Source organism: Marinitoga lauensis, from assembly GCF_004135675.1.
In the GTDB taxonomy this organism is placed as follows: Bacteria; Thermotogota; Thermotogae; order Petrotogales; family Petrotogaceae; genus Marinitoga; species Marinitoga lauensis.
In genome coordinates, this window is record NZ_QHLX01000006.1 from 57,672 (window position 1) to 115,342 (window position 57,671).

60 protein-coding genes, 1 tRNA gene and 10 pseudogenes (2 of these 71 cut by a window edge) are annotated in these 57,671 nt (G+C 27.8%); 39 read left to right on the forward strand and 32 right to left on the reverse strand.

Annotated features, from left to right (window positions below):
- The 6 genes and pseudogenes from DJ007_RS11010 to DJ007_RS18065 all read right to left on the reverse strand — a co-directional run.
- Positions 1 to 553, reverse strand: a pseudogene (locus DJ007_RS11010) (methyl-accepting chemotaxis protein); it reaches 1,429 nt to the left of the window's first position.
- Between the two features lie 175 nt (positions 554 to 728).
- Positions 729 to 833, reverse strand: a complete 105-nt coding sequence (locus tag DJ007_RS20440) for a class II aldolase/adducin family protein (RefSeq protein ID WP_129409823.1) — start codon at positions 831 to 833, stop codon at positions 729 to 731.
- Positions 824 to 1,219 (reverse strand): class II aldolase/adducin family protein, encoded by a 396-nt coding sequence (locus DJ007_RS11020; protein WP_129409592.1) that lies wholly within the window; start codon positions 1,217 to 1,219, stop codon positions 824 to 826. The genes DJ007_RS20440 and DJ007_RS11020 overlap by 10 nt, the downstream gene beginning before the upstream one ends.
- 126 nt (positions 1,220 to 1,345) lie before the next feature.
- Positions 1,346 to 1,687 (reverse strand): hypothetical protein, encoded by a 342-nt coding sequence (locus tag DJ007_RS18055; RefSeq protein WP_240739539.1) that lies wholly within the window; start codon positions 1,685 to 1,687, stop codon positions 1,346 to 1,348.
- 5 nt (positions 1,688 to 1,692) lie between these two features.
- Positions 1,693 to 1,812 (reverse strand): hypothetical protein, encoded by a 120-nt coding sequence (locus tag DJ007_RS18060; RefSeq protein ID WP_368359780.1) that lies wholly within the window; start codon positions 1,810 to 1,812, stop codon positions 1,693 to 1,695.
- Positions 1,809 to 2,462 carry an aminotransferase class I/II-fold pyridoxal phosphate-dependent enzyme gene (locus tag DJ007_RS18065; RefSeq protein ID WP_240739541.1) on the reverse strand — a complete coding sequence of 218 codons (654 nt, stop codon included), beginning with the start codon at positions 2,460 to 2,462 and terminating at the stop codon, positions 1,809 to 1,811. The genes DJ007_RS18060 and DJ007_RS18065 overlap by 4 nt, the downstream gene beginning before the upstream one ends.
- Positions 2,463 to 2,600: 138 nt before the next feature.
- Between DJ007_RS18065 and DJ007_RS11030 the strand changes: the two genes are divergently transcribed.
- From DJ007_RS11030 to DJ007_RS11060, 7 genes are all read left to right on the forward strand, one after another.
- A complete protein-coding gene (locus DJ007_RS11030) occupies positions 2,601 to 3,041 on the forward strand; it encodes a ribonuclease H family protein (RefSeq protein ID WP_165974134.1) in 441 nt (146 codons plus the stop codon).
- 4 nt (positions 3,042 to 3,045) lie between these two features.
- Positions 3,046 to 3,156 carry a hypothetical protein gene (locus DJ007_RS19345; protein WP_129409594.1) on the forward strand — a complete coding sequence of 37 codons (111 nt, stop codon included), beginning with the start codon at positions 3,046 to 3,048 and terminating at the stop codon, positions 3,154 to 3,156.
- A gap of 108 nt (positions 3,157 to 3,264) precedes the next feature.
- Positions 3,265 to 3,945 carry a MazG family protein gene (locus DJ007_RS11040; RefSeq protein WP_129409595.1) on the forward strand — a complete coding sequence of 227 codons (681 nt, stop codon included), beginning with the start codon at positions 3,265 to 3,267 and terminating at the stop codon, positions 3,943 to 3,945.
- On the forward strand, positions 3,942 to 4,289 hold the full coding sequence (locus DJ007_RS11045) for a hypothetical protein (protein WP_129409596.1): 348 nt from the start codon (positions 3,942 to 3,944) through the stop codon (positions 4,287 to 4,289). Before DJ007_RS11040 ends, DJ007_RS11045 begins: the two co-directional genes overlap by 4 nt.
- Complete coding sequence (locus DJ007_RS11050; protein ID WP_165974136.1) at positions 4,274 to 4,972, forward strand: peptidyl-prolyl cis-trans isomerase; 699 nt, start codon at positions 4,274 to 4,276, stop codon at positions 4,970 to 4,972. Before DJ007_RS11045 ends, DJ007_RS11050 begins: the two co-directional genes overlap by 16 nt.
- A complete protein-coding gene (locus DJ007_RS11055; protein ID WP_129409598.1) occupies positions 4,953 to 5,261 on the forward strand; it encodes a metal-sulfur cluster assembly factor in 309 nt (102 codons plus the stop codon). The genes DJ007_RS11050 and DJ007_RS11055 overlap by 20 nt, the downstream gene beginning before the upstream one ends.
- Positions 5,258 to 6,085, forward strand: a complete 828-nt coding sequence (locus DJ007_RS11060) for a N5-glutamine methyltransferase family protein (RefSeq protein WP_129409599.1) — start codon at positions 5,258 to 5,260, stop codon at positions 6,083 to 6,085. Before DJ007_RS11055 ends, DJ007_RS11060 begins: the two co-directional genes overlap by 4 nt.
- Before the next feature lie 95 nt (positions 6,086 to 6,180).
- Here DJ007_RS11060 and ileS read toward each other — a convergent pair whose 3' ends face one another.
- From ileS to DJ007_RS14840, 6 genes are all read right to left on the reverse strand, one after another.
- Positions 6,181 to 8,928 (reverse strand): isoleucine--tRNA ligase, encoded by a 2,748-nt coding sequence (ileS, locus tag DJ007_RS11065; protein ID WP_129409600.1) that lies wholly within the window; start codon positions 8,926 to 8,928, stop codon positions 6,181 to 6,183.
- A 15-nt stretch (positions 8,929 to 8,943) separates the two neighbouring features.
- On the reverse strand, positions 8,944 to 9,300 hold the full coding sequence (locus DJ007_RS11070; RefSeq protein ID WP_129409601.1) for a response regulator: 357 nt from the start codon (positions 9,298 to 9,300) through the stop codon (positions 8,944 to 8,946).
- Between the two features lie 17 nt (positions 9,301 to 9,317).
- Positions 9,318 to 9,575 carry an ATP-binding protein gene (locus tag DJ007_RS11075; protein WP_165974137.1) on the reverse strand — a complete coding sequence of 86 codons (258 nt, stop codon included), beginning with the start codon at positions 9,573 to 9,575 and terminating at the stop codon, positions 9,318 to 9,320.
- A complete protein-coding gene (locus tag DJ007_RS11080) occupies positions 9,541 to 11,484 on the reverse strand; it encodes a sensor histidine kinase (RefSeq protein WP_129409603.1) in 1,944 nt (647 codons plus the stop codon). The genes DJ007_RS11075 and DJ007_RS11080 overlap by 35 nt, the downstream gene beginning before the upstream one ends.
- Entirely contained in the window at positions 11,457 to 11,759 is a 303-nt protein-coding gene (locus DJ007_RS11085) for a hypothetical protein (RefSeq protein WP_129409604.1), read from the reverse strand. Before DJ007_RS11085 ends, DJ007_RS11080 begins: the two co-directional genes overlap by 28 nt.
- A gap of 164 nt (positions 11,760 to 11,923) precedes the next feature.
- Complete coding sequence (locus DJ007_RS14840; protein WP_165974138.1) at positions 11,924 to 12,067, reverse strand: hypothetical protein; 144 nt, start codon at positions 12,065 to 12,067, stop codon at positions 11,924 to 11,926.
- Between the two features lie 188 nt (positions 12,068 to 12,255).
- Between DJ007_RS14840 and DJ007_RS11090 the strand changes: the two genes are divergently transcribed.
- The 14 genes from DJ007_RS11090 (at position 12,256) to DJ007_RS11155 (ending at position 20,237) form a co-directional block, all read left to right on the forward strand.
- Positions 12,256 to 13,071, forward strand: coding sequence for a YitT family protein (locus DJ007_RS11090; RefSeq protein ID WP_276318770.1), 816 nt, complete (start codon positions 12,256 to 12,258; stop codon positions 13,069 to 13,071).
- Between the two features lie 28 nt (positions 13,072 to 13,099).
- Complete coding sequence (gene thiI, locus DJ007_RS11095) at positions 13,100 to 14,326, forward strand: tRNA uracil 4-sulfurtransferase ThiI (protein WP_165974139.1); 1,227 nt, start codon at positions 13,100 to 13,102, stop codon at positions 14,324 to 14,326.
- Positions 14,319 to 15,065: a lysophospholipid acyltransferase family protein gene (locus DJ007_RS11100; protein WP_165974140.1), complete on the forward strand. Its 747-nt coding sequence runs from the start codon at positions 14,319 to 14,321 to the stop codon at positions 15,063 to 15,065. Before thiI ends, DJ007_RS11100 begins: the two co-directional genes overlap by 8 nt.
- Before the next feature lie 39 nt (positions 15,066 to 15,104).
- Entirely contained in the window at positions 15,105 to 15,656 is a 552-nt protein-coding gene (locus DJ007_RS11105) for a bifunctional nuclease family protein (RefSeq protein WP_129409608.1), read from the forward strand.
- Positions 15,625 to 16,491 (forward strand): polyprenyl synthetase family protein, encoded by an 867-nt coding sequence (locus tag DJ007_RS11110; RefSeq protein ID WP_129409609.1) that lies wholly within the window; start codon positions 15,625 to 15,627, stop codon positions 16,489 to 16,491. Before DJ007_RS11105 ends, DJ007_RS11110 begins: the two co-directional genes overlap by 32 nt.
- Positions 16,492 to 16,670: 179 nt before the next feature.
- The gene (locus DJ007_RS11115; protein ID WP_129409610.1) at positions 16,671 to 17,225 is read left to right on the forward strand and encodes a hypothetical protein; all 555 of its coding nucleotides are present in this window, start codon (positions 16,671 to 16,673) and stop codon (positions 17,223 to 17,225) included.
- 17 nt (positions 17,226 to 17,242) lie between these two features.
- A complete protein-coding gene (locus DJ007_RS11120; RefSeq protein ID WP_129409611.1) occupies positions 17,243 to 17,800 on the forward strand; it encodes a hypothetical protein in 558 nt (185 codons plus the stop codon).
- Between the two features lie 170 nt (positions 17,801 to 17,970).
- Positions 17,971 to 18,183 (forward strand): hypothetical protein, encoded by a 213-nt coding sequence (locus DJ007_RS11125; protein WP_129409612.1) that lies wholly within the window; start codon positions 17,971 to 17,973, stop codon positions 18,181 to 18,183.
- Positions 18,184 to 18,221: 38 nt separating this feature from the next.
- The gene (locus tag DJ007_RS11130; RefSeq protein WP_129409613.1) at positions 18,222 to 18,746 is read left to right on the forward strand and encodes a hypothetical protein; all 525 of its coding nucleotides are present in this window, start codon (positions 18,222 to 18,224) and stop codon (positions 18,744 to 18,746) included.
- Positions 18,747 to 18,763: 17 nt separating this feature from the next.
- The gene (locus DJ007_RS11135) at positions 18,764 to 19,018 is read left to right on the forward strand and encodes a hypothetical protein (RefSeq protein WP_129409614.1); all 255 of its coding nucleotides are present in this window, start codon (positions 18,764 to 18,766) and stop codon (positions 19,016 to 19,018) included.
- On the forward strand, positions 19,011 to 19,283 hold the full coding sequence (locus DJ007_RS11140) for a tetratricopeptide repeat protein (protein WP_129409615.1): 273 nt from the start codon (positions 19,011 to 19,013) through the stop codon (positions 19,281 to 19,283). The genes DJ007_RS11135 and DJ007_RS11140 overlap by 8 nt, the downstream gene beginning before the upstream one ends.
- Entirely contained in the window at positions 19,235 to 19,681 is a 447-nt protein-coding gene (locus DJ007_RS11145; RefSeq protein ID WP_129409616.1) for a hypothetical protein, read from the forward strand. The genes DJ007_RS11140 and DJ007_RS11145 overlap by 49 nt, the downstream gene beginning before the upstream one ends.
- Positions 19,660 to 20,007, forward strand: a complete 348-nt coding sequence (locus DJ007_RS11150; protein ID WP_165974142.1) for a hypothetical protein — start codon at positions 19,660 to 19,662, stop codon at positions 20,005 to 20,007. Before DJ007_RS11145 ends, DJ007_RS11150 begins: the two co-directional genes overlap by 22 nt.
- Positions 20,004 to 20,237 carry a hypothetical protein gene (locus DJ007_RS11155; protein WP_129409618.1) on the forward strand — a complete coding sequence of 78 codons (234 nt, stop codon included), beginning with the start codon at positions 20,004 to 20,006 and terminating at the stop codon, positions 20,235 to 20,237. Before DJ007_RS11150 ends, DJ007_RS11155 begins: the two co-directional genes overlap by 4 nt.
- Before the next feature lie 12 nt (positions 20,238 to 20,249).
- Here DJ007_RS11155 and DJ007_RS11160 read toward each other — a convergent pair.
- Positions 20,250 to 20,322 (reverse strand) — tRNA-Gly (locus DJ007_RS11160).
- Positions 20,323 to 20,372: 50 nt separating this feature from the next.
- On the opposite strand from DJ007_RS11160, the gene DJ007_RS18070 reads away from it, so the two are divergent.
- The 16 genes and pseudogenes from DJ007_RS18070 to DJ007_RS11235 form a co-directional block, all read left to right on the forward strand.
- Positions 20,373 to 20,534 (forward strand): hypothetical protein, encoded by a 162-nt coding sequence (locus DJ007_RS18070; RefSeq protein ID WP_240739542.1) that lies wholly within the window; start codon positions 20,373 to 20,375, stop codon positions 20,532 to 20,534.
- Positions 20,531 to 21,054 (forward strand): annotated as a pseudogene (gene lgt, locus DJ007_RS11165) (prolipoprotein diacylglyceryl transferase). The gene DJ007_RS18070 and the pseudogene lgt overlap by 4 nt, the downstream one beginning before the upstream one ends.
- The gene (locus tag DJ007_RS19350) at positions 21,008 to 21,289 is read left to right on the forward strand and encodes a prolipoprotein diacylglyceryl transferase family protein (protein WP_276318757.1); all 282 of its coding nucleotides are present in this window, start codon (positions 21,008 to 21,010) and stop codon (positions 21,287 to 21,289) included. The pseudogene lgt and the gene DJ007_RS19350 overlap by 47 nt, the downstream one beginning before the upstream one ends.
- Positions 21,282 to 21,644, forward strand: a complete 363-nt coding sequence (locus DJ007_RS11170; protein ID WP_129409619.1) for a cupin domain-containing protein — start codon at positions 21,282 to 21,284, stop codon at positions 21,642 to 21,644. The genes DJ007_RS19350 and DJ007_RS11170 overlap by 8 nt, the downstream gene beginning before the upstream one ends.
- Positions 21,645 to 21,647: 3 nt before the next feature.
- On the forward strand, positions 21,648 to 22,406 hold the full coding sequence (locus DJ007_RS11175; RefSeq protein WP_129409620.1) for a TatD family hydrolase: 759 nt from the start codon (positions 21,648 to 21,650) through the stop codon (positions 22,404 to 22,406).
- Between the two features lie 75 nt (positions 22,407 to 22,481).
- Positions 22,482 to 22,790, forward strand: coding sequence for an STAS domain-containing protein (locus tag DJ007_RS11180; RefSeq protein ID WP_129409621.1), 309 nt, complete (start codon positions 22,482 to 22,484; stop codon positions 22,788 to 22,790).
- Between the two features lie 13 nt (positions 22,791 to 22,803).
- A complete protein-coding gene (locus DJ007_RS11185) occupies positions 22,804 to 23,028 on the forward strand; it encodes a hypothetical protein (RefSeq protein ID WP_129409622.1) in 225 nt (74 codons plus the stop codon).
- Positions 23,029 to 23,041: 13 nt separating this feature from the next.
- The gene (locus DJ007_RS11190) at positions 23,042 to 23,668 is read left to right on the forward strand and encodes a hypothetical protein (protein WP_129409623.1); all 627 of its coding nucleotides are present in this window, start codon (positions 23,042 to 23,044) and stop codon (positions 23,666 to 23,668) included.
- A 5-nt stretch (positions 23,669 to 23,673) separates the two neighbouring features.
- Complete coding sequence (locus tag DJ007_RS11195) at positions 23,674 to 24,462, forward strand: ABC transporter ATP-binding protein (RefSeq protein ID WP_165974143.1); 789 nt, start codon at positions 23,674 to 23,676, stop codon at positions 24,460 to 24,462.
- Positions 24,463 to 24,672: 210 nt separating this feature from the next.
- The gene (locus DJ007_RS11200) at positions 24,673 to 26,172 is read left to right on the forward strand and encodes an ABC transporter substrate-binding protein (protein WP_129409625.1); all 1,500 of its coding nucleotides are present in this window, start codon (positions 24,673 to 24,675) and stop codon (positions 26,170 to 26,172) included.
- Between the two features lie 44 nt (positions 26,173 to 26,216).
- Positions 26,217 to 27,222: pseudogene (locus DJ007_RS20445) on the forward strand (ABC transporter permease).
- A 9-nt stretch (positions 27,223 to 27,231) separates the two neighbouring features.
- Positions 27,232 to 28,103, forward strand: a pseudogene (locus tag DJ007_RS20450) (ABC transporter permease).
- Positions 28,104 to 28,109: 6 nt separating this feature from the next.
- Complete coding sequence (locus tag DJ007_RS11215) at positions 28,110 to 29,069, forward strand: ABC transporter ATP-binding protein (protein WP_129409626.1); 960 nt, start codon at positions 28,110 to 28,112, stop codon at positions 29,067 to 29,069.
- On the forward strand, positions 29,066 to 30,058 hold the full coding sequence (locus DJ007_RS11220; RefSeq protein ID WP_129409627.1) for an ABC transporter ATP-binding protein: 993 nt from the start codon (positions 29,066 to 29,068) through the stop codon (positions 30,056 to 30,058). Before DJ007_RS11215 ends, DJ007_RS11220 begins: the two co-directional genes overlap by 4 nt.
- Before the next feature lie 254 nt (positions 30,059 to 30,312).
- Positions 30,313 to 31,919: pseudogene (locus tag DJ007_RS20880) on the forward strand (IS1634 family transposase).
- Positions 31,920 to 32,028: 109 nt separating this feature from the next.
- Positions 32,029 to 32,187: pseudogene (locus DJ007_RS11235) on the forward strand (oligopeptide/dipeptide ABC transporter ATP-binding protein); the annotation flags it as partial.
- A gap of 20 nt (positions 32,188 to 32,207) precedes the next feature.
- On the opposite strand, the gene DJ007_RS14845 reads toward DJ007_RS11235, so the two are convergent.
- Entirely contained in the window at positions 32,208 to 32,354 is a 147-nt protein-coding gene (locus tag DJ007_RS14845; RefSeq protein WP_165974144.1) for a hypothetical protein, read from the reverse strand.
- Positions 32,355 to 33,000: 646 nt separating this feature from the next.
- Positions 33,001 to 33,609 (reverse strand): hypothetical protein, encoded by a 609-nt coding sequence (locus DJ007_RS11240; protein ID WP_206076344.1) that lies wholly within the window; start codon positions 33,607 to 33,609, stop codon positions 33,001 to 33,003.
- 619 nt (positions 33,610 to 34,228) lie between these two features.
- On the opposite strand from DJ007_RS11240, the gene DJ007_RS11250 reads away from it, so the two are divergent.
- Complete coding sequence (locus DJ007_RS11250) at positions 34,229 to 35,377, forward strand: hypothetical protein (protein ID WP_129409632.1); 1,149 nt, start codon at positions 34,229 to 34,231, stop codon at positions 35,375 to 35,377.
- A gap of 74 nt (positions 35,378 to 35,451) precedes the next feature.
- On the opposite strand, the gene DJ007_RS11255 is transcribed toward DJ007_RS11250, so the two are convergent.
- The 5 genes and pseudogenes from DJ007_RS11255 to aroQ form a co-directional block, all read right to left on the reverse strand.
- Positions 35,452 to 36,990: an ATP-binding protein gene (locus DJ007_RS11255; protein WP_129409633.1), complete on the reverse strand. Its 1,539-nt coding sequence runs from the start codon at positions 36,988 to 36,990 to the stop codon at positions 35,452 to 35,454.
- Between the two features lie 570 nt (positions 36,991 to 37,560).
- Complete coding sequence (locus DJ007_RS11260; RefSeq protein ID WP_129409634.1) at positions 37,561 to 38,775, reverse strand: peptidase U32 family protein; 1,215 nt, start codon at positions 38,773 to 38,775, stop codon at positions 37,561 to 37,563.
- 23 nt (positions 38,776 to 38,798) lie between these two features.
- On the reverse strand, positions 38,799 to 39,224 hold the full coding sequence (locus DJ007_RS20455; protein ID WP_165974163.1) for an FKBP-type peptidyl-prolyl cis-trans isomerase: 426 nt from the start codon (positions 39,222 to 39,224) through the stop codon (positions 38,799 to 38,801).
- Positions 39,225 to 39,239: 15 nt separating this feature from the next.
- Positions 39,240 to 40,816, reverse strand: a pseudogene (locus tag DJ007_RS20460) (DEAD/DEAH box helicase); the annotation flags it as partial.
- The gene (aroQ, locus tag DJ007_RS11270) at positions 40,794 to 41,249 is read right to left on the reverse strand and encodes a type II 3-dehydroquinate dehydratase (protein ID WP_129409635.1); all 456 of its coding nucleotides are present in this window, start codon (positions 41,247 to 41,249) and stop codon (positions 40,794 to 40,796) included. The pseudogene DJ007_RS20460 and the gene aroQ, both read right to left, overlap by 23 nt.
- Before the next feature lie 304 nt (positions 41,250 to 41,553).
- On the opposite strand from aroQ, the gene DJ007_RS11275 reads away from it, so the two are divergent.
- The gene (locus DJ007_RS11275) at positions 41,554 to 43,512 is read left to right on the forward strand and encodes a methyl-accepting chemotaxis protein (protein WP_129409636.1); all 1,959 of its coding nucleotides are present in this window, start codon (positions 41,554 to 41,556) and stop codon (positions 43,510 to 43,512) included.
- A 54-nt stretch (positions 43,513 to 43,566) separates the two neighbouring features.
- Here DJ007_RS11275 and DJ007_RS11280 read toward each other — a convergent pair.
- From DJ007_RS11280 to DJ007_RS11340, 12 genes and pseudogenes are all read right to left on the reverse strand, one after another.
- Positions 43,567 to 44,099: pseudogene (locus DJ007_RS11280) on the reverse strand (RloB family protein).
- Between the two features lie 150 nt (positions 44,100 to 44,249).
- The gene (locus DJ007_RS11290; RefSeq protein WP_129409639.1) at positions 44,250 to 45,401 is read right to left on the reverse strand and encodes an AAA family ATPase; all 1,152 of its coding nucleotides are present in this window, start codon (positions 45,399 to 45,401) and stop codon (positions 44,250 to 44,252) included.
- Between the two features lie 225 nt (positions 45,402 to 45,626).
- Entirely contained in the window at positions 45,627 to 46,571 is a 945-nt protein-coding gene (locus tag DJ007_RS11295) for a 3-dehydroquinate synthase family protein (RefSeq protein ID WP_129409640.1), read from the reverse strand.
- On the reverse strand, positions 46,559 to 47,098 hold the full coding sequence (locus tag DJ007_RS11300; protein WP_206076345.1) for a shikimate kinase: 540 nt from the start codon (positions 47,096 to 47,098) through the stop codon (positions 46,559 to 46,561). The genes DJ007_RS11295 and DJ007_RS11300 overlap by 13 nt, the downstream gene beginning before the upstream one ends.
- Positions 47,046 to 48,157 (reverse strand): annotated as a pseudogene (aroC, locus tag DJ007_RS20465) (chorismate synthase). Before aroC ends, DJ007_RS11300 begins: the two are co-directional and overlap by 53 nt.
- A 32-nt stretch (positions 48,158 to 48,189) precedes the next feature.
- A complete protein-coding gene (locus tag DJ007_RS11310; RefSeq protein WP_240739554.1) occupies positions 48,190 to 48,951 on the reverse strand; it encodes a shikimate dehydrogenase family protein in 762 nt (253 codons plus the stop codon).
- Positions 48,952 to 48,967: 16 nt separating this feature from the next.
- Positions 48,968 to 49,858: a tRNA dihydrouridine synthase gene (locus DJ007_RS11315; RefSeq protein ID WP_129409644.1), complete on the reverse strand. Its 891-nt coding sequence runs from the start codon at positions 49,856 to 49,858 to the stop codon at positions 48,968 to 48,970.
- Positions 49,852 to 50,854 (reverse strand): annotated as a pseudogene (gene tsaD / locus DJ007_RS11320) (tRNA (adenosine(37)-N6)-threonylcarbamoyltransferase complex transferase subunit TsaD). The gene DJ007_RS11315 and the pseudogene tsaD overlap by 7 nt, the downstream one beginning before the upstream one ends.
- Positions 50,854 to 52,089 carry an ATP-dependent Clp protease ATP-binding subunit ClpX gene (gene clpX, locus DJ007_RS11325; protein WP_129409646.1) on the reverse strand — a complete coding sequence of 412 codons (1,236 nt, stop codon included), beginning with the start codon at positions 52,087 to 52,089 and terminating at the stop codon, positions 50,854 to 50,856. Before clpX ends, tsaD begins: the two are co-directional and overlap by 1 nt.
- Positions 52,090 to 52,307: 218 nt before the next feature.
- Positions 52,308 to 54,443, reverse strand: coding sequence for a methyl-accepting chemotaxis protein (locus DJ007_RS11330; RefSeq protein WP_240739555.1), 2,136 nt, complete (start codon positions 54,441 to 54,443; stop codon positions 52,308 to 52,310).
- A gap of 43 nt (positions 54,444 to 54,486) precedes the next feature.
- The gene (gene dxr, locus DJ007_RS11335) at positions 54,487 to 55,611 is read right to left on the reverse strand and encodes a 1-deoxy-D-xylulose-5-phosphate reductoisomerase (RefSeq protein WP_129409648.1); all 1,125 of its coding nucleotides are present in this window, start codon (positions 55,609 to 55,611) and stop codon (positions 54,487 to 54,489) included.
- Positions 55,612 to 56,333: 722 nt separating this feature from the next.
- Positions 56,334 to 57,671: the 3' portion of a hypothetical protein gene (locus tag DJ007_RS11340; RefSeq protein WP_129409650.1), read on the reverse strand. 252 nt of this gene lie beyond the right edge of the window; only the last 1,338 of its 1,590 coding nucleotides appear in the window; its start codon lies off the right edge, out of view; its stop codon occupies positions 56,334 to 56,336.

Consider the following 57,671-nt stretch of genomic DNA (forward strand, 5'->3'; position numbering starts at 1 on the left):
TTTTTATTGAAAGATCTATACCTAATACTCCTATTATCTGACCGTTATTATCTTTTACAACCTTGGAGACCGTTATTAATATATTTCCACTTGATGCATCTGCATATGGTTCTGAAACAACTACATTACCTGGTTTAGCCATTGCAGCCTTATACCATGGCCTTTTGGTTGGATCATAATCTGGTGGTAATTCTGCAGCAGGTTTCATCAACATTGTTTTATCTTTTAATCCAATATATACCGCTTCAAAATTACTATACTTTTTTACAATATTATCAAAATTTTTCAACAACCATGTTCTTTCATCATATTTATTTGAATATGAACCTTTTACATTTGCATCATCTGATAACATATTTGCCATATCAAAAATAGGTTTAAAGTAGGTTCGCAAAACTTCTGCTCTATTCTTAGTCGAATTTTCAAGATGACTAGTAATATTATTAAATGTTCTACTATAATTTTGATAGGCACTTAAAGCGGTAAAAATAACCATCGGCAACAATGAAATCAAGATAATTATTAAAATCATTTGACTCTTTAAACTTTTCATATTTCCCTCCTTCGTTTTCCAGAATGTAATATTATTATATCATAAATTTAATATTTTTCAAAAAAGAATTCGAAAATATATCTATTTCTAAATATTTTTACTATATGAAGCAATATATAAATTTCTCATCCATTTTATATCCTCTTCAGAAAGTTTATGACCTCCCCCATTAATTCTACATTATATGCAATATTTGCACTTTTTCTATAATTTCTGCAGCAATCAATGCTTCTTTTAAACTTCTTCCTATGGAAACTATACCATGATTGGCTAATAATATACCATAAACCCCAGTTTAAACTTTTTTACTGCCTCAAGTGCCAGATCAAGTGTTCCCGGTAACTTATATTCAGCAACAGGTATTTCGCCACCTATTATTTGCGCCTGATCCTCAATATAGCATGGAACTGGTTTCCTTAATGCTGAATAAATTGAAGCATATAAGCTATGTGTATGCACTACTGCCTTTATTCCAGGAAAGTTTTTATAAATTTCTAAATGTAATGCTTTTTCACTTGACGGTTTTAATCCTTCAATATGTTTTTCTGTTTCGAAATCCAGGACAGAAATATCCTTCTCTTTTAAAATATCATAAGGTACACCAGAAGGAGTAATATATATTTTATTGTTTATTTTCACACTCAAATTACCCCATGTTCCTTTTATTAAACCTTTTTTTCAAGATATTCTATAGCCTTAATTATTTCGCCTTTCAAAATATCACCTACCTATTATTGTAAGCTTTTACAGCTTCTGCTAATATATATGTTGCAAATTTAAGCTTTTCACTATCTAAAACATATGCAATTCTAATTTCCTGTTCCCAGAATTCGGTGTTGCATAAAATCCAGTTAAAGGAGCTACCATTACAGTTGTATTGTCTATACTAAATTCAGTAAGAACCCATTTCACAAATTCTTCACTATTATCAATTGGTAATTTCACCGAAACATAAAAAGCTCCTTTTGGTTTCTGAAATATAGCACCTTCTATTTTTGATAGTTCTTCATAAACAGCCAATCTTCTCTTATCATATTCCTTATATACTTCTTCAATATAAGAATCATCCATTTCTAACAAACCTATAGTTCCCAATTGTGCTATCATTGGTGGGCATAATCTTGATTGTGCCATTTTCATTACCTGATTATATAAATCTTTATTTTTTGTAGCAAAAACCCTACTCTTGCACCACACGCACTATACCTTTTTGAAATACTATCTACAACTATAGTCCTATCATATTCTTCAAAATTCATTGTAGATATATGTTTTGTTCCATCAAATGTAAATTCTCTATACACTTCATCAGAAATAATAAATAAATCATATTTTTAGCAAAGTCAACAATTCTTTTTAATTCATCTTCAGAATAAACAGCACCTGTAGGATTTGATGGATTAGAAAATAGAATTCCTTTGGTCTTGTTCGTTACAACTTTCTCAAATTCTTCCATATCTGGAACAGCATATCCTGTTTCAGGTAATGCTCTTACAGGAACGAGTTTTACATTTATCATTTCAGCAAATCCTTTATAATTTGCATAAAATGGTTCAATTACAATAATTTCATCTCCAGGATCAGCTATTGCTCCCAATGCAAAAATAATTGCTTCGCTTCCACCATTCGTAACTATAATTTCTTCAGGTGTAAATGGAATATCGTGTTTATTATAATATTTTGAAAAAGCTTCTCTTAACTCAAACAACCCAGCAGAATGAGTATAAGCCACAACGTTAGATCTATGATTTTCTATATAATTAAAGAATGCCTTTGGTGTTTCAATATCAGGTTGCCCAATATTCAAATGTAAAACTTTTTTACCTTCTTTCTTTGCTTTTTCAGCATAAGGAATTAATTTTCTAATTGGTGATGCCTGCATGTTTAACACTCTTTCTGAAAAATTCATTTTATTCCCTCCTATGAAATAATTTTTCTGATATTTAATTTTACCATAAATGTTAAGATTTTTTCATATAAATTTGTAATAATAATATGTGGTAAAAATTAATTTCTTATGTCTAGAAATATATATGAGAGGTGTAATATGGATTTAGAATATTTAAAAAAATATGGTAAAATTATTGGGATAGACGAGGCTGGAAGAGGTCCTCTCGCAGGACCTGTTGTAATAGGCTCAATATTAGTTGAGAATGAAAAACAACTTAAAATTTTAGAAAATATTTCAAATGATTCAAAAAAAATGACAGAAAAAAATAGAGAAGATGCTTATAAAATCATTGTAGAAAATTTCAAATATTCCATAAAAATATCTACGCCTGAAGAAATAGATTTATACAACATATTTTCCGCAACAACTTTAGGAATAAAAAGAGTTTTGGAAGATTATGATATTGAGAATAAATATATTATAATAGATGGAAAAAATTTTAAACTTAACATAAAAAACTATGAGTGCATTGTAAAAGGGATTCAAAATCTAAAATTATTGGGCTGCTTCTATATTGGCAAAGGTATTCAGAGATAAAATAATGGTGGAATTAGGTAAAAAATTCCCTGAATATAATTTTAAAAAGCATAAAGGATACCCACAAAAGAACATGTTGAAAACATTAAAAAATATGGATAAAAAATTTTTATAGAATAACTTTTAATCCAATAAAGAAATTATTGCTAAACAATGAAATAAAATATAATAAAAACGAATTTAATTATATTAGATTAATGAAAATAGGTTTGTAGGAGGTATTATGAACGAATTAGAAAATTTTAAAAAATTATTGGAGATTATGGAAATATTGCGTTCTGAAAATGGATGTCCATGGGATAAAAAACAAACTCACGAATCATTAAAATCTTACGCAATTGAAGAAGCTTATGAACTCGTTCATGCCATTGATAGTAAGAATAAAAAATATTTAATTGAAGAATTAGGTGACGTGCTTTTACAGGTAATATTTCATTCTCAAATTGCCAAAGAAAACGGAGAATTCACAATTAATGATGTTATAGAAAATCTCAATGATAAACTTATAAGGCGACATCCGCATGTTTTTGAAAATACAGGCGAATATTCCTACGAACAATGGGAAAAGTTGAAAGCAAAAGAAAAAGGGAAAAAAGCATATTCAAAAATTGGAGATTATAATCCTGGAATGCCTCCTTTAATGAATTTAAGAAGATTAATTGAAAACTCTTTATCTGTTAATTATGATCCATATGAAAATGAGGATATTATAGATTTGCTGATTGAAGATTTAAAAAAGATAAAAAATGAAAAAACAAATGAAAAATATAATATTGATTTTTTAACCCATTTGATATATTTCTATGTTAAAAATAATATGAATATGGATTCTATTATTTCTAAGGCGGCAAAAAAATTTATTAAAGAATATAAAAAAAATGAAGATAGGGAGGATTCAAAATGAAAAAATTTTTATTATCGTTGGGGATGTTACTGCTTATTTTTACTTCTTTTGGAATCATAAAATATGAGAATCTTGATCCCAAAACTATATCTATTATTAATGGTGAAACAATAAATTATGATTATTTTCAATCACAGGCAAAAACACTTGAAATATTAAGAGGTATAAATAAAATAAATAATACCTTTTATAAAATATTAATTGGAAGCGTTGAAGGAAATAATGTAATACAAAAATATGAAAAATCAAAATTAGATAAGTTAGCTGGGGAAATATTATTTATTCAATTCACAGAAAAGAAAAAAGGTCTGAATTTAAAAAAGAAGAGTTGTACAATTCTATAAAATCACAAATTGAGAATATTTTTAATTCTTCAAAGCTTTCAGAGAATGATATTTTATTATACTTAATTTCCAAAGGTTTTGAAAATAAAGAACAATATATTTATAGTGTTTACCATGAAAAATTATATCAACGTGCTGTTTCAGCTATTTACCAATATTTAATTGATAATGTCTCAGTCTCAGAAAACGAAATTAAAGATGAATATAACAAAAATAAGGACAAATATTATAAGCCACAATCAGCAAATATTAAACTCGTTTTATTCAGCTCATCAGATGACGCATCTTTAGCTTATCAAAAAATAATAGATGGATATTATTCTTTCGATGATATCTATTTTAATAAGCTCACAACTAAAGAAGCTACGATTATAAAAATTAATCTGGAGGATAATACAAGTAATTTGATAAAAACTATTAAATCATCATTTCCAGGTGCTATATTAAAACCTATGAAATATAATAATAATTATTACGCTTTAATAAAAATAGATAAAAAAATACCAAAACAGCAGATGTCTGTAGAAGAAGCTAAATCAAAAATTATTGAAAATATAAAAGATGAAAAAGCTAAAAAGTTATTTGATAATTTAGTTGCTTCAGAATTTCAAAAGTTTAAAGATAATTCTGAAATTATTATAAATTCAAAATTTTTTAAAGGAGATGAATCAAATGGTAACTAAAGAACAAGTTATGGAAGCATTAAAAAATGTATATGATATGGAAGTTGGTTTTGATGTTGTATCTTTAGGACTTATTTATGATGTTAATATAGATGAAGAAGATAATGTTCATGTATTAATGACATTAACAACTCCTATGTGTCCGTTAGCAGGTTTTATTACAGAAGATGCTAAAAACAAAATAGGCTCTATTGAAGGAGTAAAAAGTGTAAATGTTGAATTAACCTTTGATCCTCCGTGGGATCCTTCAAAAGCATCAGATGAGGTTAGAACTATTTTAGGGATATGACATTAAAAGAATACCTGAAAAAATATAAAAATATTATCACTAAAAAGGGGATTAAAAATCCCCTTTATTTTGTTGCAAAAATTATTTCTGAAATCACCAATACAAATATAACCAAAATATTAATAGAAAAAGAATATATCCTTCCTGAAAATTTATTACATAAATTAAATAAAATAATAATTGAAGATTATCCTCTTGAATACATTACACATAAAGTTATCTTTTATGGATATGAATTTTATGTGGATGAGAGAGTATTAATTCCGAGAATTGAAACAGAAGATTTAATAAAAATCGCTATTAACATAATAAAAGATAAACATTATAAATATATTATGGATATTGGAACAGGTAGTGGAATCATACCCATAATACTGAAAAAAGAATTGCCCTATTTAAATATATATGGAGTTGATATTTCAAAAGATGCTCTAGAGGTGTCAAAAATCAATGCAAAAAAGCATAACGTTTCTATCAATTTCATCCAAAGCGATATATTTAATAATATTTCTGAAAATATTATAAATCGTTTAGATTTTATTATATCCAATCCTCCTTATGTAGAAACCTCTTTTTTTGAAAATAGTTCTTCACTAAAATATGAACCTAAAATAGCCCTGGAAGCTGGTAATGATGGACAAGATTTCTTTAGAAATATAGCTAATAATTATCCTGAAATTCTAAAAGCAAAACATTTTTTATTTGAAACCACTGAATTTAATATCGAAAAAACCGTTGAAATTTTATCCAAATTTGGAAAATGCAATATTTATAAAGACTCTTTTAATTTTAGAAGATTTGTAGAAAAACTTCATCTAAATTAACAAATAAATATAATATAATATAATATAATAACAAAAAAGGATGATAAAGATGAAAAGAAGTGCTGCCTTTAAATATGGCAGCACTTTGATGTTTATTATAATTGTTCTAAAACATTCACACATCTTGGACATGCATCTGGATATTTTTCATTTGTTCCAACTTCTGGATGTATCTTCCAACATCTTTCACATTTTTTACCTTCCGCTTTTACAACCTTTACCTTTGCATATTCACCTTCATATCCTTCATCAACTGTTCCTAATTCAAATTGAGAGGTTATGAAGAGATCTGCAACAAAATATGGATCATATGCGCTTAATATTTCTCTTAATTCTTCTGATTTTGGTTCAACTATTATTTTAGCGTCTAATGGATGACCAATGAATTTTTCTCTTCTCTTTTCTTCTAAGGCCTTTGTTATATCTTCTCTTAATTGGAATATTTTATTCCATTTTTCCTCTAAATCGTTATCAAAGTATTTTTCATTTACTTTTGGCCATTCTTCCAATTGAATAGTTTCGTATTTTTTAGTTGGTAAATAATCATATATTTCCTCTGTTGTAAATGCTAATAATGGAACCATTAGTTTTGTTAACGTCACTAACGCTTCATACATAACTGTTTGAGCTGATCTTCTTAATCTTGATTTTGGTAATTCTGTATATACTCTATCCTTTATTATATCTAAATAAATAGAACTCATTTCTACTGTACAGAAGTTATTTATAAGATGATGAACTCTGAAAAATTCATATTTTTCATATGCATCAGTTACTTTTTCTATTAATTGATGAATCTTCATCATTGCCCATTTATCCAATTCTTCCATTTCTTCATAAGGAACAGCATCTGTCTCTGGGCTGAAATCAGATGTGTTACCCAATAAAAATCTTATAGTATTTCTATATTTTCTATATACTTCTGTTTGTTGCTTTAATATATCAAATGATACTCTTATATCCCCTCTATAATCACTTGATGCTACCCATAGTCTCAATATATCTGCCCCGTATTTGTCTATAACATCAAATGGACTTATTACATTACCCAATGATTTTGACATTTTTTTACCATCTTTATCTTTAATAAAACCGTGAGTTAATACTGTTTCATATGGGGCTATACCATTTTTAGCTACAGATAAGAAAAGTGAACTCTGGAACCATCCTCTGTGCTGGTCAGTGCCTTCTAAATACATATCAACAGGATATTTCTTTAAATCATCTCTTACATTAACTACTGCATCCCATGAAGAACCGGAATCAATCCATACATCTAAAATATCTTCTTCTTTCTTAAAATGTACCCCTCCACATTTTGGACATTTATATCCTTCCGGCAAAAAGTCTTCTACAGGTCTTTCATACCATGCATTTGTTCCTTCTTTTTCAACGATTTTTATTACATTATCCATAACTTGAGGATCTATAAATGTTTCTCCACAGTCACTACAGGATAATGCTGGAATAGGAATACCCCATGCCCTTTGCCTTGAAATACACCAATCCGGTCTATCCTGAACCATCGCAGTAATTCGATTTTCTCCCCAATCTGGAATCCATTTTACTTTTTTAATTTCTTCTAAAGCTTTTTCTCTTAAATTATTTTCATCAACTGATATGAACCATTGCTCTGTTGCTCTAAATATAACTGGATTTTTACATCTCCAACAGTGTGGATAAGAGTGTCTGATATCAGCTTGCGCAATTAAATGACCCGATTCTTTTAAATCCTCGATAATCATTTTATTTGCTTTCCAGATATGTAATCCTTTATATTTTCCTGCTTCTTCTGTAAATACCCCTTCATGATTTACAGGAGATAATACAGGGAGGTTATATTTCAAACCAGTTTGATAGTCTTCAGCACCATGTCCTGGAGCAGTATGAACACACCCAGTACCGTCCTCAAGGGTTACATAATCTGCCAATACTATTAATGATTCTCTATCCATAAATGGATGTTTTGCTTTTTTATATTCTAAATCCTTACCTTTAAACTCTTCTAAGATTTCGTATTCTTCAACTCCAGCTATTTTTAATAGATTTTCCAATAATCCTTTTGCCAATATCCAATTTTCATTACCAACTTTTACTTTAACATAGTCAAAGTCTGGATGTAAAGCTATTGCTACATTTGCCGGTAATGTCCATGGAGTTGTTGTCCATATAACAACATATGTATTTGGTTCATCTAATAATTCAAACTTAACATAAATTGAATGTGATGTGTGATCATGATATTCTATTTCTGCTTCTGCTAAAGCAGTTTCACAACTTGGGCACCAATAAATTGGTTTTTTATTTCTAAATACATTTCCATCTTCTACCATTTTTTTCAAAATTCCCAATACTTTTGCTTCGTATTCTGGTTTTAATGTAACATATGGTTTTTCCCAATCTCCTCTAATACCAAGCCTTTTAAATTCTTCTTTTTGTATATTTACATAATTCAAAGCATAATCTTCACATAATTTTCTTATTTCAATTTTAGACATAGATTTAGCTTTTTCTCCTAAATCTGTAGTAACCTTATGTTCAATAGGCAAACCATGTGTATCCCACCCTGGAACATAAGGTGCATTATACCCTTGCATTGTTTTATATTTTATAACAATATCCTTTAAAACCTTGTTTAATGCATGTCCTAAATGAATATGGCCATTTGCATATGGAGGTCCATCATGCAAAATATAAGTTGGAGCATTTTCTCTTTCTTTTCTCACATAATGTTCCAGATCCATTTCTTCCCATTTTTTTAAAGTTTCTGGCTCTTTGTTTTTTAAATTAGCTTTCATTTTAAACGCTGTTTTTGGCAAGTTTAACGTATCTTTATAATCCAATGTAAAGCACCTCCACTAAATTTGTAAAAGTCTATTTATAGTATCTTTGAATTCTGTTAAATCCAACGATTTTACAACATATGCATCCGCTGCCCATGATGCCATATCACTCTTATAATGACTATATGCTGTCATCAGAATAATTTTTTTATTTGGATATTTTTTTCTAATTTCTGCAGCTAATTCCAAGCCATTCATTTCAGGCATCTCTATATCCAACGAAATAATATCAAAGTTTTGATCTTTTGACAAAATCTCTAAAGCCTTTTTTGCACAATTTGCCTCAATAACTTCATATCCTATATCTTCTAATTCCTCTTTTAATAAGAGTCTAATATTATCTTCATCATCGACAATTAATATTCTTGCCATATTAACCCTCCCAAAAATTAATTTAAAGGTAATTCAAATCTAAAAATTGTTGATTGTTCATCTGATTTTACTAAATAAAGTTTACCTTTATGTTCTTCTTCTATTATTTTTTTACAAATAGGCAGTCCTAAGCCTGTTCCCTGAACCTTTGTAGTAAAAAAAGGTGAAAATATCTTATTTTGTTCTTCTTCTGGAATAGGTTCCCCATTATTTTCAATTTGAAAATATACATAATCATTTTCAATACCCGTTTTTATATATATAATTTTTTTCATTCGTCGCTTCAATAGCATTTTTTATTAAATTAATTAACACCTGTTTTATTCTACTTCTATCACATTTTACATCTATTTTATCAAACATTTTTTCAAATTTCAACTCTAAACCTTTTTGATGTAAAAAATCTTGATACATTAATATGATTTCATTAATCATAGAATTAATATCGATATATTCAAATGTTGGTATTCTACTACCTCTGCTAAATTCCAATATTTCAGAAACAATACTTTCCAAATGAGATAGCTCATCCATAATAATATGGGAATATTGTTTTATTTTTTCTGGTTGATCTAATTTTTTCATCATTCTATTAACAAATCCACCAATTATCGTTAAAGGATTTTTTATTTCATGAGCCACTCTGGCTGTCATTTCTCCTATTGCCGCCAATTTCTCCCTTCGAGCAATTTCTTTTTCCATCTTATAATTTTCTGTAACATCATCAAATGTTACAATAACCCCTTCTATTACATCAAGGTCTCTATTCCACAATGGAGCTAATTGAATATCAAAAACTTTTTCTTCATTACCCTGATATATTATATATTTTGGCATTTTCATTTCTTCTCTGGTGAAAAAAATACTTTCAATAGAATTGATGACGTCTACTCCCAATTTCTCTTTCAATATTTCTGCACTTTCTCCAACAATTTGTTCTCTACTCTTGTCAAAAAACAATTCTGCCTTTTTGTTCCATTCAAGTATTTTTCCTTTTCTATCTATAACTATTACTGCAAGAGCTAAATTTTGTAAAATATTTTCATTAAATCTCCTATAAAAATCTATTAGATTTTTTTGTTCTTCTAAAGATTTTGTTTTATCTTTCAGTTCTTCATAATTTTCAATAGTTTCAATTGAAAGACCTATACTATCCTGAAATAATCTTAATATTTCAATATCAACAGAAGTAATTTCCTGTCCAGTAAATTTATTATCCGCTATTACAACACCTTTTGTTTCCCATTTTCCAGTTATTGGTATAATTACGAATTCATCATATTTTATAATGTCATAAAGATATTGAAGTTCATCATTTTTTAGCTTAATCATTTGTGGAACAACATGAATTATATGTTTTTTTGTTACTGCTCTTTCTAAAATTGTTTGACCCTTATATACAATAATTTTATTTTTTACACTTTGCGTCAATTTGTTATTAGAAGGTAGTTGTATAGCTTCTTCTCTTAAATACTGAACAATATCACCATATTTTAATGCTCTTTTATTAGCTTCTTTCCATATAGCTTCAACATTTTCATCATCTGATGGACCAACCCAGATTTTTGGAATTAAAATGCCTCGTGTCCTATCTCTTTCTAGATATAACGCTCTATTAAATTTTAATCCTCTAACACTTGTTAATCCCATTAACATTATTTTTACCGCATTATTTTTATCAAATGTTGATCTAACTGCCTGACTAATTTTATGTAATGAATTCAACTTATCCAGATGTTCCCTTTGAATTTTAATTAAGTTCTCATGATTCTTTTTCAATGTAATTAATTTCTCAATTTCATCTTTTAATTTATCATATAAATATATTCTACTCAATGCTAAACCCAATCTTCTGGTAATATTCCTCAATGAAGATAAATCAAAATTATCAAAATGCTTATAGGGCCTGAACCCAAATCCTTCTTTACGGTTATAAACGCTGACTACTCCATATTCAATATTGTCAATTATTATTGGAGCATAAATTGCTGATAATATTTCACTCTTAAGTGGCACTGTAAACTTTTCAAATCTACTTTTTCCTACAACTAAAAACGGTTTTTTATTTTTTTTACATAATCCTTCAAGAGAAACTATATCGTCTAATATATTTTCTTTAATATCTTCTTCAGAAAAACCTATATACTCTTTTAAAATTAATTTATTACCTTCAACTTTCCACAACAATACCCCTGAGCATGCAACATATTTTTTATTGTTTCCATTATTCTTTTCATTAAGGTATTTTCATCAAGAATATTTTCAAATAAATCGGTTATTTCTTCTATATATTCTAATCTATTTCTTGTTTCCTCCAATACAAGAAATTCCATTGTTAATTTTAGTATAATCCCATAACTTTCTGTTTCATTACAAAATTCTCTTAATTTTTCTCCTTTAAATTCATCAGGAACACCAAACGCCCCTATTAATGAACCATTTAGAACAATTGGAATCAAATAAATATTTTCTACATTTAAACATTTTAACTCTTCATATTCATCTATTGTAATTTTATATGTTTTTCTTTCTATTAAATTTTCATATAATCCTTTATTATCTGAAAAATATATTTTGAATTTTTCAACCGCTTCACAATTTTTCGATGCTCCTAATAATTTAATTAAATTCCTTGGGGTTCATGAATAAATATAAATATATCTCTATTAAATTTTTTTGATAAACTTTTCGCAGTATCATTTAATATTGTCTTTAGCAAATTAGATGGCTTTTCATTAGAAAAATTTTTTAATAATTCATTTATCATATAATCACTCCTCAATGAAAAAACAGAGAATTTTAGAAAATACATTATAACTATCTATATTATACTATAAAAATCAAAAATTTTTAACAATAATACCCGGAAATTAAAATTATTTTGATATAATTAGTTATAATTAATTTGAAAGGAGATTTCAAATTGAAAAAAGAAACTATAAAAGAACTTTTTTTATTACTTTAGGAACCTTTATTAATGCTATAGGCTGGACTTTATTTTTGATTCCATGGAAAATTGTAGGTGGTGGATTAAGTGGTATAGGAACTATGATTTATTACGTTACTGGAATTCCCGTGGGAATCAGTTATTTATTAATGAATATTATTCTTCTTTACGTTGCAATGAAAATTGTTGGAAAATCATTCGGTTTTAAAACCATTTATGGCATAGCAAGCTCTTCTTTTTTCATTACTTTTTTACAAAACTATTTTAACTCGCCAATAATATATGATCAATTTTTGTCAACAGTAGTTGGTGGAATATTATTGGGTACTGGTATAGGTATAGTATTCCTGGCTGGTGGAAGTACTGGTGGAACTGAAATAATTGTTATGATTATTAATAAATATAGAAATGTCAGTCCAGGAAGAACTATGTTTCTATTTGATATAATAATTATTGGCAGTTCAATTTTTATTTTTGGTTCTTTTGAAAAAATTATATATGGTTATGTAACTATGGCAATAGCTGGATATGCAACTGATCTTGTTTTAGAAGGGCGAAAATCCTCTGTACAATTATTTGTCTTTTCTGAATCGTATGGTTATATTGCAGATGAAATCACAAAAACTCTTGGAAGAGGTGTTACTGTTATTCAGGGAACTGGATGGTATACCAAAGAAAATAAAAATATTATTTTGACCATTATAAAAAGAAAAGAATTACCTATTGTTTTAAAAATTATCAAAAAACATGATAAAAATGCGTTTATTTCCATGTCTTCAGCGGCAGGAGTTTTTGGACAGGGTTTTGAAAAATTAAAAGTATAGTATAATATATATAGAGGAGGAATACAAAGTGTATGATTTTGTTGTGATAAAATATAGTGAAATTGGTACAAAAGGCAAAAATAGAAAAGTATTTGAAAGCAAACTAATGAATAACATAATTCTGCAATTAAATCACAAGGTAACAGCAAAAAAAATATATGGAAGAATTATTGTAACTCCTAAAGAAAATAAGAAAATAGATAAAAATATGTTGAATTCTTTAAAAAAGGTTTTTGGTATTAAATCCATATCTCCCGCTATAGAAGTAAAAAAAGATTATGAAGATATTAGAAATAATATAATAAAATTATTAAAAGATAAAAACATAACTTCCGGTTCATTTAAAGTGGATTCTAGAAGAACTGATAAATCTTTTCCTATTAGAAGTTTTGACCTAAATAAAAATCTCGGTGCGGACATTCTTGATGAATTTCCTGATTTATTCGTAGACGTACATAATCCTGATTATTTGATTAGAGTAGAAATAAGGCACGAACTAGCTTTTGTTTATCTTGAAAACATAGAATGTTTTGCCGGATATCCCGTTGGAGCTGGTGGAAAAGCAAGTATAATGTTATCTGGTGGAATAGATAGTCCAGTGGCTGCATGGATAATGATGAAACGCGGAATGAAACTAAATGCTATTTCTTTTTATAGCCCTCCAAGTAATAATGAAAAAACAGTAATGAAATTAATAGAATTAAGCAAAAAATTAAGTGAATTTTATCCTTTTAATTTCTATCATTATATTATCCCATTTACAGAAGTACAATTAGCTATTAAAAATTTGAATATTGAAAGTTATTCTTTAATTATGCAGAGACGTTCAATGTTAAGAATCGCATCTAAATTAGCTAAACACACCCAAAGCAATGCTTTAATCACAGGAGAAAATTTAGGCCAGGTTGCTTCTCAAACATTGGAAAATATGATAACTATATCAGATGCTACTGATATGTTAATATTAAGACCTTTAGTAGGATATGAAAAACTTGAAATTGTTAAAAAAGCTCAGGAAATAGGAACATATGATATCTCTATCTGGCCTTATAAAGATAGTTGTGTAGCATTTTTGCCAAAAAAACCTGCTACAAAATCTTTCCCAGACAAAATGAAAAAATATGAAGAAAAAATCAATAATCTCTTAGAATTAGAATTAAATGCTTTAAAAAATAGTCTGGTTTATGTGATTAAAAATGGTGAAGTAATTGATAATTATGTATTCTCAGACAAAGAGGTGTTTAAAAGTGAATAAATTTATTTTATTTTTAAAGCAATTATTGTTAACCATATGGTTTTATGTTGGTTTTTTTGGATATGTTGTTATTTATGGATCTTTAGTTTTATTAATTTCAAAAATTATGAAAATGGTTTCCGGAAAAGATAAAGCTGATTCTTATTTAAGAAAAGTTGTTTCTAATTTTGGAAAACGTTCTTTTAAATTAATGGGAATTAATGTTAACGTAAAAAAAGATTTTGAATTAAAAGATTTAGAGAATGAACCATATATTATAATCGCAAATCATCAAAGCTTATTAGACATTCCTTTAATCATTGGCTATATTCATCCTGTTGGATTTATTGCAAAAAAAGAACTGGAAAAAGCACCTATTATTTCAACATACATAAAAGCTCTTGGTTCTGTATTTATTGATAGAAAAAATCCTACTCAAGCTGCAAAAGCCCTCAGAGAATTAAGAAAAAAATTAAATGAAGGCAGAAAACTTGCACTTTTCCCTGAAGGGACAAGAACTCTTGATGGAAAAGTTAAACCTTTCAAAAAAGGTTCTTTAATGATTCCATACAGATATGGTATTAAAATCATTCCCGTTACTATAGATGGAACATATCAAATAATAAAAAAAGGTGATTATCATTTAACACCTCACGAAGTTAAAGTAAGGATATTTAACCCAATCAATCCAAAAAACTTTGAAAATGAGGAAGAATTGAGAAATTATGTTTACAATCTCATTTCATCAGAAATAAATTAATTTCTGATAATATAGTTATATTTTAAAGGATGTGATTTTATGTATAAAAAGATCGATGTTATTACTATGGGACTCGATAAAGTTTCAAATTCTCCCGTAGTTTTTTTACGAATAGAAAATACACATATAGGTCTTCCAATATGGATAGGTGCATGTGAAGCTACTTACCTTGCCCTGGCTATTAATGAACAAAAAACACCAAGACCATTAACTCATGACCTTTTACTTAATATACTGGAAAATGAAGGATATTTTTTAAAGAAAATAGAAATAAATAACATGGAAAATGATATATACTATTCCAATATTTTTCTTGAAAAAGATGGTAGCGAAATAGTAATAGACTCAAGACCTTCTGACGCATTAATATTAGCTGTTAAAAGTAAAGTCCCAATATATGTTAAAGATAAATTGGCTATTGAAAATGGAATAGATATATCGTTTATCCCAATAGAGGATCATGATTCTGAAAATGAAGAAAACAAGAGAAAAGAATTTAAGGACTTCCTGGAAAACTTTGATATTGACACTATAAAAAAGCACTTTTTTGACGAAGGGAATGAAACCGATGAAAGTGATGACAATAAGTGACTTTAAATATTTCTTTGATAAAAAATCTAATTCTTTTTTTGATTCTTTAAAAATGTCGCATATCTTAGAGGCATCTCTGAAATATTCTTTTTTTTCTGGCGGAAAAAGATTGCGTCCATGGATAATTTATAATATTGGACGATATTATAATATAGATGAAGAAAAACTTCTTAAAATAGGGTTTGCCACTGAAATTGTTCATACAGCTTCTCTAATCCATGACGATCTGCCGGCTATAGATAATAGTGACTATCGCCGGGGAAGTGAATCAAATCATAAAAAATTTGGTGAATGGCGAGCTATTTTAACAGGTGACCTGGGTTTCATTTTACCCTTTAAAATATTTGCAGAATTTGATAATGATGAATCAAAATATTTAAGCGAATTTTTTTCTGAAACAATATTAAGCCTTATTGATGGTGAAACTTTGGATGTTTCATTTGAAAAAAATATAATTAATCCAACACAATCTGATATCGAAAATATGTATATAAAAAAAACTTCAGCATTATTCGAATTTTCCTTTGCCTGTTCTCCATTATTGTTAAATAAAAAAGAAGAGTTTGAATATCTGAAAAAAGCAGGTAAGAACTTTGGAGTAGCTTTTCAGATTTATGATGATTTAAAAGATGTGTATGGAAAATTTGAAGATGTTGGAAAAGATTTAAATAACGATGAAAACAAATTTACATTCTTGAAAATTCTATCTATAGATGAAGCTAAAACTTATGCTAATAATTTATTTAATGAAACAATTTCAATACTTTCAAATTTAAACTTAACTAATTTTATTGAAGAATTACAAAAAATAAAATCCTTAATTGAAAGGAAATGAGAATGGCTAAAAAAGAAAAGAAAACAGATGCTGGATTAAAAAAGAAAAAAAATTTGATCTAAATAAATTTGCAAATATTTTAAAAAATTTAAATTTAAAAAAACTGGCAAAAAATAAATTTAAAAGATATTATAAATAATATCAAGAACTTCAAGCAACTTGAGAAAAAGAAGAAAATAATGTTGCTTGGAGGTTTTTTAGTTTTTATCATATTAATTGCTGGTATTGTTTTTTTTATTCCCCGTTTTACCACCAAAAGATTAAAAATTGAAAAAGAGGCTAAGTCTGCTTCTATATCCGATTTATTTTTATACGTTCCTCCAGATGCTTTTCAATACAATAAAACATTTACAATAAAACCCTTAAAAGAAAATTCAGCTGAATATCAAAATTTAAAAACTATGGGGAATTTTTATGGCCCAATTTATGAAATAATTCCTGATGATAAAAAAGAAGAGTCGGCTTTAAAACCTATTAAAATCAAATATAGAATTCCTATGGATCTTTATTATGGGGATAATTTCAATAATTTTTCAATTATATATGCTTCAGACGATAATCCACCTATAATAAAAAAATTACCTGGTTGTGAAATATATAAAGATGAATCTATAGGTTCTTATGTTGTTCAGGCAAATACCTTTCACTTTTCAAAGTTTGGATTATACGTTGATCCTACTCCAAAAGAGGTTTCTTTTGGATTAAAAACATTGATAGAAAAACCCCTTCTTTAGAGCCTGATCTTATATTAGTGCCTGGTATAGATAATAATTTTCTTGGTTTTATACCAAATACACAAACTATAAATAATATATATGGGGAAAATGTGTGGAGCTTATATTTTCCTAATAGAACTATATGGTATTATAAATACCCATTGTTAGAAACAAAACCAAAAAGCTATATGGATGCTTTTTTTGGATATTATATTAGAACTGGTTCAAATAGCTATCTCGAGTTCGAAGCTGAACGCTTTGCTTCAGAATTGAAAGCTAAACAAAATAAAAAATTTGACATAATAACTCAAGGAATTGGAAGTTTAATTGTTCGTTATGCTTTAGAGAAACATCCTGAGATAAAAAATGTCAGGACTATCAGTATGTTTTCACCTCCAAATAAAGGAATAAATACAGTTAATCCAATTTATTATAATGTTATTTATAAAAAAAGCCCTGAAATTATAGAATTAACCTATGGACTTAATAAAGAAGAGTATAATTCCTTATTTTTAAATATTTCATCTAAAATTGAACTTATTTCTTCATACTATAAAGAATTATTACCAGACTCAAAATTCATAAAAAAATAAATTCATTAAAACGAAGAAAAGATATTAAATATTATATATATACAGGAACCGTACCAGATATTACTGTTCATATAAAAAATACTAAATTAGCAGCTTTTTATCCCGAATTCATAAACGGTGATGGCGATGGCCTTGTTACAGTTGATAGCGCCAGACTTGATGGTGCAAAAATGTATACATTTAAACTTCCTTACAATAAATTGTTTTCTGATAACAACGTTTTAAAATTACTCCAAAAGAATTTATCTTCTGGAATAGAAAAAGTAAACATACCAAGTATTACAGATGATTCATTCCAGAAAATAAAAAAGAGTTATCTGAAAAAATTACTACTGAAGAAAAGAAAAAGGAAGCTATTTCTGAAATCTATAAAAAACCTTTAAATTATCAAAAAAAAGCTTTATTAAATTTTTCAGAGCAATTGTTATATTTAAATAATATTACATATGGAAAAATATATAATTTAAATGGTAATATTCTTTTAGTTACAAATAAAGGTGTTTTTGATCTTGATGGAAAAAATATTTTAGGCAAAAAAATCTTAGGTAGCATAGAATATAAAAACAGACTATATATTACAACTAATGATGGAGTTTATGCTATTGATAATAGTTCACATGAATTTGTTAAAATTAGAAATATTGATTTTGATATTCATGACAATATTTTTTATTTACCAGAAATACGAAAATATATTTATGTTGATTATACTGATGGATTGGCAAATATTTATGAAAATGATCAACTTATTGACAATAAGAAAGTGTTTATAAAGTTAAAAGTATTAAATAATGACTATTATATGGTTTTGGGAGACAAAATATTAAAAAGAAAAAACAATCAATGGAGAACTATCGTAACCAAATCTGGAATTGAAAATATAATAAAAAAGAATATAGATTATTTTGCAGACTATTTCTCCGTGCTTATTATATATATCTTTTAACATCTGACTATAAATTATTGATATACGATACAAAAAATTCAAAAGTTCAAATTCTTGGAGATAGTGATGTCGGAAAATTAAAAATGTTAGAAAATAATAATAAACTCTGGATTTTTGATAAAAATTATATTACATATATTGACATGGAAAATAAAGTATTTCCAGGCGAATATCAAACACTTAATAATTCGGATATTATTGATATTACGGATTATGATAAAAATTCATTCTTAATTTTTCTAAAAAAAGATGGGGATTTGAGTTATGGATAGCTCATTATTAAAAAAAATTACTTTAATCTTATTCTTACTATTAATATTTACTTTATTTGGCCAGACATTTCTGGATAAAGCAGAAGTGTACTATTTTAATGGAAAAAGCGCTTTTCAAACTGGAGAATACAAAAGCGCCGAAAGATTTTTTGAAGAATCTTTAAAGCTTTCTGCTGAAATTGAGATTAAGTATCCTGATATTAGATATATGCTTGGGTGGACGAAATTTTATTTAAAAAATATAATGAAGCAAAAAATTATTTAAAAGATTACACAAATGATCCAAAAGTTGCGCTTGCTCTAAAAAGTATAGAAAATGGAAATATCCAGGAAAATCTACATTTTGAAACCTTAAAAATTAAATCCACTTTACCATCCACCGAATCTACATCAAATAATAATTTGAAAATCGGATGGTTTTATTATATATTAGTTGCATTTGTAATATTTTTTGTTGTAGCAGTTATGGCATTTTTAATATACTTTTTTATTTTAAAAAAATATTCATTTGGAGAAAAAGTTACGGAACTTAAAAACACTGAAGAATCTATGGAATTTAATGTATCCGAAGAAAAAGAAGAAGAAGCCGCAATTCCAATAGAAGAAATTCTTGAAGTAAAAATCGATGAGTTAGAAGAACTATGGATGAATATGAAAAGATGAAAAAGAAAATGGATATAGATGAAAGTGAACCTATTGAGCCAATTAGTGTTTCAAGTAATCAATCTATAGAAACTAATACTGAAACAAATTTAGAAGAAATTGATGTTAACTCTTTATTAGATGAACCATTGCCCGAAGAAACTAAAGATATTAATATGGATATTGAAGATGTCTTAGAAGATAATAATGTAGAAGAAAAAATAAGTTCAGAAAATATCGAAGAGCTATCTGATAATGAAACAGAAAATATAGATGAAGAAAATAATGAAAATAATGAAGATAATGAAGATAATAATATTGAATCTTTTATAGAAAAGAAAAAATGACTGATCTGGATAATATAGAAACTGTTAAACCTAATATAGATGTAATTACTAAGTATAATAAAATTATGTCTGAACCTGAAGGAGCAATAGTTGTTTCAAACGTTAAAGGATTAGAAAGCTTAGAAAAGATTGACGAAGAAGTCGCAAAGAAAGGGGAATATTTTCAAAAAGTGATTTACATGCAATCTTTAAAGAAATTTTTGCAGATAAAAATAGAGATCACCTTATGATAGAATAAAAAATGGAGCGGCGACGGACTCGAACCCGCGACCCTCAGCTTGGGAAGCTGATGCTCTACCAACTGAGCTACACCGCATCAGTTAATTATTATATCATTTTTAAATACTTTTTTCAAGGAGGAATTTATGCAAGATAAACTTTTTAAAAATGTTTTAATCATTTCGACATCTTCTATGTTAATTCTGATAATTTTCTTATTACCTGAAGTTTTTTCAGGAAAACTTATTTTAAATCCCGTATTATTAACACTGGATCTTTACAAATCAGATGGTATGGATTACTTATAGCAACAGGAGTTTTTCTTAGTTTTTATCTTGCAAATAACACTGCGAAAATGTGGAATATTTCTGAAGATGATTTATCTACAGCTGTTATTATAGGTATTATTTTCGCCATTATTGGCGCTCGTTTATATTATGTAACTTTTAATTGGGATATATATTCCAAAACACCTTCTGAAATCTTTAAAACATGGCATGGTGGCATGGCCATACATGGGGTATTTTGGGAGCATTATTATCTGTATACCTTTATACTAAATTGAAAAAAAACATAACCTTTAACTTTTTAAAAGGGCTTGATTTAATGGCACATGTTTTACCTTTAGGTCAGGCTATAGGAAGATGGGGTAACTTTTTTAATTATGAAGCCTATGGTGGTCCTACTAACCTCCCATGGAAAATGTATGTTCCAGCCCATATCGAATGCCAGGTTATGAACAATTTGAGTATTTTCATCCTACATTTTTATATGAATCTTTATGGATTTAGGAATCTTTTTATTTCTATTCTATTATGCAAGAAATAAAAAGAAATTTGATGGAGAAATAATTTCTCTTTATTTAATTTTATATTCTTTAGGCAGAGCATGGATAGAACTTTTAAGAACTGATTCGTTGATGTTTATGGGAATGAAGGTTGCGGTGTTGATAAGTATTTTGTTTATTATTATTGGAATAGTAATGTATGTATTGTTAAAAAAATATTCTTATGGAATAAAAAATAATTATAGATATAGTTCGGAGGAGGGAAAGTATGGATAAAGCTTTTATTGGAAAATCTATGGATATTGAACCTATTATATATGACGATGGTGGAAAGACTGTTAAAGGTGCTCATAAGAGAGTATTAATTGGAAATAAATTAGGTGCTCCAAACTTTGTAATGAGATTATTTACTTTAGAAAAAGACGGTTTTTCACCAAAACACACTCATGATTGGGAACATGAAGTTTTCGTATTAAAAGGTAAATTGGAAGTTTTTAATGGTGAAGAATACATAATTGCTGAAGAAGGAGATTTTGTATTTGTTCCACCAAATGTAGAACATCAATTTAAAAACATAAATAATGGCGAAAGTCAGTTTATTTGTGTAATTCCAAAAAGTGGAGGGGAATAATTAGTGAAATTAGTTGACACACATTGTCATTTAAATTTAATTGATAATAAAGAAGATATAATAAAAACCTTTGATGAAAATAACATGGAATTTGTAATAGAAATTGGTATAAACGTTGAAAACTCTTTTGAAAACATAGAATTAGCAAATAAATTTGAAAAAATTTATTGTTCTGTCGGAATTCATCCAAATGATTCCGCTAATTTAACAAATAAAGATTTTGATACTATAAAAATTCTCGCTCAAAATAAAAAAGTCGTTGCTATTGGTGAAATTGGACTGGACTATTATAGAGAATATACAACAAAAAAAGAACAATTTAATTCACTTTCAAAACAGATTCAGATTGCCCAGGAAGTAAAACTTCCATTAATTTTACATATACGCGAGGCATACAATGACGCTTTTGAGATATTAGTAAATGAAGGAATTTCTGATAAATCTGGAGTGGTTCATTGCTTCTCCTCTGATTGGAAAACAGCAAAAAAGTTTTTGGATTTAGGTTTTTATATTGGCATTGATGGACCAATCACTTTTAAAAATAATCATAAATTGGTTGAAGTAGTAAAAAATACACCTGTTGAATACCTTTTACCAGAAACAGATTCACCATTTTTAACTCCTGTTCCATTTCGTGGTAAAAAAAATAACCCTATTTATGTAAAATATATAATTGAAAAGATTGCGGAAATTAAAGATATACCAACTGAACATCTATCGGAAATATTTTTAGAAAACTCAAAAAAATTATTTAACATATAAACCTCCCAAAAATTGGGAGGTTTATATGTTATTATGATATAATAACAATAGAATAAGCATATTGTGAGGTGAGTTATGAAAATAATTAAAATTAAAAGAAATAAAATATATACTATAAAAATTATGGGAGAATTTACTTTATATGATGTCCATGATTTTGAAAATGAAGTTATACCAATTATCTCAAAAAAAGATATAACTACAATCATTATAGATTTTAATGGGTTAATAACTATTGATAGTACAGGTATAGGACAACTGATTTCCTTACAAAAAAAATTAATTGAAAAAGGAAAAGAATTAGTTCTTATAAATATGAACGAAAAAATACAAAAACTATTTGCATTATTAAAGCTTCAAGAAGTTTTTAATATAAACAAATGAAAGGGTGTTTTATATGAAAATATTGATTTTTTATGCTGCTATTTTTATAGCTGTTTTAGGCGTATTCTTTTCTCAAATACCAATATTGCCCATTATATTAGAAGCTCTGGCAGCCGTTGTTTTTTCTATGGTTTTTGAAAAAGGAAGATGGTTATACTTAATCATATTTTTTATAATATTTGTTTTGATAATCACAAACTATATTCCAGCATTTAATTTTATTCTCACAATAAAATAAACGAGGTGATTAGATGATAAAAACTATAAAATTTGTATTTGAAAAGGAATTCAGACAAAAATCTTATTATTTAATATTTATTTCCATTTTGCTATTCTTACCAAATGATTTAGGTAATCTATTTGCCGTTATTTTTGCATCAACATTATTAACAAGAGAAATAGAAAATAAAAATTTTTCTTTGATTTCTACTTTACCTATTTCAAGAATGGATTTTTATTTATCATATTATATTTTTGGAGCAAGTTTATTACTGCTTTCAAAAGCTTTATATTTTGGAATAACAAAAAATTCAGACTGGATAGGATTATTGGGTAATCTATTATTTTTCGCTTTCTTTTATAGTTTAAGTGTATTATCTTCTATTAAAGGACTCGGAGGCATATATATTCCTATTTCAATCTGGTTGGTTGATTTATTTTTAAAATCAAACGAAATGATAAAAGATTATAGTCTGGTTACTCAAAAAAATTTATTTATAAATTTAATTTCATTATTTTTATTTTTTTCTGTAATGATAATATTTCATTACTCTGATTCATCTAATTATACAAAAAATAAAAATAAATTATTTACAATCTTAAGTCTTATATTTGTATTAATTATTGTTGCATGGTTAATTACAAATTCTTTGAGGTGATTAGTATGATAGAAGTTATAAATTTAGAAAAGTCTTATGGTCCAAAACCTGCACTAATTGATGTAAATCTTACTATTAATCCAGGAGATATTTATGTTCTTGTAGGGCCAAATGGTGCTGGAAAAACAACAACATTAAAATGTATATACGGTGATTTAAAACCTGACGAAGGAAAAGTCTTAATTAATGGGAAAAAATTAAATAAATTTAGAAAAAGAAATATATCTGTTTTGCTTGAAGATAGAATAACGTTTAAAGGATTATATCCTTATGATTATGCTGAATTATGGAAAATTCTATATCCGACCTGGAATGAAAAAAAATATAAAGAGTTGATGATGGAATTTGAGTTACCCATAAACAAACCTGTTCATGCGTACTCTTCAGGAATGAAAACGCTTTTTTATATTATTCTTATGTTTTCTTCTCAACCAAAAATCATGATACTTGATGAACCAACACAAAATATTGATCCGGTAAAGAAAGATAAAATACTTAAAATGTTAAAAGAGTTTGTATCAAATAAAGAAAACATTGTTATTATGTCAACTCATCACATCGAGGAAGTTGAATTAATAGCAACAAGATTTGCCATAATAAATTCTGGAAAAACCACATTTGAAGGGAATATAGAAAAAGCTTTATCTGATCATAAAATTGTAAAACAAAGTGAAATGACGGAAGAAATGGAAATCATAACACCTTTAGATGATGGAATACTGGTAAAAACCGAAGAGAATATCGGAAGGTCTCCCGATTTTAGGGAAGTTGTTCTTGGATATTTAAAAAAATGAATCATTTTTTAATATTACAAATTAAAATATTACATGTATTTAAGCATGTTTAAGATGCAATTTCGGAAGAAATTGCATTTTTTTATTTTTTTACTTGTAAATAATGATATTTTTATGTTATAATATGATTATCAAAAAAATAAAGTTAGTTAATTTTTACATTGTAGTAGTATTATTTTTACATAACCATTATATAAAGGGAGGGATTGTATGAAGAAGTTTTTATTGATTTTATTGCTCATCGTTTCTGTATTGGCTTTTTCTTCAAAGGTATTAGTTGTTGGAACTACGGACAAGATTAGGACTTTAGATCCAGCAAAATGTTATGACTACTTTTCAAGTAACATTCTTCAAAATGTTTTAACAGGTTTGGTTGATTACGAAGTTAACACTTCTAATCTCATTCCATCATTAGCAGAAAAATGGGAAGTTTCCCCTGATGGTTTAGTTTATACTTTCTATCTTAGAAAAGATGCAAAATTCGAAGATGGAACAGCCATTGATGCTTCTGTTATGAAATATTCTATTGACAGAGCTATGAAATTAAATGGTGATCCTGCATTCTTATTAACAGATATTGTTGACAGCACAAATGTTGTTGACAAGTATACATTCCAGATAAAATTAAAGTACCCATTTTCAGCATTTTTATCTGTTTTGGGTTATACAGTGGCATGGCCAGTAAATCCAAATTTATATCCAGCAAATGCATTTTATGAAGGTGCTCCTTCTTCTTCAGGACCATATAAAATCGCTGAATGGATAAGAGATGTTAGAATAGTTTTGGTTAAAAATGATAAATATTTTGGTCCAGCACCAAAAGTAGATAAAGTTGTTATTACATTCTATGAAAGTGCTGCCACATTAAGATTGGCTCTGGAGACAGGCCAAATCGATATTGCATTTAGGCATTTAGATCCAAGAGATATTTCTGATCTTGAAAACAATCCAAATATTAATGTTATAAAAGGCAGCAGTCCTCAAATAAGATATCTTGTATTAAATACAAAACAGGCTCCATTCTCAAATCCTCTTGTAAGAAAAGCTATAATGTATGCTGTTGACAGACAGAGAATTGTTGATGATGTTTTTGTTGGATTAGCTCAACCATTATACTCAATGGTTCCAATGGGAATGTGGAGTCATAAAGATATATTCCCAAAAAGAAATTTAAGAGCTGCTAAAAGATTATTACAACAGGCTGGTTATTGGACAGATAAACCATTAACTATTGACTTATGGTATTCACCTACACATTACGGAACAACAGAAGCTGATGTAGCTCAAGTATTGAAAGAATCATTAGAAGAAACAGGTATTATTAAGGTAAACATTAAATATGCAGAATGGTCAACATATGTCGACTATTTCTTAAATGGAACAATGGGATTATTCCTACTAGGTTGGTATCCAGACTATATAGATCCTGATGATTATCTATGGCCATTCTTAAGTATTAATGGTGCAAAATCAATGGGTAGTTTCTATGAAAACCCAACTACAGAAGCTATTATGAAAGCTGCAAGAATCTGTGTTGATCAAAATACAAGATCTGACCTTTATGAACAGGTTCAAAATCATTTAGTTGTTGATGTTCCTAATATTCCTCTTTGGCAGGGAGTTGCAGTAGTAGCTACTCAAAAGAATATTAAAGGTGTATTATTAGAACCAACACAAATATTTAGATATTATTTGATCGAAAAGAAATAATAATCTCCCGCCAATTGGCGGGGTTTTTAAAAGAGGTGATGATTTTGTCCTTGAAAGATTACATACTCACAAGAATTTTATTAGCTATACCTATGATGTTTATTCTTTTAATAGTTATTTTCTTTGTTCTTAGAATTATTCCAGGTGATCCTGTATTAGCAATTCTAGGAGGTAAAGCTCCACAGGAAGTTATTGATCAAAAACGTCATGAATTGGGATTAGATAAACCTATCATAATTCAATTTTTCGATTATGTTGGGGACCTCTTAAAAGGTGATCTTGGTAAATCAACATTAACCTCAAGACCTGTATGGAATGAAATAAAAGATCGATTTCCTGCTACTGTTGAATTAACCTTATTCGCTTTCATAGTTGCCGTTCTAATCGGGGTTTTTTGGGAGCAGAAGCGGCGGCCCATAGAGATGGTGTTATTGATATTACTGCAAGAGTTTATTCAGTTTTCATATATGCTATTCCTGTATTCTGGTTCGGTTTAATGATGCAATATTATTTTGGAATGGTATTAAGATGGCTACCTGTTGCAGGAAGATTATCTCCTATCGTTTCTCTAGATACAAAAACAGGCTTCTTTTTATTGGATTCTATTATTTCTGGAAATTGGGAAGCTTTTGTTGATGTTTTAAAACATCTATTAATGCCAGGCATTACGCTTGGTTTGGTTATTTCAAGTATATTTTTAAGAATGGTTAGAAACAATACCATTTTAATGCTATCCCAGGATTTTTCCACAGCAGCAAGAGCACGCGGAATAAGTCAAAGAAGAGTGCTATACAAACATGCATTAAGAAATGCTATGGTTCCTATTCTAACTGTCATGGGACTTCAATTGGCTATATTATTGGCTGGTGCTGTTTTAACTGAAACTACATTTTCATGGCCAGGATTAGGAAGTTATCTTGTCATGAAAATAAGATATAGAGATTTTCCAGCTATTCAGGGACCATTGTGTTTTTCGCATTTTTTGTTATAGTTATTAGTATCGTTGTTGATATAATTAATGCACTTATAGACCCAAGAGTCAGATATTGAGGTGATATAATGGAAAATAAATTTTTTTCACATAAAATAGGCTCTTTTTTCAAAGAACTTTTTAAAACAGGGACTGGTTGGATAACTTTTGTTGGGGCAATGATATTAATTTTTTATACATTAATGGCTATATTCGCACCTCAACTATCTCCATACAATCCAATCCAAAGGGTAGGTAAAGCTTTAAGCGCTCCAAATAGTCAATTTGTTTTTGGTACAGATAATTTAGGAAGAGATATATTTAGCAGAATAATGTACGGTGCAAGGATAGCTTTATCTATAGCCTTTATATCTGTTGGTTTTGCTTCGGTGTTTGGCATACCTTTAGGACTATTATCCGGTTACATTGGCGGACCATTGGATAGAATCTTAACTTTAATCATGGATGCCATATATTCCTTTCCGGGACTAATCTTGGCAATTGCTATTGCAGCAGTTTTAGGCCAGGAATGGTTAATATTGCATTATCCATTGCAGTCGTTTATACACCTACTTACTTTAGAGTTATAAGAAATCAGGTATCTGGTATAAAAAATGAACTGTACGTGGAAGGTGCAAGAGCTATTGGAGCAAAAAATTGGGAAATTTTATTTAAATATATTCTTCCAAATGTTTTACCTTCTGTTGTTGTAGTTTTATCCATGAATTTAGCAGATGCAATAATGACTGAAGCCGGGTTAAGCTTTCTGGGTTTAGGTATTGCTCCACCAACTCCAGATTGGGGTTATGATTTAAGTAATGGTCAGAGATTTGTTTTATCACGTGCATGGTGGGGGATATTATATCCAGGTATGGCTATAATAACTATAGTTTTAGGATTTTCGTTATTTAGCGAAGGACTTAACGAACTATTGAATCCTACTATTCGTGAAAGAAGGTGACGTTTTATGATTTTAAATATTAAAAACTTACATATAAATTATGAAGTTAAAAATGGCTATGTTAGTGCTGTGCAGGATGTTAATATAAGCCTTTCAGAAAATGAAACACTTGGCTTAGTTGGTGAATCTGGATGTGGAAAATCTACACTAGGAAAATCATTATTAAAAATACTTCCAAAAAACGCAAAAATTCTGGGAGAAATATCCTTTAAAGGACAAAATATTGCACAATATAATGAGAAGGAAATGAGAAAGATTAGAGGAAAACATATTTCTATGATATTTCAGGATCCAATGACTTCATTAAATCCCATAATGAAAGTAAAAGACTTATTTTTAGAAACCATAAAAGCACATTATCCTGAAATACCTGAAGATGAAGCTTTGGAAATGTCAGGGAAGATATTATCAGATGTTGGAATAGATCCTATTCGTATGAATGAATATTCATTTCAATTTTCTGGTGGTATGAGACAAAGGGTTATGATTGCATTATCTCTCGTTTTAAAACCGGAGATAGTTATTGCAGATGAACCTACAACATCATTAGATGTTATTGTTCAAGCTCAAATAATGGAAGTTCTAAAAAAACTAAAAGATGAACATAAAATGTCTATGGTTTTAATCACTCACGATCTTGGTGTTGTTGCTGAATTAGCTGACAGAATAGGAGTTATGTATGCGGGACATTTAGTTGAATTATCTACAGCTGAAAAAATATACTATGAACCAAAACATCCTTACACCCAGGCATTACTAAAATCAATACCAAATACTAATATTGATGATAGAGAATTAAGATATATTCCTGGAGATTTACCAAATTTAGTCAAACCACCAAAAGGATGTAGATTTGCATCTCGTTGTCCTTATGCTAAAGAAATATGCCATGAAAAAGTTCCACCAGATTTTGAAGTCGATGAAACAAGGGTAAAGTGCTGGTTATATGAGAAGGTGAAAGCATGAATGATGTATTAATTGAAGTCAAAAATCTTAAAAAATATTTTCCATTAAAAAGATCTATATCAGAATTTTTAACTAGAAAAGAGCAAAAGTTTGTCAAAGCTGTTGATGATATATCTTTCACAATAAAAAAAGGTGAAACACTTGGCTTAGTTGGAGAGTCCGGTTCGGGAAAAACCACTACAGGAAGAATGGTTTTAAGATTATTGGACCCAACCTCTGGAACAATAAAAATTAATAATGTTGATATTACATCCTTATCAAATGAAGAATTAAGAAGATTCAGAAAAAAAATCCAGATAATTTTCCAGGATCCAATGGCAGCTTTAAATCCTTACATGAAAATAGGTGAAGCTATTCGCCATGCACTTCAAATACATAAAATTGGCCAAACTTATTCCGAACAAAAGAAAATAGTTTATGAAATAATGGAAAGAGTAAATTTAAAACCTGCTGAAGAATATTATAATAGATATCCAAGAGACTTATCTGGTGGTCAAAGGCAACGTGTGGTTATAGCAAGAGCTTTAGTTTTAAAACCAGAATTTGTCGTAGCGGATGAAGCCATTGCAATGCTTGATGTATCAGTTAGATCTCAATTATTAAAACTTATGATTGACTTAAAAGAAGAATTTAACCTTACATATTTATTTATCACACATGATTTAGCTACAACCAAATACATATGTGATAGAATAGCTGTTATGTATTTAGGAAAGATAGTGGAAATAGGAACATTTGAAGATATATATAGAAATCCTGCTCATCCATATACCAAAGCTTTAATTTCAGCTGTTCCTGAACCAGATCCAAAACTTAAAAAGAATAAAATAATTCCAAAAGGTGAAGTACCAAATGCTGTAAATCCACCTAAAGGATGTAGATTCCATCCAAGATGCCCATATGCAATGGATATATGTAAAGTTGAAGAACCAAAAACCGTAAAACTTGACGAACAACATGAAGTAAGTTGTCATCTATTCAACAAATAAGCCACAGCGTTTGCTGTGGCTTATTTGTTGAATAATCCTTCTAAAAGTTTTTCCTGAGTTTGACAGCGATTTCATGATTTTTGAAAAATCGAAACGGTAGAATGCGGGTTTGCGACGATGAAAAGGGTGAAAATTGGGGTTGAAAAATTTTTGTAGTGACACAAATATTTTTAACAATAGCGTTATATTCTTGATTTCATAATATTTTTGTGGTATAATAAGTAATGGTATTATGAAATCAAGAGGTGATTTTTGTGTTTTTGAGAGTAGTTAAAAATAACAAAGGTGTTGAATATTTAAGAATTGTTGAAAGTTATAGGGAAAATGGTAAGATAAAGCAAAGAACTGTTGCAAACTTAGGAAGGATTGACTCTTTTAGCGAAAATGAAGCGAAAAATATAGTAAATAAACTCATACAAATATTTGATTTAAAAAATTATATTGATACAGAAGATATAAAAAAGGCACCGGATAAAAAGAATTACGGAGCCAAAGTAATAGTAAATAAGATATTCGAAAGATATGAGATGAAAAGATATTTTGAAAGACTGGATAAAGAAATAAAATACAATGCAGAAGAGATGCTAAAAATAATGGTGATGAATAGAATAGTAGAACCGAAAAGTAAATTGGGAATATTTAATAATTTAGAGTATTTTGGATATAACAAAGTGGAAGTTAAAAAAGAAAAAGACCTGGAAGAAAAAGATGTAATGCTGCACTGGTTATACAGAACATTGGATATATTGGCAGATAATAAAGAGTCGATAGAAAAACATATGTATAATCAAAGGATAAGTTTGTTTAATACAACGGTAGATTTAGTATTTTACGATGTAACAACATTAGCGTTTGAACCACAACAAACAAATGAAATATTACAAATGGGATATTCAAAAGATAAGAAATTTAATGAATCACAAATAGTATTAGGGATGTCAATAGATCAAGATAGAATGCCAGTTAGTTTTGATATATATGCAGGAAATACATTCGAAGGGCATACATTCAAAGATTCAATAGAAAAAATGAAAAAAGAATATCAATTAGGAAAAGTAATAGTAGTAGCAGATAGAGGAATGATGAGTAAAAAAAATATAGAAGTAGTAGAAAATTCTAATTATGAATTCATAGTAGGAAAATCAATAAAACAGTTAAAAAAGTAAATATATTTGAAGGAGAATTCATAGAAATAGCAAAAGGAATAAAATATAGAGAAGTAGAATATGAAAATAAAAGATTACTCATAATATATTCAGAAGAAAGAGCCAAAAAAGACAGAGCAGATAGACTACGATTAATAGAAAAAGCGAAAAAAATGTTAGAAGAAGGAAATATAGATTCAAAAAGTAAAAGAGGAGCGAAAAAATATTTAAAAGAACAGAATAAACAAAATTATATACTGGACATAGAAAAAATAGAAAATGATGAAAAATACGATGGATACTATGGAATAATAACAAACACAAAACTATCTCCAAAAGAAATATTAGAACAATATCATACATTATGGAAAGTAGAAGAAACATTTAGAACATTAAAAAATTATCTTGAAACAAGACCGGTATTTCATTGGACACCAAAAAGAATAAAAGGACATATTGTAATGAGTTTCATATCTTACATAATTCAAAGAACACTAGAATTAGAACTGGAAAAAAATAATGTTGAATACTCTCATGAAAAAATAAGAGAAGCTATTAAAAATATGGAATACATTGAATTTAAAACACAAAAGCAACATCTTGTAGCGAGAATGAATTTAAATAAATTAGGACAAAGAATATTAAATACATTAAATATCCCTGTACCAAAAATAATATCACCTTATACAGAATTCAAAGAAAAATATAAAATTTAGGGGTGTAATGACACTTTTGTATTTAATAAAAAATTAACAATTGTTGTTTTTTAGAATAATTCTGCTTTTTAGAATTTTATTGAAAAAAATACTGTCAAACTCAGGAATAATTCCAAAAGGTGAAGTACCAAATGCTGTAAATCCACCTAAAGGATGTAGATTCCATCCAAGATGCCCATATGCAATGGATATATGTAAAGTTGAAGAACCAAAAACCGTAAAACTTGACGAACAACATGAAGTAAGTTGTCATCTATTCAACAAATAAGCCACAGCGTTTGCTGTGGCTTATTTGTTGAATAATCCTTCTAAAAGTTTTTTTAATAAAATTCTTTCTCTTAAATCAAAACTATAATATCCAAAAATCAAATTATTTAATCTTAGCTTATATTTCTTATGAAATTTTATTAATATCTCATTTTTCCCATAAAACAAATACTTTTTACCTATTATACCATTATATCTTGCACTATTTCTTAAAAAAGATCAAATTTATATTTTTCATATGTTTTAAGCTTGAAATATGTATATGCAAATTCTTTTACATTTTTCAGCTTTTTAAAAAAGCAAAAAGAACATTTTTTCTTCCTAATATAAAAGGATTATTGCAATTAATCGGATTTTTCAAAACCATTATATTAAAAAAAAGCATTTTATCATAACTATCAGAAAAATATTTCATAATACTTTCTTTATTTTGTTTAAAAAACATGGATAATAGAGATTTTTTTTAAAATTTGGGTTTGTGTGTATAAGAAATCAGAGTTGCCAAAAAATTGATAAAAATTATATTTTTTTCCATTTTTTAAATTCATCTATATTAGTATTAAAAATATCTTTTATTTGCATCTTATACAATTCATTTCTAATCGCATAAGGTTTTTTGAGTGATAAATAATAATATTATTATTTATCATTTCTTTTATTTCTTTAGAACTTACATATTTTGATTCTATATTTTTGCTTAATTTTTTAAATAAAAATTCCCTCAATTGTTTATCAACTATATATTTTTTGCTTTCAAATTTGGAATATATTTTTTCATTTTTTGCTTTTAATTTATAATATTTATTATATTCTACTAATGTTTGAACAGTGGAAAAGATACTAATATCATTAGAAAATTAATTTTCAAAATAAAATTTAGCCATTTATTTATTCTGAAAATATCATCAAAATAATATCCTACATAATATTGAAGCATTTTATAAAAATAATATACTTTTACTTTATCCTTTTTTTTAAAGACTTTAATACCATCTTCTAAAGTCTTACATATTAAATGCGGATGCCCAAGTTCAAAAGAAAATTCATAACTTCTCAATAAGATATTCCATAATTTATTATAATCCTTTTCTTTGATATATTCTTTGGACAACATTTTTAGATTTAATAACTCTAAAAAAACGTTTGAATAAGATTTTTTACTATATTTTCTAATTAAAATTTTTTCATAATTTTCAATACTAAGAAATTCTATAGCTGGTATAATAATTTCTCTTCCATAATTTGGTAAATGGGATAAATTCTTTTTTAATTTATTAATTTCATTTTTGGCAGTACCATAATATTTAATATCTAATAATCTTTTTATTCTAAAAAATCTAATTATTTCCTTTAATAAAATTGTGGACAAAACATCTTCTTCTTTACCCTGCTCATAAATAAATTTTTTGATTTCAAATTCCAAATTCTAATTAATTTTTGAAAAAATTCCTTTTTCTCTTTATTTTCAACATTCTCCTTTAAAATATTGATTATTGGTTTTGAGTAATCACAATAGAAAATAATATCCATGATCTCTTTAACACTTATATTTTTCATCCCATCCCACCTTTTTAAAACAAAATTGTTACTAAAAAATAATCCAATTTTAAAAATTGACGGTTGTTAAAAATTTTTAATTTGATAAATTAATTAAAATAAAAGAATTTACTTTTTATCCTTTTTTTAAAAAAGATTATTAAACTTAATTATGTTAAAAACCAATAAAAATATCTACCCATACAATATTCTTTTTTCAAATCATTATGAAATACATCTTTGCCAAATCGATAAATTTGAAAACCATGTGATAAATGTTATATTTATTATGATATAAATTAAAACATATTAATTATATCATAAATACAAAATTTTAACCTTTTAAACCATATCTAAAAAAAGGAGGGATTTCATGAAATGTAGTTCCAGCAAAAGTTTTGATGGTTACGGCGAAGTATCTGGCACTATTGATTGTCACCCTGCTGGAAGTGGTGCATATTGTTATAAAAATGTTAGCTGTAGCGATTAAATGGAGGTGAAAAAATATGAAAAATTTTATTTTTTTGATTTTTTTATTTATCCCTATATTTATATATGCTTCTTTTTCCATTTCCTTGGAAAATACTATCCCTGGTATGATGCAAACGCTATTTATACCTATAGAATTACATAATAATTCTTCAGAATTATTGGTTTATCCATCATTTGAAAATATAAAATTCGGAAAAATTTATATTGCTAATTCATATTATAATGTTATATTTGGAAGATTAAACGGAAGGGAAATAGCTATCGTTGATAGTAATAAAAATAAAAATTTTACAGATGATTATTCATCCAATACAGTTATAAAATATGAAAAAGATACTCCTGTGATCCTTTCAAAATTATTTATTTCTTCAAACGATAATTATAAAAATTATTATATCATAATAAAGAAATGTAATAATAAATGGGGATATTTTGGGATTACGAGAAAAGAAGGGTTACTAAATTTAAATGGAAAAAATTATAGAATTTTTGTCTCCGAAATAAATTCTGATGGGATTTTTGATCTTAATGATATTATTGCTGGTATTGATCTAAATAATGATGGTATTTTCGAAAGCTATGAGATTTTTAATAAATATTTCCAGATTAATGAGCAAAACTATGTAATCACAAGTATAACCCCTGATGGAAATAATTTAATTTTTGAAAAAACAAATGAAAATATAGTTAACCCTCTTGTTAACAGTTATATTCCCGAATATATTATATATTCCAATAAAAAAATAGAATTTGTAGAAAAAAAATGGAATATTATTATTTCAGGTGTTTTTAATGAGGATATGAAAAATATTCTTTCATATTTAAATGAACTTAATGCAAAAAATATAAAAATCCAATATATATATCTTTATGAAAAAAATTGTTGTAATAATGATTATATTGACACCTTGAACAATATCAGAAATACTTATGTTAATATAAAAATTATTCCTATTAATATGGAAACTGAATTTAACGAAATTCATCAAAAAATGAAAATATTATTACCCCAGACTATTATGATTATCTCTCCTAAAAATAAATTAATTTATTTTACAAAAGTTGTTTTAAATGAAAAAAATTTAATATGGAATATTATAACTCCTTCTTTTGCCGAACAATTCAATAATTTAAAAAATATTATCGAAAATATAATTCAATAATATTCAACAAATAAGCCACAGCGTTTGCTGTGGCTTATTTTATTCTCTTTCTTAAATATATGAGAGTATAAATTTTATAAATTCTCTATTATATAATCCACAATATTTCTTTTTTTAGAATTTATGTTTATTCCTATGAGATATATTTCTTTTCCTCTGTATTTTTCATAGTATTTCCTCTCTTTTATCTGATTTATTGCCTCTTCTGCACTTTTATCTAATTTTGCTTCAAATATATATACTCTTTCATCGAATTCCAATACTACATCACTTCTTCCAAGATTTGTCATTTCTTCTGCTCTTACATTTAATCCGGCTATTGCCAGTATTGCAAATATTAATGAGTGATAATATCTTTCTTCTTTTTGATGTAGGTTATACGGTATTGCACTTATTACTTTTTTTATTTCTTCTATTAATCCTTCTATATCATTGTTGTATATTTTTTCATATATTATATTTTCTGCTTCATCTAATCCTTTTAATCCATAGTTTGCTTCTAATATCAATCTTGAGAAACTACTTTTTACTTCTATGTTTGGATAGTCAAGTATGTATTTTTCTTTTAATCCCAATTTTTTTATTCCTTTAAAGGTTAAATATCCTGCCTGTGTGAAGAATATGTTTGCATTTGCATCTTCTATTTCTCTTGTTGAGAAATCCATTGCACTTACTGTGTCTTTTACTAAGTCTTCATAGGTTATCTTTCTGTTTTTTATATATTCGTATAAGAATGATGGTGATCCACTTTCAAACCAGTAATTTTTAAACTTCTTTTTTTGAAAGAAATTTAATATTGAGAATGGATTATATACATAATGTTCTCCATCAAATGAAAATCCATTATAATATTCTTTTAATCCTTTTAATAATTCTTCTTCACTTATTCCCAGTTTTTTTGATGTTTGTTCTATATGGTCGCTAAAATACGTTTCCAATTCTTCCTGTGTATATCCTAACATTTGTGAATAATCCACATCCAACGATATATCGTTTAAATTATTTAATGCAGAGAATACTCCTGTTTTTGTGAATTTCGTTATTCCAGTTAAAAACACAAATTTTATGTATTCATCTTTTGTTTTTATTTTTTTATAAAACTCCCTTAGAAATCTTCTTACTTTTTCAGCTTCTTCTTTATTGTTTAAATGTTCTAATATTGGCGCTTCATATTCATCTATTAATATTACCACTCTTTCTTTATATTTTTTGCTTAATCCAGTTATTAAGTTTCCAAACATTGTTGGTAAATCATCTGTTGTCGGTTCTATTTTCTGCTCTTTATATAATTCATTAATTTTATCATATAATGATTTAATAAATTCTTCATATGAGCTCAAATTATTATCAGACATATCCAGTTTTATTATTGGATATTCTTTAAATTCCCATTTGTCATATATATAAGTATCTTTGAATAACTCTTTTTCTCCTTTAAATATATAATACAATGTTGATACTGTTAAGCTCTTTCCAAATCTCCTTGGACGAGATAAAAATATCGGCACTTCTGAATTTATCAGGTCATATATATATTTCGTTTTATCTACATATACATAATTTCCTTCTATTATCTTTTTATAATCCTGCACCCCTATTGGTAATTTTTTCATCGATTCCACCCCTTTCTGCTATAATTATACCAGAACTTTTTGCTTCGCAAAAACACATCGCTTCGCGAAAGGTTTTTGATTAGATTTTATAATAAAAATTTTTATTTCAAAAACCCTTCACATAGTGAAGAGTTAACCCGTTGATAAAATAAAATAATCAAAATTAATATGAGCAAATCCCAAACATTTCGCGGAGCGAAAAGTTTAAGGTTTAAAGAATTTTATTATTAAAATATTTTTTATAAACTCTTCTCAAAGCGAAGAGTCAGTTTGTAGACAAAGTACAAAATAAAATAATCAAATAATATTCGCTCATCCAGTGAAAATTCTTATTCCTCAAAAATGTTCATTCCCACCGGTCGCTCAAACTCACATCCTTGTTCGGTTTCGCTCAATTTTGCATCCGTGCAAAATTGACCGGTTCCATTCACATTTTTTCGGGAATTTTCAAGGATTCGCTCATATTATTTTTCTTATTTTATTTTGCCGGCAGTCTGACTTTTCACATAGCGAAGAGTTTCGCTTTGCGAAAGGGTTGAAGTGAAGCATAGGCTTTCGCCTCATTTTAGGCTATTTTATTTTCTTTCTTAATATATCCATTTCTTCTAAATCCAGATACACTTTAACAATTACATTTGGATTTGCTGTTTCTATTATACCTTCTTCCTGACCTTTTCTCATTTTAATCATTTCTGGCATTACAACCTTTATTGGATCACCTAAAGGTTTTATAATTTCCACTTCTTCACCTGTAGATACTTTACTTCTTATTTCTAAAACGCTTTTATTATCCTTTGATTTCCCTATAACCTTTGCAACAATTTCATGTGTTTTATTATATGAGGAAGAGTCATAATTTTGTCCTTCTGGTCCTGGATTTCCAAAATAAAATCCTCTGGTATATTTTCTATTACTTACAGAATTTAAAAATCCCATCCATTTAGGATCATATTTGAAATTGCCTTCATAATATCTATCTATTGCTTCTCTGTATACCTTTGTAACCATTGCACCATAATATATTCCTTTCATTCTTCCTTCAATCTTTAAACTATCTACACCTGTATCTAAAATCCTATCAATAAATTCTATTGTACACAAATCACGCGAATTCATTATAAATGTTCCTCTTTCATCTTCATATATTGGATAATATTCTCCAGGTCTATTTTCTTCTACAAGATGATACTTCCATCTACACGGTTGAGCACATGCACCTCTATTTGCATCTCTACCTGTTAAATAATTACTCAACAAACATCTTCCAGAAATAGACATGCACATTGCACCGTGTATAAACACTTCCAATTCAACATCTGGAACCTTTTCTCTAATTTCTTTAATTTCTTTTAAAGAAAGTTCGCGGGCCAGTATTATTCTTTTAGCCCCCATTTCTTTCCATACTTTTACACTCATCCAATTAGTATTACTTGCCTGAGTACTTACATTAATTTCTAAATTTGTATTATCCCTAACTACTTTAAACACACCCAAATCAGCAACAATTACTGCATCAACCCCGGCAGACTCCAAAAATTTTGCATAATCTGCTACTTTTTCTATTTCATGATTATGAGCTATTATATTTAATGTTACATAAATCTTTTTCCCTAAAGAATGTGCATAATTAACCGCTTCAATGATTTCTTCATTTGAAAAATTCCCCGCTAATGCCCTTAAATTGAAAAATTTTCCGCCAAGGTAAGCTGCATCAGCACCATAGCGGAAAACCATTTTTAATTTTTCCATATTACCAGCTGGGGAAAGCAATTCAACCTTTTTCATTGTCTTTCCTCCTACATAAAATTTTAATTAATTTCTACAATTTCAATTTCAAATGTTAAATCTTTTCCAGCTAATGGATGATTGGTATCCATTTTTACTGTTTCATCTGTAACTTCTAATATTTTAGCGAGAAATACGTTTCCTGATTGATCTCCTAATTGAACTGTTTGACCTAAAGCTTCATCAATATTTGGTGGAAAACTTTGCCTTGGTAATTCAAATACCTTTTCTTCTGAATATTCACCATATGCTTCTTCTGCAGGAATAGTAAATGTTTTCTTTTCTCCTATTTCCATATCCATTACAGCTTTATCAAAACCAGGAATTACCTGCCCTGCACCTGCAGTAAATTCTAACGGTTCTCTTCCTTCTGAAGTATCGAATACACTTCCATCATTTAATGTTCCTTTATAATGTAATTTCACTACACTTCCTTTTTGTACTTTCATATTAGTCCGCCTTTCTCTTTTTTCTTTTGCTTTTGATATTATAGGCTTTCTGCCTCTCTTTTTCTTTTTAAATGCCTGTAAAATTATTTCCGCTTCTTCAAATGGCACAGTCATGAATGAAAATTTGTCTAATATTCTAACATCTTTTAAATAAATATTCTGTATGTTTGTATATTCTTTAATCATATTTTTTAACTTTTCTATAGTTAAATCATCATCTCTACCTAAAGCAACAAATAGTCTTGTTTTTCCTTTTTTATCTACAGAGGAAACCTCTTTTATCTCTCTATAATTTCTTTCATCAAGTTCATCCTGGAATGCATATTTTAAAACTGCTGCCATTACTTCTTGAGGGTCATGATCTTCTAACATTTCCTTTGCTAATGACATATAGTTCTCATATGTTCCATGTTCTAAAATACTGTTAATTTCACTTTTAATTCTTAATTTCTTAGTTTCTATTACATCTTTAACTTTTGGTATAGGCATTTTCTTTATATTGCTTTTTGAAATTCTTTTTATAAATAATAATTTTCTATATTCTTCTGGAGTTACAAATGTTATAGCTGTTCCTTCTTTACCTGCTCTTCCAGTTCTTCCTATTCTGTGAACGTATGATTCTGGATTTTGAGGTAATGAATAATTAATAACATGGGTTAAATCATTTATATCTATACCTCTTGCTGCAACATCTGTGGCAACCAATATATTAGCTCTTTTTGATTTAAACTTTCTTAGGATTCTTTCTCTTTGATATTGAGATAAATCCCCATGTAAAGCTTCTGCATTATATCCTCTATCTATTAGCCTATTAGATACTGTATCAACATCTACTTTAGTTCTACAAAATACTAGTCCGTAAAATTCTGGTTCAATGTCGATTATTCTACATAAAGCTTCGAATTTGTCCTGTTCTGATACTTCAAAATATATTTGTTCTGTTAATTCTGTGGTTAATTGTTCAGGCTTTACAGAAATAATTTTATAATTTTTCATATGTTTCTTTGCTAATGATATAATCTTTGATGGCATGGTTGCTGAAAACAATAATATTTGCCTGTTTTCTGGAGCATTTGACAAAATATCTTCAACATCATCAATAAATCCCATATCAAGCATTTCATCAGCTTCATCCAAGATAAAATATCTAACATGACTTAGATCTAATGTCCTTCTTTTTATATGATCAAGTACCCTGCCGGGAGTACCTACAACAATATCCACGCCTTTTCTTAATCTACTAATTTGATTCTCTATTGATTGGCCCCATAGATTGGAAATACAACGAGTTTATTGCTTCCTTTCAAAGAATTAATTTCTTCTGCTACCTGAACGGCTAATTCTCTCGTTGGAGTTAATATTATTGCTTTTACCTTTTTAGAAGGTTTTAGCTTTTCTATCAAAGGTAATCCAAATGCAGCAGTCTTACCTGTTCCTGTTTGAGCCTGTCCAATAACATCAACATCCTGTGCTAATAATAAAGGAATAACCTTTTCTTGAATTGGGGTTGGTTCTTCAAATCCCTTCTTTTTTAAAGCTTTTAACGTACTTTCTGATAAACCTAATTCTCTAAACTTTTCTAATTTTACCATCTTCTACCTCTTTCCATAATAAATTTTTCAGGTATTCTAATGCCAATATATACCCATCGAGTCCTAACCCTGTAATCTGTCCATCACATACAGGGGCTATTACACTTTTTTTTCTAAAATCTTCTCTCTTATATATATTAGAAATATGCAATTCAATTTTCGGCAATTTTAAAATTTCTAAAGCATCCCTTATTGCATAACTATAATGTGTATAAGCTCCTGCATTTATTATTAGCCCTTTATAATCTTCTTTTTGAAGTCTATTTATAATTTTCCCTTCAACATTTGACTGAAAAACCTCCACTGGTATTCCATTTTTTAATGACCAGTTCTCAATTTTTTTAAGTAAATCATTATAAGTAAAGCTTCCATAAATATTTTCTGGACGTTTCCCTAACATATTAAGGTTAGGACCATTAACTATTAATATCATATCATAATTCCCCATAATTTATTTTATATTTTACTTTCTTAACTCAACCTTTCCAATATTGTTACTGCAAAATACTTTTTGCTTTTTTATTATTATATCATAAAAGTTTATATCTCATAAAATATAATATTTCTCTGAAGTTCTGTTAATGAGTTATTATATGTATATCATTTTTAAAAATCAAAAAATTTTATTTTTAAATATTTCTTTTCGTTAATTTTACAAACACTTGACAAAAGTTGAATAAAATTGTATAATACATATATATGTATTTTGAATACCAAAAGTAAAAAGGAGGGATATTGTGAAGTTACTGTACAAATATCTTATTTATTTTATTATTATCGGATTGCTACCAATATTATTTCTATCTTTATTTATAAGATTTGAAAATAATAAACGAACCACATTTGAACTAAATCATAGATACTTAGTAGCTAAGGACTCTATAAAAGAGGTATTTAATATAAATTTTGAAAATTTAAAAAAGATCGCGGAAGAAAACGCCAAAAGTCCTGAAATAATAAATGCGTTGAAAAATTCCGATAGAGAAAAAATCAAGGAAATTCTAATTTCCCGTTTTAATGTTTTAAAAGTTACTGGTTTAAAAGTATTGGAAATAGAAGACGCAACTGGACACGTATTTTATAGAGGACATCATCCGGGCAAATTTGGCGATAATAAAAGCAACATAACCGGTGTCAAATTAGCTTTAAACGGAAAAGAAAATTGGGGATTCGATTATGGTTCAAGTGGTTTTGGACTCAGAGCTTTTGTTCCAATAAAAGACGGCTCAAAAGTAATAGGAGTTATGCAAACAGGTATTCCTTTTTCAGAAGAATCTATGCAATCTTTCAAAGATATGTTCTCTGCTGATATTCTTGTTTATACTAAAAAAGGATTATATTCCAGCACCAATAATGAATATTTATTGCCTGAAAACAAAATAGAAGAATTTATTAATGAATTAAAAAATAACGAATATTTAGTATATGACTCAAAAGAAAAAGGTATAGCATTTCTTATTTATCCATTAAAAGAAGCTGATGGGAACATTGTTGGTTTTTTAAGTATTGTTGAAAATTATGAAAAGTTTAACAACTTCATTAATCATACTACTAAAACCATTTTTATAACAATACTCATAATGGCAACTTTGATTATTATTTTTGCATATATTATTACCAAAATATTGGTAAAAAGAATTAAGGTTCTTGAAAATAATATTGAAAAAATTTCCGAAGGTGATCTAACCATAGAAATCTTAAGCTCTGGAAAAGATGAAATCCATCAAATATTTAATAGATTAAGAAAAATGGTGGACAATTTCAAAAATATGTTAAAAGCCGTTATAAATACTGGGTATGATTTAGATAAATCTTCAGAAACCTTATTGAAGGTAACGGAAGAGAATGTAAAAAGTTCAGAAATAATATATGAGAACAATGTCAAAATAGAAAATAGTATTAATGAAGTCGCCTCGATGATGGAAGAAATAAATTCTGGAGTTGAAGAAATAGCCTCATCCGCACAGGTTGTTTCAAATAGCGCTCAGGAACTATCTTCAATTACAGCCGAAACAATAGAAGAAGCAAATAATGGTACTAAAAGCTTACAGGAAATTTCTGAAGTTGTAAAAAATGCTGTAAAAAAATCAAAAATAACTGAAAATAAAGTGGAAGAATTAATATCTCTTGCAAATAATATTGGTGAAATAGTTGAAACAATAAATACTATAACTGAACAAACAAATTTATTGGCTTTAAATGCGGCAATAGAAGCAGCAAGAGCAGGAGAAGCAGGAAAAGGTTTTGCAGTAGTTGCAGATGAAATTAGAAAACTTGCAGAAGAATCTAAAAAAGCAACAGAAAATATTGCCGAGATACTTTCTCACGTTCAATCCGGTGTTAAAGAAGTAAATGATGTAACTATTGATACAGTAAATACAATAAATAATATCGATAATGCTACTAAAGAAATAAATGAAAACTTTAAAGTTATTTCAGAAAAAATAGATTTAATAAATACAAAAATAGAAAGTTTAACTTCAAGTTCAGAGGAGCAAAGCGCATCAACAGAAGAAATGGCCGCTGCTATGGATAAGAGCATGAAAAATGTTATGGAAATAGTTGAAGAAATTAATAAGATGACAAAATCCGTGGAAAGTCAGAAAAATGATATTAGCAGATTATATAATATCGCCGAAGAATTGAAAAAACACTCTGAACTATTAAAAGAAAATATTAAAAAATTCAAAATATAGGTGCCACCAATAGGCACCTATATTTTTTAACGCTATTCTTAGATATTACAAACATTACCTTTCGTATTTTTTTAATTCCTCTACCAGTTTATAAACATTTGTGTATGGATTCTTTTTAGAAAAACTTTTTATATCTTTTTTCAACTCTTCAAGTTTTTTAGCATTATCTATAGCTATTTCCATTTTATCTTTTAGTTTATTATACATATCTTCACTATTTTTTTCATATTCAGGAATTTTTTCCTTCAATTTTTTTAAACAATGTTCTTTACTCAAAGATGCTTGATAAAAATCATAATGTAGCAAATACCATAATTCAAAGCATGGATTAGAATAAATAGCTTTATAACCATTTTTTTCAAGTTTATTTATAGTATTGTTAAAATCTTGATCTTTTACTTCATCTTTATCAAAAACAAACCATATCTGATCATAATCATTTTCTTTAAAATATTTTTTGGCTGCATCCAATAAAACATTTGCTCCTCTTCCTTCCCTTTAACTTGTGCATTTGGAACTTCAAACGCTTCGAAATAATACTTTTCTGTTTTTTCTCCTTCGCACACTATTAATATTGAAGGTTTCATAGCTCTTATATCTTTTTTCTTTTACTTCTCTTTTTATTAAAATGATTCTTTCGACTCATTCTATATCAAATCCTTTTAAAATTTTCCTCAAATACGGTATTGCTCCATATTTACCTTTTAAATATTCCTTTTCAAAATTAGCGTTCTTTCTTACCCCTTTATTTCCAAAAGCGAATATAATTCAGATTTCCCATATTTATCTTTACTTACAAACCATATCTGATCTCTGCTAAATAACTCAGAATTTAAAATAAGTGTATTATGCGTTGTAAAAATTAATTGAGCATTTTTCTTGTTTTTTTCCGAATGGAAAAGTTCTATAATTGTTTTTAATAGCAAAGGGTGAATACGTGTATCAAGTTCATCTATAAATAATATAGAACCATTTTTTAAAGTTGCCAATATTGGGCCTAAAATCCCAAAATACTTTTTAGTTCCCTCGGATTCTTCTTTCAAGAAATCAAATTCAATATTTTCTAAAAAATTATTATTTTCATCAAAAAACGGATGATAAGTTATAATTTTATTTGAATAAATCTTTTTATTTTTTGTCGAAATAATTCCCATATCATTTATACTTAATGGAACTTCTTCACCTATTTTTATTTCTATTTTTTTAGTTTTAAAATCGCTTATTCCCATATCTGCATTTTTCAACATATTTAAAAATTCTTCCTTATTAATAATTCCTTTTTCAATAAAATCTAATGCAATTAATAGAGGAAAGTCTGTGGATATAAAGTTCACATTTTGAAAAAATTTCATTATTTTAATTGCAGTTTGGCTATTCCATTGGGCCAAAGATGAAAGAAAAAGCGTATTTTCTTTTGTTTTTTCTTCAACACCTTTTCCTTCATTAAATCTTCCTCTTGTAAATTTTTGTCCATCCCTTTCAAAAATCCTTGCTTCACGACCTTTTGGCCTGTAATAAAGCCATTCACTTTCAATTATTCCTTCTTTTATTGAAAAACCATATCTATAATAAACATTGTCTATTATAAATCTACATTCAAAAATAGTAGGCTCATTTAAAAATCTTTTATTCAACTTAAAACGTTCATCAGGAATTTCAAAAGTTGGTTCAAATTTAGCAGATTTTAAAATAAGGTCTATATAGAACTTAAAAGCTTTAAATACATTACTTTTTCCACCGGCATTAGGGCCATAAATTGCCGCTGTTTTTAATAATTTAAACTTTTCAGCATTAAAACTATTTTTTGCTTCTTTATCATCTGCAATCATTGAAAACTCTGTTTCATCTGCAAATGATTTAAAATTATAAAAATTAAAATCTATCAACATAATAACACCTCACAATTCGCAGGATATTTCACCATTCATATGCTAAAATTATACAATATAATATTTTAAATGTCAAATTTGAAAAAAAACAACATATTTATATATTAAAATACTAAAAACTTATTTATAATGTCTCATTAGTCAAAAAAATAAATTAATAAAAAAGCACCTGCTATTTTTACAGATGCTTTTTTGATGATAAGATTTTTAAGACTATAAATAATTTTACGTAAATAAAGAAACAACGTCTTTGCTATCAAAACTTTTTAAATCGACCTTGCCGATTTTTTCAATTATAGGAATATCGATTTTATTGTTGGAATTGATTTTTTTGTCCTGAACAATATATTTCTTTAATTTATCCATATCAACGTCTTTATTTAAAATTTCCTCAGGGATAATATTCTCTAAAAATTCAATTATTAACTTTTTGGATTTCAAATCTATATTTTTACCAAACAATTCTATTTCTTTTTTTATTCCCCAGCCAACTGATAATCCATGAGATGTTCCTGTAAAACTTTCAAATGCATGACCTAAAGTATGCCCTAAATTTAACAATCGTCTTAAATTATCATCAAATGGATCTTTTGAAACAATATTCAACTTTACTCTTACTGAATATTTTATAATATCTATAATAGTTCCCAAATTTCTTTTCTTTAATTTTTCAATATTGTCCAAAAACAAGGATATGTTTCCGTCAATAATTGCAACTTTAAAAGCTTCTATTATTCCCTCACGATAATTTTCATCTTTTTGGGATATAACAGTAAGAGGATCGATTATTACATTATCAGGAATATTAAATGTTCCTATTATATTTTTTATTCCTTCATAGTCTATAGCATTTTTCCCGCCAATTGCTGCATCAACCTGGGCTAATAATGTTGTTGGATAAAATTCGAATTTAATACCTCTTTTAAAGGTAGTTCCAATAAAACCTATTAAATCCGTAACCGTTCCACCACCAACACCATATATTGTATCTTTTCTATTTACATTATTTTCTATTAAATAAGAGTATATTCTTTTGACATTGTCAAAATTTTTTATTATTTCTCCATCCTCTAAAACATAAGGATTGGAAAATTTTTCATTATATATTCTATTTATGCTTTTAGAGGTAAATATATATTTTTTATTTTTTAAATCGTTTAATCCTTTAATTTTATTATGATATTTTGAAAATCATTTTCTATTATTTCTTCTTTAGCTTCGCATATTTCATACAATAATTTCGCTGTTGCTTCATATGGAGTTAATTCTGATAAATCTATCTTTTTAAATTCCTCATATAAAACCTTTCTATTATGCCATATTTTATATAACTCTTCCTTACCTTCTTTTAATAACGGTCTATTTTCCGTTTCTACTCTTTTTATTAATTCATCAACTGAGGCATATAAAAAAAACGTATTATGTTTTTTAAGTAATTTCCTATTTTTTTCTTTTAATATTACTCCTCCACCAGTTGATATAATTGCATCTTTGTTTTCTGTATTAAAAAGAACCTTACTTTCAATATTTCTAAAATATTCTTCTCCATATTCTGAAAATATTCTATTTATTGTTTTTCCTTCTAATTTCTCTATTTCTGTATCAAAATCTATATATTCCTTATTTAACACTTCACTTAATAATTTACCTATCGTGGTTTTCCCCGAACCCATCATTCCAATTAAATATATTGGCACTATGGTACCTCCTTTTCAATTCGCTCATATTATCATTTCCAAATCTTTCTATAATGCTTTCCATTAATATTAAAGCCAGAGCATTTTCAAAGATAACCAAACTCGAAGGAATTACTGTAACATCTGATCTTATATAAGGAGCTGAATTTTCTTTAAAAGTTTTTAAATCTATTGAATTCAAAGGACTTCCCAATGTTGGAATTGGCTTTAAATACACTGTTATTTCTATATTTTCACCATTGGTCAATCCCGCTTCTATACCTCCAGCATTATTGGATTTTCTTTTTATTTCATTATTTTCTATTATAAACTCATCATGATATTGTTTTCCTGTTAATGAAAAATCCTCATTACCAATGATAACGCCTTTCACAGAAGGAATTGCCATAAAAAGTTTTCCTATTTTCGAGTCTATTCTTTCAAAAATAGAAGAATAACCACCTATTCCGGGTATAACGTTTTTTGCAATCACTTTTATAGAACCACCTAAAGTATCGCCCTTTTTTTTGCTTCATCAATATATTTTTTTACTTCTTCTGTTATTTCGCCATTATTTATTTTCATCTTTCCTATTGTTTTTACATATCCATGTATTTCAATATTTAATTCATTTAAAAATTGCTTTGCAATTGAACCTAAAGCTGTTAAAACCACTGTCCATCTGGCACTATTTCTTTCTGTATATATATTTAAATCTGGTAATTTATATTTCATATATGAACTATAATCCCCATGACCAGGCCTTGGAACACTTCTAATATCTTTTTCTGTATTTGCACCTCTATTTTTGATTAAAAAGGTTAAAGGTGCTCCTATTGTATAATCTTTCCATATACCTGAAACAATATTTATTTCATCTTTCTCAATTTTCATTCTTTGCCCACGACCATATCCTTTTTGTCGCCTTTCCAGATCCTTGTTTATTTCATCAATATTTATCTTTAAACCTGCTGGTAAATTCATTAATGTTCCCACCATATATAAACCATGAGAATCCCCGAAATAAAGAAATTCATAAAACCACCCCTTTTTACTGAAATAAAAGAAATATTTTTTCATAAAATTATTTTTTAATTTTAATCATTTCATTTTCATAACTTTATTTTATTAAAAATTCTTTCATCATATATATTCCATATTTTCAAATTTTCTATTGCTTGATAATACCACATCATTTTTCCATTTATAAATTTAATCCCCTTTTCCTTCGCTTCATTTTGCAAAGGAGTGGCATAATATACTACATCATATACCAGATTAATATTATTACTTAATCTTAAAGGTATTTTTTCTCCAAACATCCCTATTGATGTAGTATTTATAAAAACATTTGTATCTTTTATTTCTTCATTTAGCTTATCAAAATCTAAAACTTTAATATCCATTTTTTTATCAAATAAATTCTTCAATTTAATAGCTCTATCATATGTTCTATTTATCAAAACCACTTTATCAATACCCAATTTATATAAACCATACAAAATTGCTCTGGCAGCACCACCTGCTCCAAAAACCATTATTTTCCCATTTAAATCTTCATTTTTTATCGAATTATAAAAACCAATCCAATCTGTGTTATATCCTATTCCTTTATGAATTGTATTAATAGCAGACAAAAATATAGCGCTGTCTGTTGCAGCGCTTAAATATTTAAAAACCCGTTCTTTAAAAGGAACTGTAATATTTAAGCCAAAATAATTATCCAGAATATTTTTTATTTTTAAATCAAAATCCTCTGGATTTATATTAATCCCTTCGTAAATGGCATTTATATTTATTTCTTTAAAATACTCATTAAATATCTTTTCTGATAAACTTAGTTTTGCTGGATATTGTATTATTCCAAAACGCAAAATTTTTATCCCACCTTTATTCTATTCCTTTAACTACATTTATTAAATCGTCATATGTATTGATGTATGCCACCTGTTTTCTTAACTCTCTTGCATTTTTCAAACCTTTTGTATAACCTATAAAAATCTTCTTAAATCTTCTTATTGCTTTTTCTTCTCCATAATCATTTATCATCATCTTAGAGTGTTTTAATATAACCTCTTTTAATTCTTCTATATCAGGCTTTTTATCAGAAAAAATCCATGGGTTTCCAATACTACCTCTCGCAATTACCACAAAATCAGCACCATACTCTTCCATTAATATTTTTGCATCATTATAAGAGTATATATCTCCACTTGCACCAAGAGGAATGTCACATAATTTACTTAAATCTTTAAATCTTTTCCAATTAGCCTGTCCAGAATATAATTGTTTTTGTGTTCTTGCATGAACGATTACATAATCAGCATTATTTTTTTGAACAGTTTCAACGATTTTTTCTGCTATATCTTCATCAAATCCCAATCTAACCTTTACTCCTACAGGAATATCTACATTATTTTTTAATTCTTTTATTATCTTTCCTAATTTATCTAAATCCTTCAGTAAAGCAGATCCTGCACCTTTTTTTATTACCTTTTTTACCGGACATCCTGCATTTATATCAATCCAATCACCATAATTTTGAACCATTTGACCTGCTTTAATAAAACTTTCAATATTTGAACCAAATAACTGTATTCCTATATTTCTTTCATTTTCTTTTGGTAACATATTAAAACTTTCTTTTTTATCTCTTATCAATGCTTCTATACTTATCATTTCAGTAAATGTAAAATCTGCTCCATAATTTCTACATAGTTCCCTATATGCATAGTCAGTATAATCAGCCATTGGAGCTAAACCTATTTTCCCTTTTAGCATATATCTTTCAACCCCAAATTTGGAACTGCATCAAGATTTAAATCTGCAAATTGATTTCTGATATATTTTTCATATGCAGCTCTTGCTATCATTAAAGCATTATCTGTACAAAGGTTTAATGGCGGAAAATATATATTTAATTTTTTATTTTTGGATTTTTCTTCGTTAATTTTCTTTCTTAAATAAGAATTTGCTGCAACACCACCGGCTATAATAATATCGTTAACTTTTAAGTCTTTTGAAGCTTTTATTGTTTTATGAACCAACGTATCTATTAATGCTTTTTGAAATGATGCTGCAACATCTTCAATTTTATAATTATTATTCTCTTTCGTAAAGTATAACAAAGCAGTTTTTAAACCACTGAAACTAAAATCATAACCTTTATGATACAATGGCTTAGGGAATTCGTATATAGGTTCTCCTTTTTGGGCCAATTCATCAATTTTTGGGCCACCAGGATATCCAAGATTAAGCATTCTTGCTACTTTATCAAAAGCTTCACCAGCAGCATCATCCATTGTTTGACCAACTATTTCAAAATGCAAATAATCTTTTGCATGTAAAATCATGGTATGTCCACCTGATACTAAGAGAACTAAAAATGGTGGTTTTAAATCCGGAAAAGCTAAAAAGTTTGCATATATATGACCATATAAATGATTTACACCTATTAAAGGTTTATTTAAATTCAATGCCAGACCTTTTGCAAAGTTTAATCCAATAAGCAAAGCCCGACTAAACCGGGCCATATGTAACTGCAACAGCAGAAATTTCTTCTGGTTTTATTTGAGCTTCTTCAAAAGCTTTTTCTGTTAAATTATTTAAATAATTGAGATGTTTTCTTGCGGCAATTTCTGGTACAACTCCACCAAAAATCTTATGAATATCTATTTGTGAAACTACAAGATGCGAAAGAACTTCTGTTTTACCTTTCAGGATTGCAACTGCTGTTTCATCACAGGAAGTTTCTATTGACAATATTATGGGTTCCATTATGCACTCTCCCGTTCAATCATTATAGGTTCTTTCTCTCCCTTTACTACATCTTTATCAATTATAACCTTTTCAACTATACCTTTTTTACTTGGAGCTTCAAACATTATATCAAGCATAACATCTTCGAAAACACTTTTTAAAGCCCTTGCTCCTGTTCCACGTTTTAATGCTTCTTTTGCTAATTCTAATAAAGCATCATCTGTAAATTCCAATTGTATTCCATCTAATTCGAGCATTTTTTGGTATTGTTTTAAAATAGCATTTTTAGGTTCTTTTATTATTTTCACTAAATCTTCAGCGCTTAAATCATTTAATGTTGTCACTACTGGAAATCTTCCAACAAATTCAGGAATTAATCCATAATGAACTAAATCATCTTGAGTTACATGCTTTAAGATTTCTCCAAGTTTCATATCATTCTTGCTTTTAACTTCTGAACCAAAACCCATTGTGGTTGTTAAAATTCTTTGTTTTATTATTTCATCTAATCCGTCAAATGCTCCACCTGCAATAAACAGGATATTAGAAGTATCAACTTTTATAAATTCCTGATAAGGGTGTTTCCTTCCGCCTTGAGGTGGAACATTTGCTACAGTTCCTTCAACTATTTTAAGTAATGCCTGTTGAACTCCTTCACCTGATACATCTCTTGTAATTGACGGATTTGGAGATTTTCTTGTAATTTTATCAATTTCATCTATATATATAATACCCATTTGTGCCTTCTTAGGGTCAAAGTTAGCGGACTGCAATAATCTCAAAATAATATTTTCAACATCTTCACCAACATATCCAGCTTCCGTTAAAGGAGTTGCATCCGCTATTGCAAAAGGTACTCCTAATATTTTAGCTAACACTCTTGCCATCAATGTTTTACCTGTACCGGTTGGACCTATTAATAATACATTAGATTTTTCTATTTCAACATCATCATGAGTATTTCCGTAAAATACCCTTTTATAATGATTATATACTGCTACTGAAATAGTTTTTTTGGCATGTTCCTGACCTATAACATATTTATCCAACTCTGCCTTAATTTCAGCTGGAGTTGGTAATTTTTTATTTTCATTTAATTTAGTGCTTTTTGGTTCTTCTTTAGCATATTCTTCTTCTATTAAATCAGAAAACAAATCTATACATTCATTACATATATATACACCTGGTCCTGCTATTAGAGTTCCTACTTTACTTGCAGGTCTTCCACAAAACGAACAATGTTTTTCTTTCATATTTAAATCCTCCTACTTTAATAAGTTCAATTTATTTTAACACCCTCATATGGACTTTTCAAGACGTTTTTTTAATATTTTGTTAAATATACTTGTTAAAAAACAAAATTCAAGTTTTACCTTTAACTTAGATTATAACATAAAACATTCCGCAAACAGAAAGCTATTCTGCTTGCGGAATAATTAAAGACTTTCCAATGACAAAGAATTTAACTTTTTTAGATTCTAAACTTTTTAATTAAATCTTTCATATTTTGAACAGCATTTTCTAATTCTTTAGAAATATTCTGTAACTCTTCACTTCTGCTTTCAATATTTGAGAAGTTTTCTTTTGAACTTCTAATATATTCATTTACATTAATTACATTCTTAGAAGCTTGATCCATTGCAGCAGCCATTTCTTCAGTAGAAGCACTCTGTTCTTCTGAACTCGAAGCCAGACTATCAACCATAGAAACTATATTTTCAATTGCATCTTTAATGTTCCCAAATTCTTCAGAAACCTTTTCGCTCTTAATTGATACCTTCGAAATTATTTCTGATAATGATGATGACTTTTCCCCTACAGCATCTGCTTCATCCTTAATACCCTTTAATAATTCTGAAATGTTTTCTGTTGCTTTCCTTGTCTCTTCAGCGAGTTTTCTTATTTCATCCGCAACAACTGCAAATCCTTTTCCTGCTTCACCTGCCCTTGCTGCTTCTATTGCAGCATTTAAAGCCAATAAATTGGTTTGTTCTGCAATACTTACTATCGTATCAACTATTTCACCAATATTGGCAGATTTTTCCTGTAATTCTTTAACCTTCTCGGCATTATCTTCTGCAGCAACTTTCGCTTCATTTGCTATATCATGAATTTCTTTAATGCTATTTTCACCTGTTATAACGGAATTCTCAACCTCATTACTTTTCTGACTTAAATCCTGAGCAGCAGAACTTACCATTTGTGCAGCTGACGCCACTTCTTCAATACCAGAAGTCGTTTCTTCAATTGATGATGCTGCATTATCAGACTCTTCAGATGCTATTTCCAGAGATTTTTCAACATTTCCTACTATTTCTTTTAATTCTTTCGCACTCTCTAATACCTTATTTTTTTCAGTATCTATCATTTCATTTCCTTTGATTAAAGAGGAAATTAATTCTTTTAATGATTTTCTCATATTCTCAAAAGAATGTTCTAACAATCCTATCTCTGTTTTAGATGTAACTTTTACTTTTTCATTTAAGATTCCTTTTTCTATTTTTCCAATATTTTCTATTAACTTATGAATAGGTTTAGAAACCAATACTTTAATCGAAATAGATACGACTATTATAATTATAACAATGGTCATTAATAAAGCTACTATATTTGTTATATTTGATCTCATCAGCGGTTGGTAAATTTCATCTTCATAAACTGCCAAAACAATATATAAATTATCTACACTCTTTACATATGCAAGTTTTTTATAGAGTTTATCCGATCCTTTAACTTTTGGATACATATATTCATAAAATCCATTTTTTGTTTCCATTGCCAATTGAGATATAATTTTACCAGATATAGGGTCTTTTGCCGAAGATTTTGTTCCTATCTTTGTTTTATCCTTATACATAAAAAATGAACCATCTTTATTATAAACAATTGGATATGTATTATTTCCAACATATGATCTTGAATATAATTCATCATATAATTTATTTAAGAATTCCTCTTTTTTTGCTTGAATTTTTTTGTCTATTTCATCAATATAAACCCCAGTTCCAACCATCCATTTAAATTCTGGAATCCAGAATGATACTCCTAATTTAGGAAATAATTTATCTTCTGGCTCTCCAGGTTTTGGCCAGTAATAAACCACTACCCCGCTATCGTTATTTTCATAGGCTTTTTTTGCTTCATTTATTAATTCTTGAATTAAATAAATACCCGTTTTGTCCTGTAAATTATATAGATTTTTTCCTTCTAATGATGGCTTTACAGCATGCATAATATTTACACCATTTTCATCGTATATAAAATAATATCCCTGCCCATTATCAAATCTTATTTTTCTTAATTCCTCCCTTACTTTTTCTTTTGCATCCTTTTCTGTGATTTTTCCATTTTTCATTTCTTCAAGAATATTATTTACAAGACTTTTTGTTGCATCATTTATTGTTTTCATTCTGTTTATTTCATCATTTCTCAATGTATTTTCCAACGTTTTTAGTCCTTCATTAAATGTTTCTATTGTAGCAGAAATATTCTCCACACTTTGTTTCATCAATCCTTCTCTAACAAAATCATCTGTTAATTTTTTCATATTATAGTATGAAACAAACCCATTTATCAAAAATGCTAAAGCAATTACTACTGAAACCATAAATATAGTTTTAAATCCATAGTTTGATGAAATTTAACTTTTTTCATAATACCATCCCTTTCACAAAATTTTTAACTTTTTCATCTGTTAATATTATATCACTAAATTCATTAATTTCTATATTTTTATTAATAAATTCATCAATCGATTGATATATTAATTTGTATATTTCCGTATATTTTATTTTTCCCTCTAAAAACAACTGAACTGCAACTTCATCTGCAGCATTATAAACTATTTGCAATAGCTGATTACCTAAAATATCAAAAGCTAATTTTAACGCTGGATATCTATTATAATCAACTCTTTCAAACTTTATTGGTTCTAAAGTTAAATCTGGAAATTCATATTCGTATATTCTTTCTGGATAAGTAATAGAATATGCTATAGGTATTTTCATACTGGGAACACCATAGTGAAATTTCATAACTCCATCAGGATATCCAACAATCGCATGAATATGACTATTTCTATTAATTAATACATCTATATCTTCTTTTTTTAAATTAAATAAATGATATGCTTCTATTACTTCTAAACCTTTATTTACCATTGTTGCAGAATCGACTGTAATCCTTTTCCCCATAGACCATACAGGGTGATTCAACACATCCTTAACAGTAACTTCATTTAATTTGTCTATTGGCCAATCCCTCAAAGCTCCTCCAGAAGCAGTAATAATAATTTTCGAAGGCTTTATATCTCCTAATTTCAGCTGAAAGAGAGCACTATGTTCGCTATCAACGGGTATAATTTCTGTATTATTCTCTTTAGCATATTCAAGTAACATATTTCCACCACATACTATTGATTCCTTATTGGCAAGACCTATTCTTTTTGATACCTCAATAGCTTTTAATGTATGCTTAATTCCAATTGCTCCACCTGTAGCCACAAGTACAAAATCAGGTTTGGATTTTTCTAACATCTCAATGGTAGAATCTATACCAGTTAAAATCTTTGTCTTATTAAAAGACTCAAGTTCAACATTTTCAAGTGCTGCATATTCTGGTTTCCATTTTTTTATTATTTCAATCATCTTTTCTTTATTAGAACCAGCACTTACTCCAACTAACTCAAACTCATAATCCTTTTCCCTCAAAAATTCCAACACTTCTAAGGCTTGAGTCCCAATAGACCCCGTAACTCCAGTTATTGCAATTCTCATAATCATCCTCCTCCAAAAATCCTTATTTTATTTATTATACCAAAACATTTCGCTTCGCGAAAGGTTTAAGGTTTATAGAATTTTATTATTAAAATATTTTTCCTAAAACCCTTCACGTAGTGAAGTGTTTTCGCTTCGCGAAAGATTTAAAGTTTATTTTTTTATTTTACAATAAAAATATTTTTCCTAAAACCTTTCACGTAGTGAAGTGTTTTCGCTTCGCGAAAGGTTTAAGGTTTATAGAATTTTATTATTAAAATATTTTTCCTAAAACCCTTCACGTAGTGAAGTGTTTTCGCTTCGCGAAAGATTTAAAGTTTATTTTTTTATTTTACAATAAAAATATTTTTCCTAAAACCCTTCACGTAGTGAAGTGTTTTCGCTTCGCGAAAGATTTAAAGTTTATTTTTTTATTTTACAATAAAAATATTTTTCCTAAAACCCTTCACGTAGTGAAGTGTTTTCGCTTCGCGAAAGATTTAAAGTTTATTTTTTTATTTTACAATAAAAATATTTTTCCTAAAACCCTTCACGTAGTGAAGTGTTTTCGCTTCGCGAAAGGTTTAAGGTTTATAGAATTTTATTATTAAAATATTTTTCCTAAACCTTTCGAGAATCGAAGAGTTTAAGAATTTTCACCAGATGAGCGAATATTATTTGATTATTTTATTTTGTACTTTGGCTAAAAACTAAACACCTGCGCAAAAGCGCAGGTGTTTTTATCAAAAATATATTTTAATATTTAAGGAGATTGTGTTTAACTCTTCCATTGGTTTTAAAGAATGATTTTCATCTTCCGAATAAGCGTATTTCAATTGAATTGAAGGCTCAAAATTATCTATTCCTGAATATGCAATCTTTATATTTGTCATATATCCTGGTTTATATTCATCATTTATCTTCGAAAAGGCTATTAAACCTAATCCTTCAAAGGCTATATTTGAAATCTTTGTTTTTAAATATATATCTGAACCAAAAGATATATGATCTTTTAACTCTTCTGTTGGCAATCCGTTAAACGCTTCTATACCTAAAGTAAAATCTTCTCCTTTAGTATATTCTAATCCACCAACTGCTTTAATATAATATTTGTCAAATATTTCTACATCTGTTGAAGATGTTGTTAAAGTTGTTTTTGTTGGTTCTTTGCTATCTGGAATATAATAACCTGTATTTACTTTTACAAATGTCTTTTCTGGCATTACAAATGCTGCTTCACCATGATAACTAATTGAATCAAAGAAATTAGATACACCCTGAATATCTAAAGTAACAGAATTTCTTGCTGGTCTATACATTATTGTATTTGCAACGCCAGTTCCATCATCAGAATATTTTACATTAATTGTTTCTGGAACCATAAAATGATAATGATCATGTACAAATCCCAATTTTAAATCATAATTCAAAACATTAAAAGATACTTTAGCTGCGTAATTCATATTTTCTACACTTAATTCATCTATATCAGTTGCATTAGCTGTTATTGTATTTACTTCATATGTAGAAGGCAATGTCATTAATGTTTGACCAGCATATACTTGAGTTATTTGCTCTTCAGTTAATCCTGCATTTTTTAATAATTCTGGATCAGCTAACATTGCGTTTATAGTATTTTGATCCAGTCCAGCTGCTGTTAGTTGAGCTATTAGATCCTCTGTTGTTTTTTCTACTGCCTTTTTGCTTTCTGTAAATTGATAAGTTAAGGTTGCTGCATTTTCTTCAAGAATATTTTCATTTATAGTTTTTGGATACAATGCAAAATTTGGAATATCATCAAATGTCTCTGGAATTATTGCTAAATCATATCCATAATCTCCTAAATAACCATTTACATTAATTCCTTCAACTGGCAATGTTTTATAATTTTCAAATGGGTTTAATCCATCATGTGCGCTTAGCAAAACAGAAGGGCTATATAATGTTGAACTTCCATTTTCCTGAATAAACCTTCCAAATCTTATCGTTGCTTCATCTAAATATATATCAGCATAAACTTCATTTAAAACATATAACATCCATGGAATATTTGGTTTTATTAAATATACTTCTGAAGGTAA

Bases quoted from the DNA above. Each gene is read 5' to 3' on its own strand.
- DJ007_RS11125 (WP_129409612.1), top strand. From the start codon at position 17,971: ATGTATACATTTAAACTTCCTTACAATAAATTGTTTTCTGATAACAAC.
- DJ007_RS11200 (WP_129409625.1), top strand. From the start codon at position 24,673: ATGAAGAAGTTTTTATTGATTTTATTGCTCATCGTTTCTGTATTGGCT.
- DJ007_RS11185 (WP_129409622.1), top strand. From the start codon at position 22,804: ATGAAAATATTGATTTTTTATGCTGCTATTTTTATAGCTGTTTTAGGC.
- DJ007_RS18055 (WP_240739539.1), bottom strand. From the start codon at position 1,687: ATGGCACAATCAAGATTATGCCCACCAATGATAGCACAATTGGGAACT.
- DJ007_RS11030 (WP_165974134.1), top strand. From the start codon at position 2,601: ATGGATTTAGAATATTTAAAAAAATATGGTAAAATTATTGGGATAGAC.
- DJ007_RS11155 (WP_129409618.1), top strand. From the start codon at position 20,004: ATGACTGATCTGGATAATATAGAAACTGTTAAACCTAATATAGATGTA.
- DJ007_RS11110 (WP_129409609.1), top strand. From the start codon at position 15,625: ATGAAACCGATGAAAGTGATGACAATAAGTGACTTTAAATATTTCTTT.
- DJ007_RS11190 (WP_129409623.1), top strand. From the start codon at position 23,042: ATGATAAAAACTATAAAATTTGTATTTGAAAAGGAATTCAGACAAAAA.
- DJ007_RS11150 (WP_165974142.1), top strand. From the start codon at position 19,660: ATGGATGAATATGAAAAGATGAAAAAGAAAATGGATATAGATGAAAGT.
- DJ007_RS11070 (WP_129409601.1), bottom strand. From the start codon at position 9,300: ATGGCAAGAATATTAATTGTCGATGATGAAGATAATATTAGACTCTTA.
- DJ007_RS14840 (WP_165974138.1), bottom strand. From the start codon at position 12,067: ATGATAAATGAATTATTAAAAAATTTTTCTAATGAAAAGCCATCTAAT.
- DJ007_RS11140 (WP_129409615.1), top strand. From the start codon at position 19,011: ATGGATAGCTCATTATTAAAAAAAATTACTTTAATCTTATTCTTACTA.
- DJ007_RS11215 (WP_129409626.1), top strand. From the start codon at position 28,110: ATGATTTTAAATATTAAAAACTTACATATAAATTATGAAGTTAAAAAT.
- DJ007_RS11255 (WP_129409633.1), bottom strand. From the start codon at position 36,990: ATGAAAAAATTACCAATAGGGGTGCAGGATTATAAAAAGATAATAGAA.
- DJ007_RS11180 (WP_129409621.1), top strand. From the start codon at position 22,482: ATGAAAATAATTAAAATTAAAAGAAATAAAATATATACTATAAAAATT.
- DJ007_RS11170 (WP_129409619.1), top strand. From the start codon at position 21,282: ATGGATAAAGCTTTTATTGGAAAATCTATGGATATTGAACCTATTATA.
- DJ007_RS11115 (WP_129409610.1), top strand. From the start codon at position 16,671: ATGTTGCTTGGAGGTTTTTTAGTTTTTATCATATTAATTGCTGGTATT.
- DJ007_RS11330 (WP_240739555.1), bottom strand. From the start codon at position 54,443: ATGGTTTCAGTAGTAATTGCTTTAGCATTTTTGATAAATGGGTTTGTT.
- DJ007_RS11055 (WP_129409598.1), top strand. From the start codon at position 4,953: ATGAATCAAATGGTAACTAAAGAACAAGTTATGGAAGCATTAAAAAAT.
- DJ007_RS11045 (WP_129409596.1), top strand. From the start codon at position 3,942: ATGAAAAAATTTTTATTATCGTTGGGGATGTTACTGCTTATTTTTACT.
- DJ007_RS11195 (WP_165974143.1), top strand. From the start codon at position 23,674: ATGATAGAAGTTATAAATTTAGAAAAGTCTTATGGTCCAAAACCTGCA.
- DJ007_RS18065 (WP_240739541.1), bottom strand. From the start codon at position 2,462: ATGAATTTTTCAGAAAGAGTGTTAAACATGCAGGCATCACCAATTAGA.
- DJ007_RS11040 (WP_129409595.1), top strand. From the start codon at position 3,265: ATGAACGAATTAGAAAATTTTAAAAAATTATTGGAGATTATGGAAATA.
- DJ007_RS11250 (WP_129409632.1), top strand. From the start codon at position 34,229: ATGAAAAATTTTATTTTTTTGATTTTTTTATTTATCCCTATATTTATA.
- DJ007_RS19345 (WP_129409594.1), top strand. From the start codon at position 3,046: ATGGTGGAATTAGGTAAAAAATTCCCTGAATATAATTTTAAAAAGCAT.
- dxr (WP_129409648.1), bottom strand. From the start codon at position 55,611: ATGAGAATTGCAATAACTGGAGTTACGGGGTCTATTGGGACTCAAGCC.
- aroQ (WP_129409635.1), bottom strand. From the start codon at position 41,249: ATGATATTAATAGTTAATGGTCCTAACCTTAATATGTTAGGGAAACGT.
- clpX (WP_129409646.1), bottom strand. From the start codon at position 52,089: ATGAAAGAAAAACATTGTTCGTTTTGTGGAAGACCTGCAAGTAAAGTA.
- DJ007_RS11260 (WP_129409634.1), bottom strand. From the start codon at position 38,775: ATGAAAAAGGTTGAATTGCTTTCCCCAGCTGGTAATATGGAAAAATTA.
- DJ007_RS11290 (WP_129409639.1), bottom strand. From the start codon at position 45,401: ATGTTGATAGATTTTAATTTTTATAATTTTAAATCATTTGCAGATGAA.
- DJ007_RS18070 (WP_240739542.1), top strand. From the start codon at position 20,373: ATGCAAGATAAACTTTTTAAAAATGTTTTAATCATTTCGACATCTTCT.
- DJ007_RS18060 (WP_368359780.1), bottom strand. From the start codon at position 1,812: ATGAATTTTGAAGAATATGATAGGACTATAGTTGTAGATAGTATTTCA.
- DJ007_RS11220 (WP_129409627.1), top strand. From the start codon at position 29,066: ATGAATGATGTATTAATTGAAGTCAAAAATCTTAAAAAATATTTTCCA.
- DJ007_RS19350 (WP_276318757.1), top strand. From the start codon at position 21,008: ATGGATTTAGGAATCTTTTTATTTCTATTCTATTATGCAAGAAATAAA.
- DJ007_RS20455 (WP_165974163.1), bottom strand. From the start codon at position 39,224: ATGAAAGTACAAAAAGGAAGTGTAGTGAAATTACATTATAAAGGAACA.
- DJ007_RS11315 (WP_129409644.1), bottom strand. From the start codon at position 49,858: ATGCTAAAAGGGAAAATAGGTTTAGCTCCAATGGCTGATTATACTGAC.
- DJ007_RS11075 (WP_165974137.1), bottom strand. From the start codon at position 9,575: ATGAAAAAAATTATATATATAAAAACGGGTATTGAAAATGATTATGTA.
- DJ007_RS11105 (WP_129409608.1), top strand. From the start codon at position 15,105: ATGTATAAAAAGATCGATGTTATTACTATGGGACTCGATAAAGTTTCA.
- DJ007_RS11060 (WP_129409599.1), top strand. From the start codon at position 5,258: ATGACATTAAAAGAATACCTGAAAAAATATAAAAATATTATCACTAAA.